40 protein-coding genes and 1 tRNA gene (1 of these 41 running past the window's edge) are annotated in these 57,671 nt (G+C 38.0%); 11 read left to right on the top strand and 30 right to left on the bottom strand.

The genetic code is table 11. The features are described from left to right. The 5 genes in view from I5M32_RS10265 to I5M32_RS10245 are tightly spaced (at most 37 nt apart) and all read right to left on the bottom strand, a layout consistent with a single transcriptional unit that may run on beyond the window. Nucleotides 1-491: the 5' portion of a c-type cytochrome gene (locus I5M32_RS10265; protein ID WP_200586149.1), read on the bottom strand. Its footprint begins 103 nt before the window's first position; 491 of the gene's 594 nt are visible here — the first part of the coding sequence; the start codon lies at nucleotides 489-491; its stop codon lies off the left edge, out of view. After that, the gene (locus tag I5M32_RS10260) at nucleotides 475-1,011 is read right to left on the bottom strand and encodes a DUF3341 domain-containing protein (RefSeq protein ID WP_200586148.1); all 537 of its coding nucleotides are present in this window, start codon (nucleotides 1,009-1,011) and stop codon (nucleotides 475-477) included. Before I5M32_RS10260 ends, I5M32_RS10265 begins: the two co-directional genes overlap by 17 nt. A gap of 2 nt (nucleotides 1,012-1,013) precedes the next feature. Then, complete coding sequence (nrfD, locus tag I5M32_RS10255; RefSeq protein ID WP_200586147.1) at nucleotides 1,014-2,486, bottom strand: NrfD/PsrC family molybdoenzyme membrane anchor subunit; 1,473 nt, start codon at nucleotides 2,484-2,486, stop codon at nucleotides 1,014-1,016. A gap of 23 nt (nucleotides 2,487-2,509) precedes the next feature. Then, complete coding sequence (locus I5M32_RS10250) at nucleotides 2,510-5,536, bottom strand: TAT-variant-translocated molybdopterin oxidoreductase (protein ID WP_200586146.1); 3,027 nt, start codon at nucleotides 5,534-5,536, stop codon at nucleotides 2,510-2,512. Between the two features lie 37 nt (nucleotides 5,537-5,573). Continuing rightward, nucleotides 5,574-6,944: a cytochrome c3 family protein gene (locus tag I5M32_RS10245; protein ID WP_200586145.1), complete on the bottom strand. Its 1,371-nt coding sequence runs from the start codon at nucleotides 6,942-6,944 to the stop codon at nucleotides 5,574-5,576. Nucleotides 6,945-7,419: 475 nt separating this feature from the next. Here I5M32_RS10245 and I5M32_RS10240 point away from each other — a divergent pair, with 475 nt between their 5' ends. After that, nucleotides 7,420-7,635: a hypothetical protein gene (locus tag I5M32_RS10240; RefSeq protein ID WP_200586144.1), complete on the top strand. Its 216-nt coding sequence runs from the start codon at nucleotides 7,420-7,422 to the stop codon at nucleotides 7,633-7,635. An 85-nt stretch (nucleotides 7,636-7,720) separates the two neighbouring features. On the opposite strand, the gene I5M32_RS10235 is transcribed toward I5M32_RS10240, so the two are convergent. Beyond that, a complete protein-coding gene (locus I5M32_RS10235; protein ID WP_200586143.1) occupies nucleotides 7,721-8,701 on the bottom strand; it encodes a deoxyhypusine synthase family protein in 981 nt (326 codons plus the stop codon). Nucleotides 8,702-8,805: 104 nt separating this feature from the next. On the opposite strand from I5M32_RS10235, the gene I5M32_RS10230 reads away from it, so the two are divergent. Then, nucleotides 8,806-9,933 (top strand): BamA/TamA family outer membrane protein, encoded by a 1,128-nt coding sequence (locus I5M32_RS10230; RefSeq protein WP_200586142.1) that lies wholly within the window; start codon nucleotides 8,806-8,808, stop codon nucleotides 9,931-9,933. Between the two features lie 211 nt (nucleotides 9,934-10,144). Here the strand turns inward: I5M32_RS10230 and I5M32_RS10225 are convergent, their stop codons facing one another. The 9 genes from I5M32_RS10225 to I5M32_RS10185 form a co-directional block, all read right to left on the bottom strand. Then, on the bottom strand, nucleotides 10,145-11,245 hold the full coding sequence (locus tag I5M32_RS10225; protein WP_234461935.1) for an AI-2E family transporter: 1,101 nt from the start codon (nucleotides 11,243-11,245) through the stop codon (nucleotides 10,145-10,147). Nucleotides 11,246-11,428: 183 nt separating this feature from the next. Next, on the bottom strand, nucleotides 11,429-12,313 hold the full coding sequence (gene dapA, locus I5M32_RS10220) for a 4-hydroxy-tetrahydrodipicolinate synthase (RefSeq protein WP_200586140.1): 885 nt from the start codon (nucleotides 12,311-12,313) through the stop codon (nucleotides 11,429-11,431). Then, nucleotides 12,310-12,843: a DUF6913 domain-containing protein gene (locus I5M32_RS10215; RefSeq protein ID WP_200586139.1), complete on the bottom strand. Its 534-nt coding sequence runs from the start codon at nucleotides 12,841-12,843 to the stop codon at nucleotides 12,310-12,312. Before I5M32_RS10215 ends, dapA begins: the two co-directional genes overlap by 4 nt. A 25-nt stretch (nucleotides 12,844-12,868) precedes the next feature. Then, nucleotides 12,869-14,884, bottom strand: a complete 2,016-nt coding sequence (ligA, locus tag I5M32_RS10210) for an NAD-dependent DNA ligase LigA (protein ID WP_200586138.1) — start codon at nucleotides 14,882-14,884, stop codon at nucleotides 12,869-12,871. 26 nt (nucleotides 14,885-14,910) lie between these two features. Continuing rightward, nucleotides 14,911-15,651, bottom strand: coding sequence for a LytR/AlgR family response regulator transcription factor (locus I5M32_RS10205; RefSeq protein ID WP_200586137.1), 741 nt, complete (start codon nucleotides 15,649-15,651; stop codon nucleotides 14,911-14,913). Beyond that, entirely contained in the window at nucleotides 15,648-16,685 is a 1,038-nt protein-coding gene (locus I5M32_RS10200) for a sensor histidine kinase (protein ID WP_234461930.1), read from the bottom strand. Before I5M32_RS10200 ends, I5M32_RS10205 begins: the two co-directional genes overlap by 4 nt. Before the next feature lies 1 nt (nucleotide 16,686). Next, nucleotides 16,687-17,025, bottom strand: a complete 339-nt coding sequence (locus I5M32_RS10195; protein ID WP_200586136.1) for a DUF4288 domain-containing protein — start codon at nucleotides 17,023-17,025, stop codon at nucleotides 16,687-16,689. Nucleotides 17,026-17,083: 58 nt separating this feature from the next. Then, complete coding sequence (locus I5M32_RS10190; protein ID WP_200586135.1) at nucleotides 17,084-17,893, bottom strand: LiaF transmembrane domain-containing protein; 810 nt, start codon at nucleotides 17,891-17,893, stop codon at nucleotides 17,084-17,086. Between the two features lie 113 nt (nucleotides 17,894-18,006). After that, nucleotides 18,007-18,774 carry a DUF3891 family protein gene (locus I5M32_RS10185; RefSeq protein ID WP_200586134.1) on the bottom strand — a complete coding sequence of 256 codons (768 nt, stop codon included), beginning with the start codon at nucleotides 18,772-18,774 and terminating at the stop codon, nucleotides 18,007-18,009. A 163-nt stretch (nucleotides 18,775-18,937) separates the two neighbouring features. Here I5M32_RS10185 and ald point away from each other — a divergent pair, with 163 nt between their 5' ends. Beyond that, nucleotides 18,938-20,071: an alanine dehydrogenase gene (gene ald, locus I5M32_RS10180; RefSeq protein WP_200586133.1), complete on the top strand. Its 1,134-nt coding sequence runs from the start codon at nucleotides 18,938-18,940 to the stop codon at nucleotides 20,069-20,071. Nucleotides 20,072-20,437: 366 nt separating this feature from the next. Then, the gene (locus I5M32_RS10175) at nucleotides 20,438-22,117 is read left to right on the top strand and encodes a glutamine--tRNA ligase/YqeY domain fusion protein (protein ID WP_200586132.1); all 1,680 of its coding nucleotides are present in this window, start codon (nucleotides 20,438-20,440) and stop codon (nucleotides 22,115-22,117) included. 36 nt (nucleotides 22,118-22,153) lie between these two features. On the opposite strand, the gene I5M32_RS10170 is transcribed toward I5M32_RS10175, so the two are convergent. Both I5M32_RS10170 and I5M32_RS10165 read right to left on the bottom strand, forming a co-directional pair. Further along, a complete protein-coding gene (locus I5M32_RS10170) occupies nucleotides 22,154-23,353 on the bottom strand; it encodes a GIY-YIG nuclease family protein (protein ID WP_200586131.1) in 1,200 nt (399 codons plus the stop codon). After that, nucleotides 23,346-25,790 (bottom strand): DEAD/DEAH box helicase, encoded by a 2,445-nt coding sequence (locus I5M32_RS10165; protein ID WP_200586130.1) that lies wholly within the window; start codon nucleotides 25,788-25,790, stop codon nucleotides 23,346-23,348. Before I5M32_RS10165 ends, I5M32_RS10170 begins: the two co-directional genes overlap by 8 nt. 421 nt (nucleotides 25,791-26,211) lie before the next feature. On the opposite strand from I5M32_RS10165, the gene I5M32_RS10160 reads away from it, so the two are divergent. Continuing rightward, the gene (locus I5M32_RS10160; protein ID WP_200586129.1) at nucleotides 26,212-26,697 is read left to right on the top strand and encodes a cupin domain-containing protein; all 486 of its coding nucleotides are present in this window, start codon (nucleotides 26,212-26,214) and stop codon (nucleotides 26,695-26,697) included. A 3-nt stretch (nucleotides 26,698-26,700) separates the two neighbouring features. Here the strand turns inward: I5M32_RS10160 and I5M32_RS10155 are convergent, their stop codons facing one another. After that, complete coding sequence (locus tag I5M32_RS10155; RefSeq protein WP_200586128.1) at nucleotides 26,701-27,552, bottom strand: pirin family protein; 852 nt, start codon at nucleotides 27,550-27,552, stop codon at nucleotides 26,701-26,703. 288 nt (nucleotides 27,553-27,840) lie between these two features. Between I5M32_RS10155 and I5M32_RS10150 the strand changes: the two genes are divergently transcribed. The 3 genes from I5M32_RS10150 (at nucleotide 27,841) to groL (ending at nucleotide 33,255) form a co-directional block, all read left to right on the top strand. Next, nucleotides 27,841-30,537, top strand: a complete 2,697-nt coding sequence (locus I5M32_RS10150) for a class I SAM-dependent DNA methyltransferase (protein WP_200586127.1) — start codon at nucleotides 27,841-27,843, stop codon at nucleotides 30,535-30,537. A gap of 593 nt (nucleotides 30,538-31,130) precedes the next feature. Further along, nucleotides 31,131-31,424: a co-chaperone GroES gene (groES, locus tag I5M32_RS10145; RefSeq protein ID WP_200586126.1), complete on the top strand. Its 294-nt coding sequence runs from the start codon at nucleotides 31,131-31,133 to the stop codon at nucleotides 31,422-31,424. Nucleotides 31,425-31,605: 181 nt separating this feature from the next. Then, nucleotides 31,606-33,255 (top strand): chaperonin GroEL, encoded by a 1,650-nt coding sequence (gene groL / locus I5M32_RS10140; RefSeq protein WP_200586125.1) that lies wholly within the window; start codon nucleotides 31,606-31,608, stop codon nucleotides 33,253-33,255. A 950-nt stretch (nucleotides 33,256-34,205) separates the two neighbouring features. Here groL and I5M32_RS10130 read toward each other — a convergent pair. Beyond that, nucleotides 34,206-34,279 (bottom strand) — tRNA-Asn (locus I5M32_RS10130). Nucleotides 34,280-34,412: 133 nt separating this feature from the next. Between I5M32_RS10130 and I5M32_RS10125 the strand changes: the two genes are divergently transcribed. From I5M32_RS10125 to I5M32_RS10115, 3 genes are all read left to right on the top strand, one after another. Beyond that, nucleotides 34,413-35,327, top strand: a complete 915-nt coding sequence (locus I5M32_RS10125; RefSeq protein WP_200586123.1) for a PfkB family carbohydrate kinase — start codon at nucleotides 34,413-34,415, stop codon at nucleotides 35,325-35,327. 97 nt (nucleotides 35,328-35,424) lie between these two features. Beyond that, complete coding sequence (locus I5M32_RS10120) at nucleotides 35,425-36,009, top strand: YceI family protein (RefSeq protein ID WP_200586122.1); 585 nt, start codon at nucleotides 35,425-35,427, stop codon at nucleotides 36,007-36,009. Between the two features lie 174 nt (nucleotides 36,010-36,183). Next, a complete protein-coding gene (locus I5M32_RS10115) occupies nucleotides 36,184-36,579 on the top strand; it encodes a response regulator (protein ID WP_200586121.1) in 396 nt (131 codons plus the stop codon). A gap of 37 nt (nucleotides 36,580-36,616) precedes the next feature. Here the strand turns inward: I5M32_RS10115 and bglX are convergent, their stop codons facing one another. The 11 genes from bglX to I5M32_RS10060 form a co-directional block, all read right to left on the bottom strand. Next, on the bottom strand, nucleotides 36,617-38,935 hold the full coding sequence (gene bglX, locus I5M32_RS10110; protein ID WP_200586120.1) for a beta-glucosidase BglX: 2,319 nt from the start codon (nucleotides 38,933-38,935) through the stop codon (nucleotides 36,617-36,619). A 7-nt stretch (nucleotides 38,936-38,942) separates the two neighbouring features. Further along, on the bottom strand, nucleotides 38,943-39,602 hold the full coding sequence (locus I5M32_RS10105) for a GDSL-type esterase/lipase family protein (RefSeq protein WP_200586119.1): 660 nt from the start codon (nucleotides 39,600-39,602) through the stop codon (nucleotides 38,943-38,945). Nucleotides 39,603-39,682: 80 nt separating this feature from the next. Continuing rightward, nucleotides 39,683-41,017, bottom strand: coding sequence for a glucoamylase family protein (locus tag I5M32_RS10100; RefSeq protein ID WP_200586118.1), 1,335 nt, complete (start codon nucleotides 41,015-41,017; stop codon nucleotides 39,683-39,685). 7 nt (nucleotides 41,018-41,024) lie between these two features. Continuing rightward, nucleotides 41,025-42,599, bottom strand: a complete 1,575-nt coding sequence (locus I5M32_RS10095; protein WP_234461929.1) for a glucoamylase family protein — start codon at nucleotides 42,597-42,599, stop codon at nucleotides 41,025-41,027. Between the two features lie 171 nt (nucleotides 42,600-42,770). Further along, a complete protein-coding gene (locus tag I5M32_RS10090; RefSeq protein WP_200586116.1) occupies nucleotides 42,771-43,667 on the bottom strand; it encodes a LamG-like jellyroll fold domain-containing protein in 897 nt (298 codons plus the stop codon). A 10-nt stretch (nucleotides 43,668-43,677) separates the two neighbouring features. After that, a complete protein-coding gene (locus I5M32_RS10085; RefSeq protein WP_200586115.1) occupies nucleotides 43,678-45,213 on the bottom strand; it encodes a RagB/SusD family nutrient uptake outer membrane protein in 1,536 nt (511 codons plus the stop codon). Between the two features lie 12 nt (nucleotides 45,214-45,225). After that, a complete protein-coding gene (locus tag I5M32_RS10080; RefSeq protein ID WP_200586114.1) occupies nucleotides 45,226-48,243 on the bottom strand; it encodes a SusC/RagA family TonB-linked outer membrane protein in 3,018 nt (1,005 codons plus the stop codon). A gap of 133 nt (nucleotides 48,244-48,376) precedes the next feature. Then, nucleotides 48,377-49,714 carry a hypothetical protein gene (locus I5M32_RS10075; protein ID WP_200586113.1) on the bottom strand — a complete coding sequence of 446 codons (1,338 nt, stop codon included), beginning with the start codon at nucleotides 49,712-49,714 and terminating at the stop codon, nucleotides 48,377-48,379. A gap of 108 nt (nucleotides 49,715-49,822) precedes the next feature. After that, nucleotides 49,823-51,412 (bottom strand): T9SS type A sorting domain-containing protein, encoded by a 1,590-nt coding sequence (locus tag I5M32_RS10070; protein WP_200586112.1) that lies wholly within the window; start codon nucleotides 51,410-51,412, stop codon nucleotides 49,823-49,825. 277 nt (nucleotides 51,413-51,689) lie between these two features. Continuing rightward, on the bottom strand, nucleotides 51,690-54,569 hold the full coding sequence (locus I5M32_RS10065; RefSeq protein ID WP_200586111.1) for a two-component regulator propeller domain-containing protein: 2,880 nt from the start codon (nucleotides 54,567-54,569) through the stop codon (nucleotides 51,690-51,692). An 84-nt stretch (nucleotides 54,570-54,653) separates the two neighbouring features. Then, nucleotides 54,654-57,428 carry a DNA gyrase/topoisomerase IV subunit A gene (locus I5M32_RS10060; protein WP_200586110.1) on the bottom strand — a complete coding sequence of 925 codons (2,775 nt, stop codon included), beginning with the start codon at nucleotides 57,426-57,428 and terminating at the stop codon, nucleotides 54,654-54,656. Nucleotides 57,429-57,671 lie beyond the last annotated feature (243 nt).

The raw sequence follows: 57,671 nt of genomic DNA, 5'->3' as shown, positions 1-57,671 counted from the left end.
ATGGTATGATAAATCTTTCCATCTGTTAGATCTTTCATTGCCCCGCCTCTTGATGAGTTACCAGTAGAATAGGAAGGGGGAGCTGGAAATTTACCCAACTCAACTATATGTCCATTCCCCATGCCTTTTTCTCCATGACAGGGGCTGCAAAAAGCTAAATATAATTGCTTACCTTCTAACAAATTCTTTTTAGTAACGGTTAAAGGACTAGTTATACCTGTGCTTGCCGCCGCATAACCTTCTGGTGTATTTGGAAATTCATCAAATCTGGTAAAACCAACTGGGGTTGTGCCCGGTGGCGGTACCTGAGCGGATATACCGTTAGCAAAAATCGGATTCTTTTGATCTGGATTGTATGCGATTGGATAATACATATTTGGCGCATATTCTAAACCCCTGCTACGCTTATCATGGCATGAGCTAAAAATAGTTGCCACTACAACCGCAACAAAAGCTAAACCTAATATATTTGTTCTATTCATAGCTAACATATTTTCTATCGTTGTGCTTGATTTCTATGGCACCTGCCTCTTTTAGTAAATTGTCTATTTTTTGATTGTCAAACCCTTTATTAGCGTCGATAGCAATAACAAAACGATCTGTTGTTGCCCTAAGCTCCATTACCCTTGGCGCCCTACCTGGAAATAGGTGAGTTCTATAAAAGAAAGCTGCTACCATCCCAAAAGCACAAAATAAAACCGTTAATTCAAAAGTTATCGGAATAAAGTCTGGAATGGCAAAGTTAGGTTTACCACCAACATTCATTGGCCAATCCATCACCAACATAAAATAAATCATACCGAAGCCCGTACAAGTACCTGTAATGCCGCATATAAATGCAACTATATCCAGCCTACTTCTTTTAACCCCTAATTTATCTTCAATACCATGTATGGGCATTGGCGTATAAACATCATAAACGCTGATGTCGTTATCTTGTAACTTATCGATCCCATTCATCATATCATCGGGATCTTCAAACAAGCCTAAAATATATTTGATATCACTCATTGTTAAATTTTTACGTAATCTGCTTGTTCTACACTATCATAGGCATTCAGAGACTCCACATAATATTCAGCCTCGGCCTCATTCACTTTGCCTTCTTTCATTAATTTCTTTTTAGCCTGTTCTGAAGAAGACTTTAATATCAACCTTACCTCTGCCATAGCAACGGATGGCAAAACCCTGATAAACAGCAGGAATAATGTAAAGAATACACCTATTGAGCCAACAAATACAGAAATATCAACCCATGTAGGGTAAAACATGGCCCAACTTGATGGCAAATAATCTCTGTTTAATGAGAGTACGATGATTACAAACCTCTCGAACCACATACCAATGTTTACCACAATTGATAAGCACCAAGAAATGGCAATATTTGTTCTTATCTTCTTAAACCAGAACAATTGAGGCATCACTACGTTACAACCGTACATAAAACAACCTGCCCACCAATATGGCCCAGTAAATCTATGCAAAAAGGTATATTGTTCGCCTTCAACACCAGAATACCATGCTATAAAGAACTCACTTAAATAGGCTACCCCTACTATTGAACCTGTTAAAACGATGATCTTATTCATCGATTCTATGTGGAACATGGTAATGTAATTCTCTAATCCTAATACTTTTCTGGTTACCAATAATAAAGTTTGTACCATTGCAAACCCAGAAAATATAGCTCCTGCAACAAAATAAGGAGGGAAAATTGTAGTGTGCCATCCCGGGATAAGAGATGTTGCAAAATCCATAGATACGATGGTATGTACAGAAAGTACCAATGGAGTTGCCACACCGGCTAATATTAATGAAACGGTTTCAAACCTCTGCCAAGTTTTAACAGAACCCGTCCAGCCGAAAGAAAGTATAGAATAAATTCTTCTTTTTAATCCTGTTGCCCTATCCCTAATTGTAGCAATATCTGGCAATAAACCTACATACCAGAACACCAATGAAACAGAGAAGTAAGTAGATATTGCAAACACGTCCCAAACTAGGGGTGAGTTAAAGTTGACCCATAAAGACCCAAACTGGTTTGGCAATGGTAACGGCCAATAAGCTAACCAAGGGCGGCCCATGTGCGATACAACGTATGTGGCTGCACAAATTACCGCAAAGATGGTCATCGCTTCTGCTGATCTGTTGATAGAATTTCTCCATTTTTGGCGGAACAGCAACAATACCGCAGAAATTAAAGTACCCGCATGACCGATACCTACCCACCATACGAAACCTGTAATATCCCAAGCCCAACCAACGGTCTTGTTTAATCCCCAAGCTCCAATTCCGTTCCAGAAAGTATAACTAACCGCAAACAACCAAAGGCATGCGCCCATTGCGGCAACTATAAATCCGATCCACCAAGCCCTGTTAGGCTTGTTTTCTACCGGCCACAAAACATCATCGGTGATCTTTGCGTAAGTAATATCCTTACCGGTTATTAATGGTTCTCTTAATATTGATTCGTTATGAGATGACATATCTTAAATTATATTTTTAAATATTAAGCTTCTTGTAATCCTTTGTTTGTGATTTTTGTCATGTAGCCTACACCCGGTTGAACGTTTAATTCTTCCAGTACATAGTAAGCTCTTTCATTAGTTAGTGCTTTAGAAACTTCTGAATTAGGATCGTTAGCATCTCCAAATACAATTGCATTAGCAGGACAAGTTTGTTGGCAAGCAACTTTAATATCCCCATCAACTAATACTCTCTTATCTATCTTAGCTTGCAATTTACCTGCTTGGATACGTTGTAAACACATAGAGCATTTCTCCATTACACCTCGGAAACGAGTGGTAACATCCGGATTCAAAACTAATTGTGTAAATTCATTGTTCAAATAATTATCAAATCTAGAGTCGTTCCAATAGTTAAACCAGTTAAAACGACGAACCTTGTAAGGACAGTTGTTTGCACAATATCTTGTTCCAACACAACGGTTATAAGCCATGTGGTTAATCCCTTCGTTAGAATGAACAGTAGCTAGAACAGGGCAAACGGTTTCACAAGGGGCATGATCACAATGCTGACACATCATGGGCTGATGCACCACAGAAACATTTTCCATATTACCGCCCATCTCTACGATAGAATCTTCATCTGTTAGCTTTTTATCGCCGTCTTCAAAAGTGTAATATCTATCAATACGTATCCAGTGCATTTCCCTTCTACGTCTTACTTCATCTTTACCAACAACTGGCACATTGTTTTCGGCACTACAGGCTACAATACAGGCACCGCAACCAGTACAGGCATTTAAGTCGATAGCCATTACCCAATTATGCCCAGGATGATCGTATTTTTTCCATAAATCGTAAGATTCATGTTTTTTCTCTCCATGGTTACCACTGCCATGTGCAGGGTCTTTTTTATACTCAGCAAAAGTAGCCTCTCTAATAATGCCCCTACCTTCATAAGTGTGGTGGGTTTGTGTTTGCGCTAATTCTTCATAACCACCGGTTTTTGTTACAGTAACGGTAGTATTATTTTGAAGTGTCCCGTTTACAAAACTCAAAAATGGATAAGCATTCTGACCAACGTTGTCTCCAACTTTACCGGCATTTTTTCTTCCATATCCCAAGGCAACAGAAACGGTACCTTGCGCTTGGCCAGGTTGATGAAGAACGGGTAAATCAATTGAATAATTAGCTCCTTTTACCGTAACGATATCAAATTGAGCTATACCTAGTTTTTGTGCATATTTAGGATTGATGGCAACATAGTTATCCCAAGTTACTTTTGAAACCGGATCTGGTGTTTCTTGTAACAAAGGATTATTTGCTTGCTCGCCAGAACCTATTGCCACAGATTGATAAACCTGTAGCTGAATATCTTTGTCTAATGCTTTACTTTGTTTTATAATTGTAGAAACTGCATTAGAAATATCTGTTGTGGTTACGTTGGTTGTTATTGGTTTAGCAGCCATCGATACAAAACCAGATTGCAAAATATCATCCCACTTTAAACCAGCAGCGGCTAAAACGGTCTTTTCCCAATTCCCCCTTACGTAAGTATAGTAATCTTGAACAGGAGTATTTGCCCAATTTAGCATACTTAATTCTGCTTGACGGGTATTGTAGATCGGATTAATAGTTGGTTGCACAATTGTATAGTAACCTTCAACTGCATTTTCATCGCCCCATGCTTCTAAGAAATTATGGTTTGGGGCTACAACTTGGCATAAAGCAGCGGTTTCATCAACCCTATCTGCAAAAGATATTGTTAAGTCAACTTTTTTGATGCTTTCTGCAAAATCTTTCGATGTTGCCGAAAAATATGCCGGATTGGAGTTTAAAAACATAACAGCCCCAACTCTCCCTGCCTTCATATCGGATAGCAACATTGCAAATGCGGCATCATCTCCCATATATTGGTATGATGGATTATCTAAATCTATAGTTGATCCATAACTACCTAATGCGCTGTTGATTACATTAACGATGCTTTGCGTTGCTGGATCATTAGAACCAGAGACCACCAATGCGGCACCTTTAGCGGCCAATAACTCTTTAGCAGCCAATTTAACGGCAGCATCTGCGGCATTGTTATCAGAAAGTGAGGCGCCTCCGTTAGAAAATCCTGTGATTGCTGAGTATAAGTTTAGCAAAGCTGGCCCTTCTTCTGATAATTTTACAGGTATTCTTGAGTCGGCCTTTGTACCCGTTAAACTCATCCCAGTCTCAAAATGAATATGACGGGACATTTTCTTATCTTCTAACGAAGCTAAGTTTCTGTTTTTAACATATTGCTTGGTAAATTGAACTGGGGAAATCCATGATCCCAAGAAATCAGCACCAAAACTTACAATTACGTTTGCTTTTTCAAAATGATATTGGGGCAAAACCGCCTTACCAAAACTAGTTTGGTTTGCTTTTAAAATACCTGAGTATGACACCGGATCTACCATGATATGCTTGGTTGCCGGGTAAGTAGCAGAAAAATCTGCGATAGCCGCTTTTGTAGATGGACTGTTAACGGTATTGCTTACCAATACGATGGACTTACCAGATGCTTGGACTTTTGACAGTGCTTGTTTAACATAAGTATCAAGATCTTCCCAAGATTTATCCACTCCGTTAACAACGGGTCCTTTTAGCTTTGAGATATCATACAAATCTAAAACTGCCGCTTGTGCTTGGGCGTTTAAACCGCCATTGTTAATTAAGCATTTCGGGTTACCCTCAATTTTAATAGGCCTTCCTTCCCTAGTTTTTACCAAAATACTTCCGCCTTTGTAGCTAGAAACATAATAGTTAGGTACACCCGGGGTAACTTCTTCTGGTTTAATCAAATAAGGAACAGATTTAACAACCGGGGCAACGTTACAAGCCGCTAAGCTTACTGCTCCCAATCCAAAACCCATTGCTTTTAAAAAATCTCTACGAGGTGTAGGTGAGTTTAAACCTGTACCTTCTAATAATTCTTCTACAGGAAGTGGTTCTGCAAATTCGTGTTTATTTCTTTCAACGAACTCAGGAGTCTTTTGAACTTCCTCTAAACCTTTCCAATATTTTTTTGTGCTCTCCATTTAAGCTATATAAGACTGTAATGTTTGTTGCTAATTATTAATAATGACATTTACCACACTCGATACCACCTAAAACAGCGGCAGTAACTTTTTCTCCTTTTTTGATCTTATCATGTGCAGCAATCACTTTATCATAATAAGGGTTTCCTTTAGAGTTAACCTGAGTTTCTTTATGACAATTGATACACCATTTCATGGTAAGTGGAGAATATTGATAAACTTCTTGCATTTCTTGAATTGGGCCATGACATTTTTGGCATTTAATACCTGCAACCTTTACGTGTTGTGAGTGATTGAAGTAAGCCAAATCTGGCAAGTTGTGGATCCTTACCCATTCAATAGGGCGAGGATTATCTCCATATTTTTGAGTTTCTGGATTGTAATCTAAAGCAGAATAAATTTTAGCTATTTCTGGTGAAATTTCTCCATTGTATTTCTCTGTTGCTTGAACATATTTATGGCAGTTCATACAAATATTTAAAGAAGGAATGGTTGCGTTCTTAGATTTCCATGCGCCAGAATGGCAATATTGACACTGTATTTGATTAGTACCGGCATGTAATTGATGCGAAAACTTGATAGGTTGTACCGGTTGATAGCCTTGTTGTACGCCAGTATTCCATAATCCCATCCATCCAAAAGAACCCAAAGTAATGGTAACCGCTAAAACCACAAAGAACACCAATTTCTTGTTCTTTGCAAGCTTTTTAACAGTTGCTAATCTATCTTTTGGCTCTGCGTCTTCATCGTCTTGTTCATCTGGCAGTATAACTTCGCCTTCTTTTTTGAGCAATAAACGCTCCAAGGTACCAATAACTCGGTTTAAAACCAGTATTACCAAGAACGCAATTACCACTACGGCAATTAAACCGAATATCATAAAATTACTGATCCCGCCATCTGAAGTGCCCGCTGCATCTGCAGTTGCTGCGCCCGAACCTGCTGCTGCCGCAGGTTTTTTATCACCCTCTACTTTTATGTAAGCTAATATATTATCAATATCGTTGTCGCTAAATTGCGGGAAAGGGGTCATCCCTGCTTTATTGAACTCTTCATAAATGGCAACGGCATCTTTATCTCCTGTTGCTATAAAAGCAGGAGAATTTTTGATCCATTTGTGAAGCCATTCTCTGCTTTGTTTTTCGGTAACACCGGCAAGAGCCGGGCCTAAAACCCTCTTGTTTAAAGCATGGCATGAAGTACAATTTGCTTTAAATAAAGCTTCACCGGCCTTTGAATCACCTATTGGGGCTGCACCTCCTGCAGCTTTTTCTGCAGGAGCGGCAGTTTTTGCTGAATCTGCTGGAGCCGTTTGAGCTAGCGATGAACTTAAAGCACCAAAAGCGATAACAGATGCTATTGCCAATGGTCTTAAAAATCTTCTTAAATCAGATGAGAAGTTTCTCATATTGAGTTTCTTATACAAAAATTAAAATATTAGGGTATTAAAAATGTGCGGTTAAGGTTTCTTAATTCACATTTCTGAAGCACAAAAGTATAATTATTTAATCATGGGCTGACAAATTCATGACTGATATTAATAATTTAGAATTATTCTAAACAATATGTTTAAAGATGGTTTAGCGTATGTTTTAGCCTTTTTTGATTTAAACAATCGACAAAAAATATAATATCGGGATTCTTTTTATTTTGAGTTTTCACAACTTATTTATATCCGTTTAACGATTTCTTTTGCTTAATCCATAAGAGCGATATCCTTTGATCGATTTTTTATGGTAAGAAATATGGCGTATGATGTGCCCCCTTCACGATAATGTTGGGCAACGCCCTATTATTAATCTGGTAAATTTAAGTTGCTCATTAAATATTTCTCCCAAAAAATTTAAACAGTTTATTATATTTGCCTCATAAATTTAAAAAAAATGAAAAAGTCGCTTGGTATTTCTATCATTGTTATTGGTGTTTTAATCTTAATAGGATCTATTGTTTTAACACCTGCAGTTTCTTTTAACCCAGCAGATTCTACCAATGGAATTAAAGCTGCAGCACTCTACTTTTTTGGGGGCTTATTTATTGCCGGAGTTGGAGTTGTGATATTTGCAAACTCATTACCAGATTATAAAACTAGAAATCAGTAATTAGCAACAGTCAATTTAGTTGTTTCTATAATAAAAAAAGCAGGACTTGTTAAGATCCTGCTTTTTTTATGGGGTTTTTAATGATTTATTGTTTTAATATCCATGCGAAAATTAAGGGGGCAACAATGGTTGCGTCTGACTCTACAATAAATTTAGGCGTATGTATATCCAGTTTACCCCAAGTGATCTTCTCATTTGGTACTGCCCCAGAATATGAACCATAAGAGGTGGTAGAATCTGAGATTTGACAGAAATAACTCCAAAAAGGAATATTTTCCATTTCCATATCTTGATACAACATTGGGACTACGCAAATTGGGAAATCGCCTGCTATGCCGCCACCAATTTGAAAGAAACCGATACCTTTCCCATCAGAATTTTTAACATACCAATCAGCAAGCCAAGCCATATATTCTATGCCACCTTTAACGGTTGTTGCCTTTAACTGTGCTTTTATCACATACGAGGCAAAAATATTTCCCATGGTAGAATCTTCCCACCCTGGCACCACTATGGGCAGGTTTTTTTCTGCAGCAGCGAGCATCCAAGAATTTTTAGGGTCAATCTCATAGTATTGTTCTAAATCGCCGCTCAAAAGCATTTTATACATAAATTCATGAGGGAAATATCTTTCTCCCGCAGCCTCTGCATCCATCCAAATTTTTTGGATATGCTTTTGCAAACGACGGAAAGCCTCCTCTTCTGGGATACAGGTATCCGTTACCCTATTATAATGGTTCTCTAACAAATCCCACTCGTCTTGAGGGCTTAAATCGCGATAGTTAGGTACCCTTTTGTAATGCGAATGGGCAACCAAATTCATGATGTCTTCTTCTAAATTTGCCCCTGTACAGGAGATAATCGCCACTTTATCTTGCCTGATCATTTCTGCCAAGGAAATACCTAATTCTGCGGTACTCATTGCACCTGCTAAGGTAATCATCATTTTACCACCTTCTGCTAAATGGGTTTCATAACCTTTTGCGGCATCCATTAAAGCTGCTGAATTAAAATGCAGGTAATTCTTTTCTATAAACTGTGAAATTGGGCCTCTTTCTTGATTCATGATATACTATTTTTTTTCAAAAATAGGATTTTAGGACCGATCAAAAGAAAAGGATTGATAATTGTACGTGGAAATTGCATTACTTTGCAGCTTTGATTAAACTAATGAAAAAATTCTTTTACTCCATCATTATATCTATTTCGCCGTTTTGCGCTTCCGCACAAAATAAAATTATAGAAAAGCTTTTTTCTAACGATACCACTAGGCATAACAGTTTTTTACCTGTCCCCCTCATTGGGTTTTCGCAAGAAGCTGGATTTCAGTTTGGTGCGGCCGGGATATATTCTTTCTATACCGACTATAAAGACAAAGAGACCAAAGCATCCCAAATTTATGGGGTAGCGGCTTTTAGTACTAAAAAGCAATTACAACTTAGCTTTAAAACAGATGCTTGGGCACCAAAAAACAATTATCATTATTTAATTGAGACCAAATACTATGATCAAACATTTAATTTTTACGGAACAGGGAATAATACCCGTTTAGCCGATGAAGACCTTCTGAACCTTAAAAGATTGAGGCTAAATGCAGAAATAGAGAAAAAAGTTATCCCTAAACTTTATTTAGGCGGCGGTGTGGAGTATGAAAATTTGGTTTATGCCGATAAAGAGATTGGGGGGATTTATACCACCAACCCCAATTACGTGGATAAAAATGGAGGGCAGTTTTTATTTTTTAAGGGGACATTCTTTTATGATACCAGAGATAATGTTTCTTATTCTTCTAGCGGGATTTATTTTAAAACACAGTTTGGTTTTTCACCAGATTTTTTTGGCGCCCCAAATTTTGAAGGCTCTATAATTACCGCAGATGTGAGAAATTTCCACAAAATATCCGATAAAATAAACCTAGGGCTAAACGCCACTTTTGAATCTTTAAGTAGTAGCCATCCCATCCCCTTTTATGTTTTGAGGCAATTAGGAAACGATCAGTTTATGCGTGGCTATTATACGGGGCGTTATCGTGATGAAAATTTGATTACTTCACAAGCCGAGATAAGATATAGGCCAGTACCAAGATTTGGTTTGGTTGCTTTTGGCGGGGCCGGAAAAGTATATTCTAAGGGGAATTTTAGTGATAACAGTTTTAAACCAACCTATGGAATTGGTGGCCGGATTTTCTTTGATCTTGAGAAAGGTTTGGCCTTAAGGTTCGATTATGCTTTGGGAGAAAAACCCATAGGAGAGAAAAGGATTTCTGGTTTTTATATTTCTTTGGGAGAAGCTTTTTAGGATAAATTTAAAAACTAATTTGTAACCTTAATTTCAATAGTATGGAAAAATTTATTGGGACGAAAGGTAGATTTATTGGAATCACAAACTCTTAAAAATCCTTAATTATTAGAAATTATTAATGAGAGCAAAATCTCATTGATTTGAAAATATTAGAGAATAAATTACTCTTAGATATTCTATAGAAAGTATTAATTCTATTATTAACAGTTCAAATCGTTTTGTTTTTAAGAGAGCGCTTTTTTTCTAAAATTTCAAGTTCCTCGGCTTCTTCCCCCATCAACATCCCCCAAGGTTTAAAACTTTCAATCCTATCAAAAATAATTTTTAAAACCGCAAAAACAGGGATAGATAAAAACATACCAGAAATACCCCAAAGCATTTCGCCAATTATAACTCCCAAAACCGTAACCAATGCGTTTATTCTAACCTTTGAGCCTACAATTACCGGCAACAATATATTGCTATCGATTAAATGAACAATTACGATGGTGATAAATACAAGCAATGTTTTTGATAATATACTAGCTGTAGCAAAAGTAATGAGTACGCTTAAGATCATGGCTACAAAAATCCCCAAGTAAGGTATGATATTTAGGATGCCGGTAATTAAACCAAGAAGTATGGCATATTTTACTCCCAAAGCCCAAAACGCCAAACATACAACCGCTGTAACTATGGCCATCTCAGAAAATAAACCGATGATATATTTCCTGATCATGTACTGAACGTTTTCTATCACATCTGTTACAATGGTTTTGTTCTCTTCTAAAAAAACAATCAATAAAAAACGTTTGATTAACCGCCTATAAAAAAGAAAGAAGAAGGTATAGATAAAAGTAAAAACCAAGAACAACAATGTAGAGGATAAAGAAAGCAATGTTGCAGTAGCAAAAACGGTACTTGAAGATAACAGCTTATTTGTGGCCTCATGCACATAAGTTAATTGCTTTTTGGCATTGATGTTCATGGTGCTCTCTATCCAATCTTGCATTTTATCAATGGTTATATTGAGTTGATGTTGGAATTGGGGCCAATCGTTAGCTAGTTTACCAACCTGTGTGCCGATAAAATATAACAGCAATACAATTGCACTCAAAAGCAGCAAAACAGAAATTATGGCGGCAACGCTTCTAGGGAATTTAAGCTTATTCTCAAAAAATGTAGCCAATGGCAACAAAACCATAGAAAACAAGCAAGAAAATATAAGTGGCGATAAAATTTCTTTGGTAAAGATAGCGATATAACATATTGCTATAATACTTAGAAGCACACAAGTTAACTTAACATAAAAAGGATAACTTTTAACCATAGCTTGCATTTTATTAACTGTTTTAGGTAATGAGGTTAAAAATCGGTAAAAAACTAATGAATTTAAACCCTAAAAATAATTGAACATACAATTATACCTTGGCCTGTTAAACAAGAATTATTATCAAAGAAGCAGGGTTATGGAATAGCGAATTTTAAAAAAACAGGCCTTGGGTTACAAGAATTAAGCCTGTTTAAACAATTTCTTTATTTCATTTACAATTTGAGCCCTAGTTTGATCGGTAACCTTTACCAGCGGTAAACGCAAGTGATCCTTGCAAATGCCCAATTGTTTCATCGCTGCTTTTACGCCTGCCGGGTTACCTTCTACAAAGCATAATTTAGTAAACTCTAATAAACCAAAATGGGCGGCATGCGCACTTTTAAAATCTCCTTTTAAGCATTTGCGCACCATTTCTGAAAGTTGAAACGGAACTGCGTTACCTATCACAGAGATTATCCCTGCTGCCCCTAAGGCAATCATGGGTAAGGTTACTGGGTCATCTCCAGAAATCAAAAGAAAATCTTCTGGTTTGTTGGCCGCTATCTCGTTAAAAATATCAAAATTGCCCGATGCCTCTTTTGTGGCGATGATGTTTTTTTCTTTTGCCAAGCGCAAGGTTGTTGCAGCAGACATGGTTATACCGGTTCTTCCCGGTACGTTGTACAATATGATCGGTAGTTTTGAAGCCTCGGCCACAGCCTTATAGTGCTGATAAATGCCTTCTTGGTTTGGTTTATTGTAATAAGGGACAACAGAAAGTACGGCTTCATATCCTTCAACATCGAAATTGCTAACGGCTTTTACCACTTCTGCGGTATTGTTGCCCCCCAAACCTGCAACCAGCGGAATGCGCTTATTTACTTTTTGAGCGGTAAATCCAAAAATTTCTTGCTTTTCTTCTTTGCTTAATGTGGCAGACTCTGCCGTGGTACCCATTACAACAATGTACTCCACTTTTCCATTGATCAAGTGTTCAATGGTTTTTTCTAGTGCGCTAAAATCAACGCTTCCATCCTCAAGAAAGGGGGTAACCATGGCTACACCGGTCCCAAAAAAACTGCTCATTTTATTTTATCTAAATAGTATCTTAATTCTGTTGTGAAGCCGGTAATACTGTGTTGCTGCGTTGCAAGCATAAAATCGAAAAATGCCGAGTTCTTTTTATCGTAAGCACCCACTTTAAACAGGGATTTTGATAAGGCGGTAATATAAACCAAAGGGAAACAGATTTCTGTACAAAGGTTTAAGAGAATATCAAACTCGTTATTAACAAATGTTTTGATTTTATCTTTCTTGGGCACTAAATTCCATTCCACATCATCTAATGAGATTAGGTCTATGATATTGGATTTCAATTTTAGGCTTTTATCAGAAATGAAACCCAATAATCTTACTTTTTTATCAAATCCTGATAAACTTGTAACAATTTTTTCGGCTTCTGTTAACTGGTTCTGATTTTGGATATTGACCAGTATGCCTATATTTTTTGCATTATCTAAAGATACAGATTCGTTTTTACGCATCTGTTTGTTTGTTTCTTTCCTTAACTGCCTAAACCCAAACTTTAACCGTACTTGATCTATCAAATCTTTCATTTTGTTTTTTTACTGTTATAGTGATCTAGTTGCTTATCAATGCCAGCAAGTCTTGATCAGAAATGATAGGGATTTGCATTTTATTGGCTTTTTCTAATTTAGATGGCCCCATATTATCTCCAGCTACCAGGTAATTTAGTTTTGCAGAAATGCCGCTTAAAATCTTACCTCCGTTTGCCTCGATCATATCCTTTAACTCATCTCTGCTAAAATTTTCAAAAACACCAGATATGATAAACGTTTGCCCGCTTAATTTTTCCGAAGCCAAAACTACTTCCTTTTCTTCAATTTCAAAAGTTAATCCTGCCGCTTTCAGTTTATTAATTTCTTGGATGTGCTTATCATCCGCAAAATAATCTAAAATGCTTTGGGCAATACGTTCTCCAATTTCATCGGCAGCTATCAATTCTTCAAAATTAGCTTTCAATAAACGATCTATGTTTTTGAAATGTTGTGCCAATTTTTTAGCAACGGTAGCACCAACGTACCTAATGCCCAACCCAAATAAAACCCGCTCAAAAGGCATATTTTTAGATTTCTCTACCCCTTCAAGAAGGTTTACGATTGATTTTTCTCCAAAACGGTCTAAAGCTTTTAATTGGTTTTGATGGTTTTTTAAATCGTAAATATCGCTGATGTGCCTTAATAGCCCTTTTTGAAAGAAAGCCTCTACAGTTTCTGCCCCTATCCCTTCAATATTCATCGCCTTACGGCTGATAAAATGTTGCATCCTCCCAACAATTTGTGGTGGGCATTCTTCATCATTTGGGCAATAATGTACCGCTTCGCCCTCTTCCCTTATCAATTCTGTACCACACTCTGGGCAACGGTTGATATATGCTATTTTTTGAGCAAAAGGCAGGCGTTTCGCTAGGTTAACTTTAATGATCTTTGGTATAATTTCGCCGCCTTTTTCTACCAGAACGGTATCGTTTTCATGAAGGTCTAATCTTTCTATTTCATTTGCGTTGTGTAGCGTGGCTCTTTTTACGGTTGTGCCGGCCAGTAAAACAGGTTTTAGATTTGCTACCGGTGTTACTGCACCGGTACGCCCAACTTGGTAGCTTACTTTTTCTAAAATTGTTTCTACCTCTTGGGCTTTAAATTTATAGCTGATTGCCCAACGAGGCGATTTTGCCGTAAAGCCCAGTTCTTGTTGTTGGGCGTAACTGTTTACTTTTATAACGATCCCATCAATATCGTAACTCAGTTTAAAGCGCTTTTGGTCCCATTCTGCAATAAAATCTAAAACGTTTTGAATGTTGTTGCAAAGCCTGCTTTCATCAGAGATTTTAAATCCCCAACTTTTTACCGCCTGCAAACTTTCCCAATGGGTTTTAAATGGGTTTTTATCGCTATAAAAAAAATAAAGGAAACAATCTAAGGGGCGTTTTGCCACTTCTGCCGAGTCTTGCATTTTTACGGTGCCAGAAGCGAAGTTTCTTGGGTTTGCATAGGTTGCTTCTCCGTTCTCTAAACGCTCTTCGTTTAACCTTTCAAAGGCGGCCTTGTGCATAAACACTTCCCCCCGTATATCAAACTCGGTGGGCATTTGGTTGCCGCTAACTTGGGTTGGGATGCTGCGTATGGTTTTTACGTTTGCCGTAACTTCATCTCCTTTTGTGCCATCACCGCGGGTTACCGCCCTTAACAATTTGCCGTTCTGGTAGGTTAAACTCATGGATAAACCATCAAATTTTAATTCGCAAACGTATTCAAAATCATCGCCTATGGCCTTTCTTATCCGTTGATCAAAATCTATTAGATCTTGCTCGTTATAAGTATTCCCCAAAGACATCATTGGCCATTTATGCACAATGGTCCTAAAGTTTTTGGTTATCTCCCCCCCTACTTTTTGTGTGGGCGAATTGGGATCCAAAAATTGGGGATTGGCTTTTTCCAGGGCTTCTAACTGTTTTAGTTTTTGATCAAAATCATAATCAGAGATGGAGGGCATGGCCAAAACATAGTAATTGTAATTGTGCTGTTTAAGTTCACGCACAAGGGCTTCCATTTGGTTTTTAACATCAAAAAGCGACATGGCTACGAAGATACATCTTTGGGAGATTAAATCCCTAAAACTGCTTTTAATTTTGGATAACCTGTTTTGCTGACCGGTATTTTTTCTCCTGTTTTTAAGATGATGAGGTAGCCTTCTTTCTCATAAGGCTCTAACTTTGTGATCTGATCTATCTTAACCATGTATGAGCGATGTACCCTAACAAAAAGTTTCTTGTTCAAATTCTGTTCAAAAAAAGTTAGGGTTTGGTTCTTCATAAAAACGCCATCGCTGGTGTAAATATTTACATAATCATCGTCAGAAGCTAAATGGGTAATATCATAAATAGAAATGATCTTTATCTTATTCCCGCTCTTAACCACAATGCGTTCATTCTGCGTATTTGTTTGCTGTGCAACACGCTCAATTTTTATCTTTTGATGATCTGTTTGGGATTGGTTATTTGCCAAAAATTTATCTACTGCTTTGTTAAATCTTTCTTGATCAAATGGTTTTAGCAGGTAATCTATCGCATTGGCCTCAAAGGCTTTCAACGCAAATTCGTCATAAGCGGTGGTAAAGATGATGGCGGGCATCTCATCCAACAATTCTAACATTTCAAAACCGGTGATCTTCGGCATCTGAATATCCAAGAATATCAATTGCGGTTGGTGTTCATTAATGGCTTTTAAACCTTCAAATCCGTTGCCGCATTCTGCCACGATCTCCATATCGGCGTAAGCCAAAAGATATTGTACTATTATGTTTCTTGCCAAAGGCTCGTCATCAATAATTAAGATTTTGATCATGAGGTTTGTGGGATTAAAATAGTGGTTATAAATTGGTTTTCTGTTATTGATGTTTTTAATAGATCGTTTCTGCTAAACAGTAGCGCCAGCCTCCTTTTGATGCTGTTTAGCCCAAAGCCCGTACCTTTGTTTGGATGTGCGGTTTGGGCATCAAAGGGGTTTGAAATACTGATTTCTAGATTTGGTTGCTTAAATTTTGTTTGGATGTTGATGTTTACCGCTTCCAAGGTATCATAAAGCCCAAATTTGATGGCGTTTTCTACAACGGGCTGCAAAAGCATGGGTGGGATAAATTTCCGTAAAGATTCTTCATCGGTTTTTATGATCGTGTTTAACCTATTACCAAACCTTACTTTTTCTATCTCTAGGTAAAGCTCTAAATGCGCTAGTTCTGATTTTAAGCTGGTTAGGGCATCATCTTGCCTTAAAGTTCCTCGTAAAAAATCAGAGAGTTGTTGCGTCATTTTCCTAGCTTCTGTTGGCTTAGAAAGCGTTAATGCACTGATAGAGTTTAAACTGTTGAACAAAAAATGGGGTTGCAGCTTTTCTCTCAAAGATGATAATTCTGCTTCTTTTGTTAATTTTTCTGCCTCGTTTTTGCGCTGTTCTAGTTCTTGCTTTTCTTGTTGGTTGTAAAACAAGATGCTTATGGCCGTCATGCAGCCGATCAATAAAAAACAGAAAGCATATCTAATTGGCAAAGAAAAATTTAAGATTTTTTCATCTAAAAAACCAACCTTAAAGGATGATATTATCACATACCTAATAATGGCAACATAAAGTGCGGAAAGTATGAGGCACCAAATAACTACATAAATATATTTGTTGCCCTTGGGGCGATAATAAGAAAGATTATTAGAAATGAGCCAACATAAAAGGCCTAAAATAAGGTTAGAAAGCACACTGTCTTTTAAAGCCAAGGCAAAACTGGTATTTAAACTATAAAGCGTATAAAAATGAAGGCCGGCAAAAACCAGCATGATGCACAAAAATGTCCATTTGAATTTGCTGCTCGAAAATGGGGAGGCTGCCAAATTATGCTATTTTTCTTTTTTTAATACTTTGGGTTTTATGGTAAACCAAATCTAAATAAATGTCGGCATTATCTGGTTCTACAATTCTATAATGGATTTCTTTCCCCTGCTCCAAATTTCCAAGATATTGTATTTCGGTTACAGCTATAAATTTCCATTTTACGGTTTCTTGGTTGTTAGATTTAACCTCATCTTGGTACAGATAACCTAGCTGATGTGCCATTTCCAAAGCCAAATCTTCGTTTACGGCATCTATCAACCTTAATTGTTCGTCAAACTGAGGGTAAGAATTTTCACAACCCTCGATTTGGAATACCATTTTTGCTACAAACCAATTCATTGTTTTTTATTTTAAGAGCTTGTTTAAAATTTACTATTAGTTTAAACCGTTTCTGATATTAAAAATTCCTGATCTCTATGCCGGCAAAAACAGAAGAACCTTTGATCAATAAAACTTTGCTTCTATCGGGTAAAACTTGCACCAATGATCTTTTGTCTTCTACACCGCCAAAAACTGCCGACATTTCTACCGATACGTCCCAAGTGGGAGGGATTACAATCTTGGTCCCCCCAAAAACCTGGGTTACGTCTAAAATTACCATCCCGTTGATGTCTGCGTTGATCAAACTGATCTCACAGCCACCGCAAATGGTAAGTATATCGCCCCCTTTAAAGTTTTTAGATAGGATATTTTTCTTTGTAGCACCAAAAATAGATACGCTGTCTATATATTCGTCACCCGTAGTTTGGTGCTTTTGATCAACTACAGGCCCGTCATTTTTTGTGGCTTCGTTTTCAAAGCCGTTGTTTGAGGTTTGATAAGCGGGATCAAAATTATCCCACCTTCTTCTGCCCCTCCTGCTGCAATTGCCCGCTTTAAATCCTTTCCCAAAAATGAACCAAATACCCAAACCCATTAAAACTAAAGGCCATGTAAATTTAGAAACAGATAATTCTGGGCTTATCTTTTCTAGCAAGAAAACCCCTCCGATCAAAACCATGATCAACCAGCCAGAATTTCTAAAATTATGTTTAACCCCGTTTGCCAAACCAATAACAATCAATAACATTGGCCAGCTCAAAATCCAATCTGGCATAAATATGCCCATCTGGTTCGCAAATAAAACCACACCAACAACCAATATAGCTGCCCCAACTATCCTTTTTCCATTGGGATTATGCTTTCTCTTTATTTCTTGATCTTTCATTTTGCTTTTAAATTATGGTGTAAAACTACAAGCCCTTAGAAAATCTTCAAATGCAAAACCGATAAATGGCAGTATAAACTCGGTAAACGGCAGGTTTTAATCGGTAAAAATATTTAGGTAATACGCAAGGCGTAGTAGTTTGATCTTGCATCATGATAGGCAGTAGCTAGGCCCACCTCTTTTATTAGATCTTTTGGGACCGATCTAAAAGCGATTTTAACGTCAAAATGATTTTCAAAAGGAGAATAACTAAACTTAACCTTAAGCTTACCTTGTATAAAAGTGGGCACAATGCCCCTGTAACCGTACTGGTTAAAAAAATTAGAATTATCAAGCCCGTTCACAAACATAGGGTGTTCTTGATCTTTACGGGTCTCTGGGCTTGTCATGCAAACATATAAGGCAATATTATCACAAAGGTTCAGTATTTTCAACTGATAATCCAATATCTCTACTTCGTTTTGCGAAAGTTTAAGCCCGTTGCACAAAAATTTCTGACGCGATTTTTCCCTATCCAAAAAAACCTTGGCCTCTTCTGTAACGCTATGTTTTAGCAAACTGCAATAGTGCATACTGCATAATATGGCAGCATAAGAATTGGCCAAATTAACTTGCTCTATACCAAATTTATAGAATTGCAATTTTAGCTTTTCGGGGTAATTTAAAAAAGAAAATGGCTTACCCGTAAGATCATCCATTAAAGGGTGAGAATCTGGCACCAGCCAAGCCCTATCGTGTTGATGGATGGCAAATTTTAAAGATTCATAATGCTTATCTGGCACAAACTCTTTCCTTAGGTTAGAAAACATTTCTCCCGCTATATAAGCATGATCATGTTGCGTAATAAAAAGGTAATGGTCTTTCTCTTCTCGGATTATCATTTTCAAAAAATAAATTTACAATTTAAAATCTCTTTTCAAAACCCAAGTTATTCATCCTTTATTTTATGACTTTTTTATCGTTTTAACAAAAAGATTATTAATTTCAATAAAATATGCTACTTTTATTAATAAATAATTATTTTTATTAAAAAATATTGATTATATGATTATTGGTGTACCTAGAGAAATGAAAAACAATGAGAACAGGGTAGGCTTAACCCCTGCCGGCACTCATGAACTGGTAAAGAGAGGTCATCAAGTGTTAATAGAAACACATTCTGGGGCTGCTAGCGGTTTTAGAAACGATGATTATGAAGAAGCAGGCGCAGAAATCATATCTACCGAGGATGAAGTTTGGGGCAGGGCAGATATGATCATCAAAGTTAAGGAACCAGAAGAGCATGAGTATAAGATGACCCGCAAAAACCAATTGATCTTCAGCTTTTTCCACTTCGCATCAAACAAAAAACTAACACATGCCATGTTAGATAGCGGTGCGATATGTTTAGCCTATGAAACCGTAGAAACAACCGATAAAACCTTGCCCATTTTAGTGCCCATGAGCGAAGTTGCAGGTAGGATGGCCATACAACAAGGTGCAAGGTACCTAGAAAAACCTGTAATGGGCCGCGGCATATTGTTGGGTGGGGTACCTGGCGTAACCCCGGGCAAAGTTTTGATCATTGGGGCGGGCGTTGTTGGCGTACAGGCCGCAAAAATGGCATCGGGCTTGGGCGCTCACGTAACCATTATTGATACCAATATCCAAAGGTTAAGATATGTGAACGATATTTTGCCGCCCCACGTGGTTACCATGTACAGTAGCGAATATAACATCAGAAAATTGGTGGCCAACCACGATTTGATCGTTGGGGCAGTATTGATCCCCGGAGGCAAATCGCCTATGGTAATCACCAGGGATATGCTGAAACTGATGAGGCCTGGGACGGTAATGGTTGATGTTTCTGTAGATCAAGGTGGCTGCATAGAAACCTGCAAACCTACCACGCATGAAAACCCTACCTATATTGTAGATGGTATTCTGCACTATTGCGTAACCAATATGCCGGGCGCAGTACCTTATACATCTACCATTGCTTTAACCAACAGCACCTTCCCTTATGTGTTACAATTGGCGGATAAAGGCTGGAAAAAAGCTTGCTTAGATAATTATGAACTGTTAAAAGGTCTCAATATTATCAATGGTGAGGTGGTTTACAGGGGTGTAGCCGAAGCTTTTGATTTGCATTATAAAGCAGTCCACCATTTTTTAGATACCAATATAGAAGAAGATTAAATAGGCGTGGGTCTTCATAATAGATGATAATTTTTTGGGCGTTTTAACAGGCTATCCACTCATACGCCACAAGGCCTTATTCACAGGCCGGTATCCGTTTCTATCCTTAACGCTTAAACCACATCATTTAAAAAATTTCAATTTACATCAAATTACTTTTAAATAGAAAGCCACCTCAAAATTAAAAGATTTGTCATGCTGCCCGCCAACTGGCGTATTCAATATCTCATTTTCAAGTTGGCAAACTATGTGAGAACTCATTTTGATAAGTTTCCGAAATAAATTCGGAATGACACCAATTTTTGGGATAGCCTCATTTAAAAATTCTTACTTTTGTGCCTTGAAATATCCTTGTAATTATTAAGCATGTCTGAAGAAAAATCATTAAACTTTATTGAAGAGATTGTAGAGAACGATCTTAGTTCTGGCAAATACGATAAGATCATAACCCGTTTCCCACCAGAGCCAAATGGTTTTTTGCACATTGGGCATGCAAGTTCTATCTGCTTAAATTTTGGGCTAACAAAAAAATTCAAAGGTTATACCAATCTTCGTTTTGATGATACCAATCCCGTTACGGAAGAGACCATATATGTTGATGCGATCAAAAAAGACATTGCTTGGCTAGGCTTCAAGTGGGAAAACGAACTTTACGCCTCCGATTATTTTGATACCCTGTATGGTTTTGCCATAAAACTGATAGAAAAGGGTTTAGCCTATGTAGATGATCTTAGTGCAGAGGAAATGGCAACCTTAAAAGGTACACCAACCGAAGTGGGAAAAGATTCTCCTTTCAGAAACCGTACGGTAGAAGAAAACCTCTCACTTTTTGCCCAGATGAAAAACGGGGATTTCCCTGATGGCAGCAAAACCCTAAGGGCAAAAATTGATATGGCACACGTAAATATGCTAATGCGTGATCCCATTTTATATCGTATAAAACATGCCAAACACCACCGTACGGGAGATAAATGGAGCATTTACCCTATGTATGATTTTGCCCACGGCCAAAGTGATGCCATTGAACAGGTTACCCATTCGGTTTGTACCTTAGAATTTATCCCACACCGTGATCTTTATAATTGGTTGATAGAAAAATTGGAGATCTATCCATCGCACCAGTATGAATTTGCCCGTAGAAACCTAAACTATACCGTAACAAGTAAAAGAAAATTGTTGCAATTGGTTAACGAGAATTTTGTGAACGGCTGGGATGATCCACGTATGCCAACCATCAGCGGTTTAAGAAGAAGGGGTTTTACACCATCTTCTATCCGTAATTTTTGCGAGCGCATCGGCATTGCCAAAAGAGAAAACTTAATAGAATACAGCTTGCTAGAATTTTTTATCCGTGAGGATCTAAACAAAACTTCTTGGCGAAGGATGGCAGTTTTAGACCCCATAAAAATGGTGATCACCAACTATCCAGAAGGACAAGAAGAAATGCTGCATGGCGAAAACAACCCAGAGGTTGAAGGGCATGATGGCGAAAGACAAATCCCTTTTGGCCGAGAGCTTTGGATAGAACGTGATGATTTTATGGAAGAGCCACCAAAAAAATTCTTCCGCCTGGGCCCGGGCTTAATGAGCCGTTTAAAGAATGCCTACATTGTAAGGTGTAACGATTTTGTAAAAGACGAGGAAGGTAATGTAACCGAAATACATTGTACTTATTTCCCAGAATCAAAATCTGGCGAGGATACTTCGGGTTTAAAAGTTAAGGGTACCATGCACTGGGTAAGCGTTAGGCATGCAAAAACTGCCGAAGTGAGGTTATACGATAGATTGTTCATCTCTGAAGAGCCAGACCGTGAAGAAGGCGACTTTAAAGAATACATCAACCCAGAGAGTTTGGTGGTTTTAAAGAAAGCCTATATAGAAGCTGATCTGGCAAACGCACAACAACAACTGGCAGATAACCCAGATAGGCGTTACCAATTTATACGTAAAGGTTATTTTTGTTTAGATGCAGATTCTACATCAGAAAATTTGGTTTTTAACAGAACGGTTACCTTAAAAGATACTTGGGCAAAGGTAAGTGGATAGGTTTTTAGAAGGAATGTTGTAATGATAGAATAATCTTTATTTTAGAAGGATAGATTCTGAACCAACATCATACCTATAATTGATGATGCTCCCGTTTATCAACAAATTGATTGCTTCATCTATTATCGGTAGCGGCACCATAAACCATTCTCTTGGTGTTTGCCTTTTTCCGTTTTTGTCATAAATATCAATATTTAAGCAGTTGTTGGCAAAAAATCTGTGGATAAGGTTTTCAAAAGCATGGATATTTATATCATAACATAGGTAGGAGGCTATAATTTCTACTTCGCTGTATAAATAAGTGGCCTCATTGGCTGCATTATTTATCCTATCGCTAACCTTTGTGGTAGAAAAGCCTATTTTATAGAGGTTTTGCAAATTGGCAATTTCTGGCTTTGATGATTTTGATCTTAAGACATAGATCCACCCGGTTTGTAGATTATCCTCCTTAACAATTATGCTATTATTTTTTAGATCTTCATTTGCTAAAGTACTAGGGCGAGTGATAATTTTACCGCCTTTATAGAGCATTTTCCCTAAAGAACGGTACAACATATTAGATTTTGTGGCATTTTCAAAAATAATCTTTGTTCTACCATCAAGCCTTAGCCTATTCCCAGATTTTAACTCTTGAGGCTTGTTCTCTAAATCCCCATCTTCTAGGTAAAGCAATATGCCATCTAACAGATAAAAATTACCTATTTGCAGGTTTTTCTCCATGTTTTCAAAAGGTAACAGCTTACGTAAACCTGTTTTTAATTCTTGATGTACTTTAAAAAACATCGCTTCGTATTCTGTAAAATCCCTTTCGGTTATCGCTTTTCTTTGTGCAACAAAATCGGCCTCTGCCCTTTTATCTGGTTTGGGCGTATGTTTAAAAGCATAAATGGAAAGGTCGGCATCGTTATCCAGTAAACCTAAATCGTCTTCCTCAATAATTTGGCTTAAAGATGGCATTTCCAATTCTACCTCTCCCAATAAATTGAACTTATCAAAAGGTTTTAAAGCTTTTTTCTTTTTCTCATCGGTTTTAAAGCTTTTTAATTTGGCCAAAAGGTTATACTCAGACATGCTTCCTTTTTCTGGTTCCCTGCCATTTTGCTCATAAAAGTTATTGATCTCTTCAAAAGCATCTATCATCCTATCCTCATCAGATCTTAGGTTGGTTGGTTTATCTTTCTGGCTCAATAACCCAAACTCGTCATCGTTAAAAATATCGTCTAAAGAATCAATCATTTTGTACCATTTTTTTTCTTCTAGCTTCTCTTAAAAATATCAAAGCTGCTGCCAAGCGTTGCTCTTTTGGGTCGTGTGATTGTAGATTGGGTTCTCCGTGTGCGGCCGCCCATTCTTTAATCTTTGGCCACAAAAGTATGGCTTCCGCTTCGGTCATTTCTAATTTAGCCACATTTATGGTATCCTGTATGGCCCTTAATACCGATGCTGTTACAGATTTTGATAAAATCTCGAAAGCTTTTTGAAAAGGATTGATCCTATCTATCAGATCAATCTCTATCTGATCAATATCAACAAAACTACCTGCCATCCTTAAAAACTGCTTGTTGCCCTGTTGTTCTATGGTACTGTTTTTCATTACAGAATCTACCACAATATGTTGCCTAACCGCCTCCAAATCATCTTTATTCAAATCTGGATAAACCTCCCTAATGATCCTTGGAATAATTACCGTATTGATCACTTCTGCATCAATATTGCCAGGCATTGCCCGTAACATCACGTCATCTTGCAGAATTTTGGCCTTTAAATCGTTAAGGTCGCTTTCTATGATGTCTTTTGCCCTTTGCGATGTTGGCATTTTAAACCCTCTGATCTTTATGATCCTTCCATCTTCTTTATTTTCAACCTCTGCATCATCCCTATCATCATCAAATTTCGGTTTGAATTTAAAATTGGGGGCCAATACTTGTTCCATCAATAACGAGGCGGTAATGGCCTTTAGCATATTGTTAACGGCTAATTTCACATCATCGTCAACGGCATCTGGCTGGGCAATTAAATTGGTGAACTGGGCGTGTGATTTATTATTGCTATCTCGGGTTGCCCTGCCTATGATCTGTATGATTTCTGTAAGCGAGCCCCGGTAACCAATGGTAAGCGCATGTTGGCAAAATGGCCAATCGAAGCCTTCTTTGGCCATCCCCAAAGCAATGATCATATCAAGATCATCTGCAGTGCTAACGCCGCGTAAATAAGCTACCACCTTGTCTCTTTCTTTAAGGTTATCATTAACCAGATCGGCAATTTTTAATATGCGCCCGCTGCGTTTACTCTTCACATACATGATCCCCGTTTCAGGGTCTTGGTATTCCATCACTCCAATACAATCTATCACATGCCCAACTTCTTCTAGCTTTTCTTTAGATGATTCTGCCGAGTTTACGCTGGGGATATGGATGATGGTTTTTAAATCTTCGTCCAAGATCTCTTCTAGGGCCGATATTTCTCTATCTGGTTGCTTTTTGTAATAGCGCCCTTGGTAAAAATGGTAACCAATACCTAAAGATTTCAAATGATCATAGCCATTTAATTGCTGGTAATAATTATAGGTAACGTTGGTAAACTTGGCTTCGTCTTCTGGCAATAAAACAGGTATGCTATCTCCTCTAAAATAAGAGCCCGTCATGGCTACCAAATGGGCAGTAGATTTTTCCATTACCTTGCGTATCACTTCTCCTAATCGGTTTTCGCCATCTGCAGATACATGGTGGAATTCATCTATCGCCAACAGGCAATTGTTTAAATCTGTTGGTGTTAAACTTTCAAAGGCAAAACGCAAAGTGGCGTGGGTACAGATCAAAATGCGCTCTTCGCTTTCCAAGAATTTAACAAAGGCCTCTACTTTGTTTTTTTCGCCACCGGGCGTACAAAGGTTATACCTTGGGCTAAGTTCCCAATCTGCAAAGAAACCGTATTTGCTTAATTCTGTTGGGCTAAATGAGCTACCGATAGAACGTTCTGGCACAGAAACAATCACTTTTTTAATTCCTTGGTTGATCAATTTATCTAAAGCAATAAACATTAATGCCCGTGATTTGCCCGATGCAGGCGGCGCTTTCAACAAAAGGTATTTTGCCGATCTTGCTGCATAAGCTTTTTGCTGCATCTCCCGCATCCCCAATTCATCGGTTTTTTTGCTTTGGCCCGTTTGGGCGTAGGTAACGTTTACCAAGTTGATGGGCTTTACATATTCTGGGTGGTTTATGATTACTTTTTCACGCTTTTGACGAGGCTTAGGATTGGTAATAACTACGGTATCGCCGTTTTCTGTAACAGAATCATATTCGATATTTGCCAATAACAAATTGATGCGATCCTCATCACAAGGGAAACCATCGGTATCCATATCGGCAGGATGCTTAAAAGAACCAACGATCACTATACCTTTCAATTGCACCAACATACGTGGGCTGTTGGACAGGTAGCCGCCCTGTAACAATAAATGTGTAATGTTTTTTGGTATGGTATAATTGCCCTTACCGTCTTTTTTAAAAAACCTTTGTAGGTAAAAATCGGTTAGATCACGGTATTCTACATTTTTTTCGCCTAGGCGGATATCATGCAAAAAACTATTGTTTATGGTAAGGTATAAGATGTTTTCTTTGGCTAAACCTAATTGTTTGATAATTTCTTGCAAGCGTGGGCCGTAATTCATTTTTTGGTTTAATGTGATTGATGTTGGGATAATTATCCGTCTAATTTATTTTAAAAATATCCGAGGGGAGCTTTGTAAATCAATAAGTTATGATTTTTTACGTCTAAAATATCCGTCTAAACCCGGATAATTTATTCGGTTTTAGACATCTGCCAAGCCTTCCCATCTGAGACGATGATTCCATTTTTACGCAAAGTTTGTAGGTTATTTTTAATCTTGTTTTTCTTTTGGATGATGTTGAGCATCAAACATAAAGCAAAAAAAAACCAATATACAACCTTGTACGATATTTATTGGCCATGAAATAAACAGAACCTCTTCTTTTTATGGTTGAAAGTAATAAAAATATTTTGTTTACCACACTTGGATATTTAAGATTAAGCTTTATTAAATCTCTAGCATAAATTCTTAATTTTAAAGAATGAAAACCGCAAAATACTTCATCAATAAACTAGGCTTAAAGCCTCATCCCGAAGGTGGGTTTTACAAAGAAACTTACAGGGCAAAAGAAGAAATAGTAAACATCTATGGAAATAAAAGAAATGTTTCTACCGCTATATTTTTTTTGTTAGCAGATCAAAATAAATCACATTTTCACAAAATAAGATCAGACGAACAATGGTTCCATCATTTTGGGGAAACTTTAGAGATACTCTATATAGAAGAAAATACACTGAAAACAATGCTGTTGGGCAATAACTTAGAGAACGGCGAAGTTTTACAGGCAACTATCCCTGCAAATACATGGTTTGCCTCTAGAATGAAAAATTATAAAGGATACGGACTGGTAAGCTGTACGGTTTCCCCAGGGTTTGATTTTGAAGATTTTGAGATGGCCAAAAAGAAAGAGTTGATGAGCCTTTATCCCGGTTTGAAGAACATATTAGAAGAAATGTGCTTAAATTAAACCCTATCGCCATTTACCCATTTTTCCGGATCTAAAATCGGCATAGGCTGCCATAATTTCTTCTTGGCTGTTCATTACAAAAGGCCCTTGGGCAACCATTGGTTCGTTAAAAGGTTTCCCGTAACCAAAGATCAGGTAGCTATCGCTATTGGCTTTTATGCTAATCTCGCTACCCTTGTTTTCAAACTGTACCAATTGGTGTTTTTGTATCTCTGTTGCGTTAACAACTAATTCGCCATAGGCCAGGTAAAACAAGATCTCGTTTTTTTCGTCAACTTCTAAGCTCAATCTTGCATCGGCTTTAAGCCTGATACTTGCCATGGTTAAATTGCTCAAAGAATCAATAGGGCCTTTATGTTTGTCCCAATTACCAGAGATCAGATCTACGTTAACTTTCCCACCATCAAGATCAAAGTGGCAAATATCCTCAAAAGTTAAACCCCTGTAATTTGGTTCTACCATTTTGTTTTTTGCGGCCAAATTTAGCCATAGCTGTATAACTTCTACTTTGCCGCCATTTTGCATAAATTCTTGTGAAGAAACTTCAGAATGTATCAAACCGCTGCCCGCTGTCATCCATTGTATGCCGCCCTCTTTGATCACGCTTTCGCCCCCGGTAGAATCTTGATGGGCGATATCGCCTTTAAGCACATAGGTTAAGGTTTCAAAACCACGGTGCGGATGCGGCCCAAAGGGCAAACCATTGTTGTTTTTCACATAAAATTGTGGGCCATGGTGGTTCAAAAAAAGAAAAGGATCTAAATAATTGATGCTTTGCGTGGGGATTGCCCTAAAAGTTTCCAAATCATCAACCGGCGAATAAACTGTTTTGTGGATAGCTTTGATATTTCTCATTCTAACTTCTCTTAGCTTAATAAAGCAATTAACATAAAATTTGTTTTAAAAGGGCAAAAAAAATAGTCTAAAAGATTAAAATATTCTTTTGGCCCAAAAATGTGGAACTTGTAAATTTTGGGCAAGCAACAGGTTTAAAGAGGGTTGCATTGGGTTTTATGCTTCCGCTCCGCTCGGCATAAAAAAGTGGCTATGATAATCCCTTCAAAATCCATCCCCCTCCCTCATCCAAAATTCATTTAATTACCCCCCAACCAACTAAACAAACAATTTCCTACTTTTGGATTCATGACCTCTAAAGAAATAATCAGCAATTTAAACGTACTGGTTGCCAATTTTAACAAAGAAGAGTTTATCTATGATCTGCTTTTGGCTTATGGAAGCTCTAAAACCTCTGTTTTGCGCTTAAAAAAAGGCGATTTCAATATGTCTGATACAGAAGGGGAAACACTTTACAAAAACAAGCTCTTTTATGCCCATGCCGCAACAGATCTGCACCTGCGGGTTGATGCTTTTGCCAAGGAAGAACGGATATTGAAGCAAAAGCCAAGGTTCATCATCGTTACGGACCATCAGCTTATTGTTGCCAAAGACCTTAAAACCAATGTTAATATAGATATACCCCTTTTAGAGCTGCCCAGCTATTACGATTTCTTTTTGCCACTTAGCGGTGCAGAGGTTTATAGATCTAAGAACGATAACAAGGCCGATCGTGAGGCAAGTTACCAGCTGGCCCGTTTATACGATATTTTGGTGCAAGATAACCCCGATTACGCCAAAGAAAGCCATCTTTTAAACCTGTTTTTATCGCGTTTGCTGTTTTGTTTTTTTGCCGAGGATACCGATATTTTTGATAAGGTGGGCATATTTACCGATACCCTTGCCCAGCATACACAAGCCAACGGTGCCGATGTACACGAGTTTTTGAACGAGCTTTTTACCAAGTTGGATACCGAAAACGGCGACTTCCCCAAGCATTTGCAAAACTTCCCTTACGTAAACGGAGGCTTGTTTAGAGACAGTATCAAAGCCCCTATCTTTACCACCAAATCGCGACGTATTTTATTAGAATGCGGCAATTTGGATTGGAGCGAGATCAACCCGGATATTTTTGGCTCTATGATACAGGCCGTTGCCGATCCCGAAGAACGCAGCGACCTAGGGATGCACTACACCTCTGTGCCAAACATCAAAAAACTGATAGAACCGCTTTTTTTAAACGCCCTAAACAAAGAATTTGAAAAACAGCACAACAGCATCAGCGGGCTAAACAAGCTGATCGCCCGTTTAGGAAGTATCAAATTTTTTGATCCCGCCTGTGGTAGCGGAAACTTTTTGATCATCACTTACAAAGAGATCCGTCTGCTAGAAATTGAGGTGATCAAGCGTATAGCAGAACTAAGCATACAACAAGGCCTAACCCTGCCTATGCAATTTACCAGCATACAGCTATCGCAATTTTACGGCATAGAGATCAAAGATTTTGCCCACGAAATGGCCATACTTTCCCTTTGGCTGGCAGAGCACCAGATGAACAAGGTTTTTGACGATCGTCTTGAAGGCCTTGGACAAAGCAAACCCATTTTGCCCTTAAAACAAGCGGGCAACATAGCATGTGGAAATGCCACCAGGATGAGCTGGGAAAAAGTTTGCCCCCGTGGCGCAAACGATGAGATCTATATTTTGGGAAACCCGCCATATTTGGGGAGCCGAAACCAAGACAGCAACCAAAAAGACGATATGCAATTGGTTTTTGGTAGGGATTTTAAAAGTTTGGATTATGTTACTGCCTGGTTTTATAAAGGAGCAAAATATATTGAAGGATACGATGCCCAATTAGCTTTTGTAGCTACAAATTCTATTTGCCAAGGTTTGGCGGTTGCTCTTACTTGGCCAAGGATTTTAAATAAAAATATTGAAATTTCTTTTGCACATCAATCTTTTAAATGGACAAACAATGCAAGGGGCAATGCTGGCGTAACGGTTATAAATGTTGGATTGCGCAATAAAAGCAACCAGCCTAAATATCTTTTTACAAATATTACCAAAGAGGTAAAAAACATAAATGGATATTTATTGGATGCTGCTGATTCATATATCGATGAACTTCCATTACCTCTTTCTAAATTTCGACCAATGATGAAAGGCAACGCTGCAATTGATGATGGAAATTTTCTATTCTCAACTGAAGAACAAGCAAAAGCCTTTAAAATCAAATATCCAGAACAGGCTTACTTAGTGAGAGAATTTATTGGCTCTCAAGAACTAATTAATAGCTATAAAAGATATTGTTTATGGCTTAAAGATGCAAAACCGACTGATATATTAAACAACCCAGAAATACAATTAAGGGTTGAGAATGTCAAAAGATTTAGGAATAGAAGCCCGAAAACTCAAACTAGAAAATATGCGGATAAACCTCTTTTGTTTATGGAAGATAGACAACCAGATTCTGATTATTTAATGATACCCGTTGTTTCATCAGAAAATAGAGAATACATTCCCATAGGCTTTTTAACTAAAGATGTTATCGCCAATTATTCATCATTTATTTTACCAAATGCAACCGCTCTTGAATTCGGTATCATCCATTCTAAAATGCACATGGTGTGGGTAAGTGCGGTGGGCGGCAAACTGAAAACAGATTACCGTTATTCGGCTAAACTCTGTTACAACACCTTCCCCTTCCCAGAAACCACCGCCAAGCAAAAAACCCTCATTAACGAGTATGTTTATGATATAATGGATGAGCGGGCAAAATTCCCAGAGAAAACCATGGCGTGGCTTTACAACCCAGATACCATGCCCAGCGGGTTGCGGCAAGCGCACAAAGCCCTAGATCTTGCCATAGAGCAAATTTACCGTTTGGCCCCTTTTGAAAACGATGCCGAGCGTTTGGCCTACCTCTTTAAGCTTTATGAAGAAATGACCAAGAAAGATACCCTGTTTGCAAAGGTTAAAAAAACAAGGGGAAAAAAGGTTTAATTTGTGGGTTTTTAGGGATAAGAGCAGCGGCTTTTTTGTCCTCAGGCTCCGCTACCATTAACGTTTTTTACAGTTAATTATTAAAAGCACAGCCGTTTTGTAGTTAAGTGGCCTTTGATGGCCTTTGGGAAGTATAAAGCCCTCCGCTCCCCCCTTCGACTTCGCTCAGGGTGACATTCCCTTCGACTTCGCTCCCCTTCGACTTCGCTCAGGGGGTGGCAGCCCTCTTATATTGTAAATAAACCATAATTTTTAACATCGTTTCATATTGATTTGTATAGAATATAGCAACCCACAGGATGAAAAAAAATAAATCCGCCCGCAGGCCCATTGTTTAAAACCCAAATAATTCTTTATCATCATACCTCTTAAAATAGCTAAGTAAACAAAATAGATCCTAAAAAAAACAAATGGTTTAGATCATAAAACCAAATCCCATCATTACTGACAACCTGACATTAACAATTTATCTTATAAATTACATAGCTGACTTATACTGTAAAAAATTCAGCTGTTTTTCCTTTGGCATATTCTATGTACGGTTGGTATCAGAAAATAAAAACTTTAAAAAATAACAGATTAACAGATTAATTATGGCAATGAACATTAAACCTATCGCAGATAGAGTAGTGGTAGAAGCTGCTGCTGCAGAGGAGAAAACCGCTTCGGGAATTTACATCCCCGATACCGCAAAGGAAAAACCATCTCAAGGAGTTATTGTAGCTGTAGGGAACGGAAAATTTGCAGATTCCACGGGCGCTCAAATCCCGATGGATGTTAAAGTAGGAGATAAAATTTTATACAGCAAATATGCGGGCACAGAAATTACCTACGAGGGGAAAGAGTATTTGATCATGAGGGAAAGCGATATTTACGCAATTTTGTAAGTATTGAGTAAAGAGATGTGAGTAATGAGACGCTTTGCATCAGTGATAAGAGTAAAAAGATGTGAGTAATGAGACGCTTTGCATCAGTGATAATTAAAAAAATAAAAAAATAAAATTTGATAGTTTAAATGCGTGTAATCTCAATACACAATACTAACTACTCAATTCTAAAAATAAAAAAATGGCAAAACAAGTTAAATATAATGTAGAAGCTCGCGATGCTTTAAAACGCGGTGTAGATACTTTGGCCAATGCGGTTAAGGTAACTTTGGGTCCAAAAGGTAGAAACGTGATCATCGATAAGAAATTCGGTTCGCCTATCATCACAAAAGATGGTGTAACGGTTGCTAAAGAAATTGAATTATCAGATTCTTTAGAGAACATGGGTGCGCAAATGGTAAAAGAGGTAGCATCAAAAACCGCTGATATTGCGGGCGATGGTACAACTACCGCTACGGTTTTGGCGCAGGCCATAGTTACCGCAGGTATTAAGAACGTTGCATCGGGTGCAAACCCAATGGATCTTAAACGTGGTATCGATAAAGCGGTTGCCGCCGTTGTTGCTAATTTAAAATCACAATCTAAAACCGTTGGCGATGATAACAACATGATCAAACAAGTTGCTTCTATCTCTGCAAATAATGATGATGTTATCGGTTCTTTGATAGCTGAGGCGATGGCCAAAGTGGGTAAGGATGGTGTAATTACCGTAGAAGAAGCAAAAGGTACAGAAACAGAAGTAAAAACGGTAGAAGGTATGCAGTTTGATAGGGGCTACCTATCCCCGTACTTTGTTACCAATGCAGATAAAATGGAGGTTGAACTAGAAAACCCTTACATTTTGATCTACGATAAAAAAATAAGCAACATGAAAGAATTGTTGCCTGTATTAGAAAAACAAGTTCAAACCGGCAAACCACTTTTGATCATTGCAGAAGATTTAGACGGTGAAGCCTTGGCCACTTTGGTAGTTAACAAAATCCGTGGATCTTTGAAAGTTGCCGCCGTTAAAGCCCCAGGTTTTGGCGATAGAAGAAAAGCAATGTTAGAAGACATAGCCATTTTAACAGGCGGAACCGTAATTTCTGAAGAAAGAGGTTACAAACTAGAGAACGCAGAACTTTCTTATTTAGGCCAGGCAGAAAAGATCACTGTTGATAAAGACAACACAACCATCATCAACGGGATCGGTAAATCAGAAGATATCAAAGCTAGGGTAAACCAGATCAAAGCCCAGATAGATACCACCACATCTGATTACGATAAAGAAAAATTACAAGAGCGCTTGGCCAAATTATCTGGCGGTGTTGCGGTTCTTTACGTTGGTGCGGCTACAGAAGTAGAAATGAAAGAGAAAAAAGACCGTGTTGATGATGCTTTACACGCTACAAGAGCAGCTGTTGAAGAAGGAATTGTTGCCGGTGGTGGTGTTGCCTTTATTAGAGCGGTAGAATCTTTAAAAGATTTGAAAGGCGTAAATGAGGATGAAAATACCGGTATCAAAATTATCAAAAGAGCTATCGAAGAGCCATTACGTCAGATCTGTGCCAACGCAGGGATTGAAGGTTCTATAGTTGTACATAATGTAAAAGAAGGAAAAGCAGATTACGGCTACAATGCCCGTACAGATGTTTACGAAAACTTGATTGGAGCAGGTGTTATTGATCCAACTAAAGTTTCTAGGGTAGCATTAGAAAATGCGGCTTCTATTGCGGCCATGTTGCTAACCACAGAATGTGTATTAGCAGACGAGCCTGAAGAGGCAGGTGCAGCCGGTGCAGGACATGGAATGCCACCAATGGGCGGCGGCGGCATGGGCGGCATGATGTAATCTTAAAAAGCAGAGGGCATAAAGCTTAAAGCTGATTTGCTTGATATATAAAAATCCTTGTTCATTAATTTGGGCAAGGATTTTTTGCGTTTTGTAGAGAAATTATATTTAGAGCCTGTTTAAAATTTATCTGATAACCCAATAGTGCGATAATTATTTTTATCAGGACAAGATTTTTGAGCGTTTTAACACGCCTGTCCTAACAAGCGGGCTTTTGGTTTTATCCCTTTTTTAGCTTATTCTTTTACCCTACTACCACTGATGTTATCGATGATCATTTATTAAAATTGAATTACACAAGCAGAGCCCATTATCATGCTGAGCGGAGTCGATTGTCATGCTGAGCGGAGTCGATTGTCATGCTGAGCGGAGTCGAAGCATGAAGCCCAACGCCCCCCTTCGACTTCGCTCAGGGTGACATTCCCTTCGACTTCGCTCTGGGTGACATTCCCTTCGACTTCGCTCTGGGTGACATTCCCTTCGCCTCCGCTCTGGGCGACATTCCCTTCGACTTCGCTCTGGGTGACATTCCCTTCGCCTCCGCTCAGGGCGACATTCCCTTCGCCTCCGCTCTGGGTGACATTCCCTTCGCCTCCGCTCTGGGTGACATTCCCTTCGCCTCCGCTCAGGGCAACGCCCCATTTTTGGAGGACATATTTAAGTCTCAACGTTATTTATATTGATATGAAATAAATATATTACCCCTCTCTTGGAATAACAAGAAAACGATGCCTCTTCAATCGTTAAACCCATAACTCACGTTATGAACACTTTTACAATACAAATTTAAACAGGCTCTTAAAAGAATTTAAAATGGAAGAACAATTTTTAAAAGATAGCTTTTGGGTAGTTTTTGTTTTTATACCTTGTTAAGTTGCTCACTAAAGCCGCCTTTGTATGTATGCAAACAAAAAGAGCTACACTTATCGTATAGCTCTCTCATTTTAAAGCTCCCAAGCCTGGGCTCGAACCAGGGACCCTCTGATTAACAGTCAGATGCTCTAACCAGCTGAGCTACTTAGGAATTTTGGGCGTTTTAACAACGCTTTCTGGTTATTGATCGCTTTTTGCAAAGCTTTTCTCCCTTACGGGAGTGCAATATTCGGGAATTAAAATTAATTATGCAATATTTGTACAGAAAAAAATTAAAAAAATTTATGAGCTTAGTAGTTATAGGCACCGTGGCCTTTGATGCAATTGAAACCCCTTTTGGAAAAACAGAAAAAATTGTTGGTGGTGCGGCCACCTACGCAAGTTTGGCGGCATCTTACTTTTATGATCAAACAAAAATTGTAGCAGTTGTTGGCGATGATTTTAAAAAAGAGGATATAGACGATTTTGGAAAACACGGGATAGATGTAGAAGGGCTGCAGATAAAAAAAGGTGAGAAATCTTTTTTTTGGTCTGGCAAATACCATAATGATATGAATAGCAGGGATACTTTAATTACCGAATTAAATGTATTAGAAAATTTTGATCCTATCATTCCAGAATCTTACCAAGATTGTGAATACCTAATGTTGGGCAACCTTACCCCGCAAGTTCAGCAAACGGTTATAAAAAGGATGAAAAAACGCCCAAAATTGATAGTAATGGATACCATGAATTTTTGGATGGATATTGCCATGGATGATTTGCTAGAGACCATTAAGATGATTGATGTTTTGACTATCAATGATGCCGAGGCGAGACAACTCTCTGGAGAATATTCTTTAGTGAAAGCTGCCCATAAGATATTGAAAATGGGGCCAAAATACCTCATCATAAAAAAAGGAGAACATGGGGCCCTGTTATTTAATGAAGATAGCATATTTTCTGCGCCAGCATTGCCATTGGCAGATGTATTTGACCCAACCGGTGCCGGAGATACATTTGCAGGTGGTTTTATTGGATATTTAGCTAAAGTAGGCAGCATCAATTTTTCTAATATGAAAAATGCGATCATATACGGTTCTGCATTGGCATCTTTTTGTGTAGAGAAATTTGGCACAGAAAAACTGAAAAACCTTAGCGATAAAGAGGTAAGCGATAGGGTTCAAGAATTTGTTGACCTTAGCAGTTTTACCATCTAAAATAAATCTGTTTTTTATGGGTTAATGGTTACAAGCCTAAATTAGCAGTTGAAACATTTAATATAGTTGATACATTTGGTTTTTAAAACATTTGAAAATGAAAAAAGGAATATTATTATTAGCGATAACGGTTTTGTTTTTTGCTTTTAAACCCGCCTCAGAGGTTTATAAAGTAGATGTAACAAAATCAAAAATAGAGTGGATTGGGAAAAAGATTACGGGGCAGCACAATGGTGAGATTAAATTAGCAAACGGTATCTTAAATGCCAATGGCAGCAGATTAGTGGGGGGCATATTTAACATTGATATGAACACGATAACCTGTACCGATCTAGACCAAAAAAACGGGGCAAAATTATTAGGGCATCTTAAGTCAGAAGATTTTTTTTCCGTAGAAAAACATCCAACGGCAAATTTCGAGATCATTACTATTAACCAGGTAGATGCCAACAAATACAACATTACAGGCAACTTAACCATTAAAGGAATAAGCGATAAAATAACTTTCCCGGCAACCATACAACAAAAAGGCAATGTTATAGTGGCAGTTGCATCAAACATTAAAGTGGATAGGACTAGATACGATGTTAAATATGGTTCTAAAAATTTTATTGCCGGTTTAGGCGATAAAGCCATTGACGATGAATTTGAGCTTAATATAAATTTAGTGGCCAAAAAATAAGCGGGCATAAATATTCTAATAAAAAGTATTTGGCTACCCAAATACTTTTTTTATTTTAAGCAAGGCTGCGCACTTCCAATATTTACATAATTGTGTTATTGTAAAATAAGAGCCTATCTTTGTTTAAATTTATAATTTTAATTGATCTGATCAACCTTTTAGGATAGTGGGTATATGAGCAAAAAAGTACAAATTGCGTTTATAATTGATGATGATGAAGTGTACATTTATGCCATAAGAAGATTGATAAAAATCCAGAATCTCTGTGATGAAATTCTGGTTTTTACAGATGGCCAACAAGCGGTAGATTATTTAAGCGAACATAAGGATGATATTTCTAGATTGCCTGATGTAATCATGATCGATGTTAACATGCCTATTTTAGATGGTTGGGGCTTTATTGATGAATTCCAAAAAATGAACATCACAGAAACTAAACCGATGAAGTTGTTTATGATAAGCTCTTCCATAGATTCTCGGGATGTAAAAAAAGCAAAAGAGATAGCGATAATCGAAAAATACATCTTTAAACCTATAACTTTTGAAGAGCTTAAAGAAGTCTTTTCATAAGCAAATCGATAAAGCAAGAACTCTTTTAGTTGTTTCATTACTTTATCAATTTAAAATCAGCCTCTTTTACATTAGCAGAACTATTGCCAACAAAAACTTTGAAATCCCCGGGTTCGGCAACAAAATCTAAATTGTTGTTATAGAACTTCAGATCGTTCTCTGTTAAAGTGAAATTTACCTCTTTAGATTGCCCCGCTTTTAAAAAGACTTTTTGGAAACCCTTCAATTCTTTAACGGGACGAGTAATAGAACCCACTAAATCCCTAATATATAGTTGTACTACTTCTTCGCCATCTCGTAAACCCGTGTTTTTTACCGTGGTTGATATGGTAATGCTTCCGCCTGTTTTAATTACTGTTTTATCTAGTTTTGGAGCCGATATATCAAAAGTGCTATAACTTAAACCATATCCAAAAGGATATAAAGGATCATTGCTCACGTCTAAATAATTAGACTTAAACTTGGTAAACCATTTCCCTTCCTCTAGCGGCCGGCCTGTATTTTTGTGGCTATAATATATAGGGATCTGCCCTACATTTTGGGGGAAAGTAGCGCTCAATTTACCTGATGGGTTAACATCTCCAAACAATACATCGGCAATGGCGTTCCCGGTTTCTGTACCACCAAACCATACATTTAATATCGCAGGGACATTTTCATTTTCCCAAGAAAGATCTAAAGGCCTGCCATCAAAAACCAATAGTACAACAGGTTTGCCCGTTGCTAAAAGTGCCTTTAACAACCTTTGTTGTATAGCCGGGATCTGGATATTTGTTCGGCTAGAACTTTCTCCGCTCATTTCAGAACTTTCTCCTAAAGCAGCCACCACAACATCTGCCTTTTTAGCGGCATCTACCGCCTCTTTGATGATGACATCTTCTGGCCTGTTATCTCTTTTGATCTCGCGGCCAAACACAGTAGCCCTTTTTTGGTATTCTTCATCTTCTATCAAATTAGAACCTAAACTATAAATGATCTTGGCTTTATCTCCAACGGCATCTTCTAATCCTTGCCTTACAGAAACTGCTTTGGCCAGATCTGCCGAAACCGCCCAAGTGCCTATCATGTTTACTTTGCTATCTGCCAAAGGCCCAACCAACGCAATGGTATTAGTTTTTTTTAATGGCAATAAATTATTTTGGTTTTTTAACAGCACAAAACTTTTGGTTGCCGCATCTCTAGCTGCTTTAAGGTTCTCTTTGGTAAAGATCTTTGTTTTTGCCCTTTCCTCGTTACAGTATTTGTAAGGATCATCAAACAAGCCCAATTTGTACTTTGCCTCTAAAACAAACCGACAGGCCCTATCAATTTCTGTAAGAGAAACTTTTTTTTCTTTTAAAGATTTTTTTAGCGTGGTTATAAAGCCTTCGCCAACCATATCCATATCTACCCCTGCTTTTAAGGCTAAGGCCGATACTTCTTGCAGATTGCCCAAGCCATGTGCCGTAAGCTCGTTAATACCTGTATAATCTGTTACAACCATGCCTTTAAAACCCCATTGGTTTCTTAGTAAATCTGTAACCAACCATTTATTGGCCGTTGCCGGGATTCCGTTAATATCGTTAAAAGATGTCATGATGCTCCCCGCTCCTGCATCAACAGCGGCTTTGTAAGGCGGCAAATATTCGTTATACATCTTCACTTTGCTCATATCTGTAGAGTTGTAATCTCTGCCCGCCTCTGCGGCACCATAAAGAGCAAAATGCTTTACACAGGCCATCATGGTATTTACTTTTGTTAGATCATCTCCTTGGTAACCTTTAACCATTGCCTTCGCAATTGCCGAACCTAAGAATGGGTCTTCTCCGGCACCTTCTGCAAAACGCCCCCAACGAGGGTCCCTAGAAATATCAACCATTGGCGAAAATGTCCAGTTAATACCGTCTGCGGTAGCTTCTTCTGCTGCAATTTGGGCAGAATGCTTGATCAAACCTAAATCCCAAGTAGATGCTAAAGCTAGGGGAATTGGGAAAATGGTTTTATAACCGTGAATTACATCTAAACCAAAGATCAAAGGAATTTTTAACCGAGTGTTATTAACGGCTAGTTCTTGCACCATACGTATTTTTTGAGGAGTGCTTAAACTAAAGAACCCTCCAACCTGCCCAGCCTTTACTTTCTTTTCTATGTCTGAATTACCTGTAGAACCCGTGATGGCCTCGCCACCGGTAAGCAAGTTCAACTGGCCAATTTTTTCATCCACCGTCATTTTCTTCATTAGATCAGAAATGAAAACATTCATTTTGGTGGAGGAGATGGAGGTATTTGTAGTGTTTTTTAGCGTTGTTTTTTGTTGTGCACATGCAGTTATTGCTGCAAAAGAGCATACGGCTACTAAATATTTCAATGGTTTCATAATCTAATTATTTCGCTTTTAATAAATATGGAGAAATGACTTTTATCCAAATATCATATCCCTTTTGGTTCATGTGTAAGTTATCTTCCAAGAAAATATCATCTATGGGTTTTCCGTCATCTTTCAGCATTAGTGGGTAAACATTGATAAAGTTGGCGTTGGCTTGCGTTGCCAAATATGTTTTGATCAATTCATTGGCATAAACCATTTGGGGCATCATTTTTTGCCTGCTGATGCTTGGTTTTATGGAGATGAAACTGATCAAAACATTAGGCATTTTTTTGCGGATCAATCCAAAAAGTATCTTAAATCTATCAAATGTAATTTCTGGACTTGCCCCTTCTGCAATATCATTTTCTCCGCTATAAATAACAATTTGGCGGGGCTGATAGGGAAAAATAATATCATCGGCATAGTAAATGGCATTGGCCAATGTTGAGCCTCCAAACCCTCTGTTTATTGCCCCGTAGGTTTTATATACCTTTTCCAAATCGGTCCATTTTCTTAAAGAAGAACTCCCAATAAAAAGGATTCCGCTTTTAGCCGGCATATTTAAACTATCCGCCTTCCTAAAAGCTTGTACCTCGTCATAAAATGGAGGTTTCTGCTGGGCAAATGCCCCGAAAGAAACTAGAAATCCAATCAGTAATAAAATGTTTTTTTTCATTCTTCTGTTTTTAAAGGTTTTGTAGGGTCAGGGGTTCCGTTCTAATTGAAGGCTTTTAAGCCGAAGACCATTATTTTTTCTCATTTTAAATAAGGACTTTGAAAACCGAGCTTTTTTAATCCTGCTTGTACATTTTCATCGCTCATAAATAATTTCCATAATAATCCCGAACGGTAATTTTCTATCATTACCACCTGTGGCCCTTGATCAATCCCTAAATATCTTGGGGTGTACCAATTGGCATTATCGCTAAAGGCATCATAAAAACCATACTTGCCCCACAATTGCGCTTTTTTATCTTCATACCAATGGCGCATTGCTGCCATAGATCCTTTTGGTGTATAAACGATAGAAGAAATTGCGGCCGTTGGAGCAATTACGCCTAAATCTCTGTCCTGTTGTGGCGCATGGCCGGCATAACCTGTTATTGAGTAGCTTGATGTTAGGCCCCAGGAGTTTTTTCCATATCCCTTATAATTCAGTGGATTATCGACACACCATTTATAATTGATCACAGCCATGTTTTTGGTCTCCATTCCATAATCGCCATAGGCATCTTTTAAGCCTTTTGGATCGAGGCCCAAAAAAGAATAATGCGACCAGAACAAAGGGCCACCATGTGGCGCATCGCCCTGATGAAGAAATTGTAGCGGTATATCATCATAGCTTCGTGGAGATTTAATTGCGCCGTTCAAGGCCCAACCTTCATCATAAACTTTTTTATTTATGCCATGGTTTGGAGAAGATGCCCCGATCACATACATGATCAAACATTCATTAAAACCATGAACAGGGAAATTCATTTTCCATTGGTTATTTGGGCTCCAATGCCAATAAAGAACATTTTTGCCGTTACGATACCAATCATAGTCAATGCCTTTCCACAGCTCATCTGCCAAAGCCGAAAGCTCTTTCTCTTTGGCATTTCCATTCTTAAAATATTGCTTTACGCAGATGAGGCCTTGAGCTAAAAAAGAAGTTTCTACCAAATCGCCGCCATTGTCAAAAGTAGAGAACGGCTTCACTTTCCCGCTCTCTCCGTACATCCAATGAGGCCATGCACCATGAAAACGATCGGCTTTTTTTAAGAAAACAAGGATTTTCATGAGCCTTTCTACGCCTTCCTTTCTGGTAACAAACTTTCTATCTATCCCAGAAATAATACCCATGATCCCAAAACCTGTTGAGCCAGTAGCCACAATATCGGTTTCGTAATCAGGTTGGTCTAAATGGATACGTTCACGGCCAGCACCAGAGTTTTTTTCGGCACCGTCCCAAAAGTATTGAAAGGTATGGTACTGAACGGTATCTAAAAGTTGCTTATCTGTAAGCCCAATGGCTGTATCAATGTTCTTTTTGTTTGTTCCGCAAGAAGAAAGCAAAAGAACAGCTAATATGTAGGATGAAATTTTCAATGTGGATCTAAATTTTAGGGCTTTGAAAACCAAGTTTAGTCAGTCCAGCTTTTACCTCTGGGCAACTCATAAACAAATCCCATATTAAGCCTGTCCTATAATTTTCTATCATTACAATTTGGGGCCCTTGATCAATTGCGATATAAGATTGGGCAAACCAAGGATCAGTTAATGAATAGGCATCTTTGAAGCCGTAATCTCCCCACATTTTATCGCCCAGTTTATAGTAGAAAAAGCGGATGGCTTTTAAAGATTCTTCTGGGGTATATGGGATAGAAGAAACTGCGGCCGTTGGGGCTATATAACCATTGTCATTTGTAGGCGAACTGGCTGTATAGCCACCTTTTACATCACTTGCGGTTAAGCCCCAACTATCTGCAGAATAGCCTACAAAATTTTTAGGATTGGCCACACAGTAGTTATAATTGATCATAGAATGTGCTTTTGCCTGAGTTTCATAATTGGCATAGGCATCGGTTAACCCGTTCGGGTTTAATGCCATCATAGAATAATGTTCATAAAATAATGGGCCACCGCCAGCAGGGCCAAGCGGTAAGTTTACATTATAATAAGTGTTGCCGTTTTTAATGCCGCCATTAGTAGCCCAACCAATATCATAAACAGATTTTGGGATAGTATGGGTGGTTGATGATGCCCCTAAAACATACACCATCAAGGCTTCGTTCCATCCGTTTAATTGTAAATTTATATCAAAGTTGTATTTAGGGCTCCAATGCCAGTACAAGGTATTCTCCCCGTTTTTACGGAACCAATCCCATTCTACATTATTGTAAAGCTGATTGATATCTGCCCTCAATTGGGTCTCGGCGGGATCGGCAGTGCTAAAATATTGACGAGCCGTTAAAAGGCCTTCCATTAAAAAGGAAGTTTCTACTAAATCCGCTCCATCATCTTGGGTACTAAAAGGTAATACCTTACCTGTATTTCCATCAAGCCAATGAGGGAACGCCCCATGAAACTTATCGGCAGTTTTAAGAAAGGCGACTATCTTTTGCAAACGGGCCAAGCCCTCTGCTTTGGTAATAAAGTTTCTGTTTATCGCAACGATGATCCCCATGATCCCAAAACCAGAGCCACCGGTGGTTACTAAATCACCTGATGTATTTCTTTCGCGGGCCAAACCAGAGTTTGGATGTGCAAAATCCCAAAAATATTTAAAGGTTTGTTTTTGGATTAGGGTAAGCAATTCATCGTCTGAAATCCTTGGGAATTTATCTATTCCATCTAAACCTGTTTGTAGATCAATAGTGAGCGGATTGATGATTTTTCCTCCGCTTTGCGTTTCTAAATTTGCAGGAATAATAAGCTGGTAATTTGTAAATGATGAAAGACTGCTTTTTGGGGTAAGCTCGGCTGATTTCGAATCGGTTGATAAAGTTATATTGATAGCTACAACCGTTGCACCATCACTTGTTTTCAAACTAATCTGGTTAAGGGAAGAAGAGTTTAATGGCTCGCTAGAGCTGATTTTTATTACAGGTGTATTACTTAGGTTTTTATAAATTAATGTCCCGTTATAAGAACCATTTACGGTAAACGATAAACTTGCATCTTTTGCCATCTCTTTTACACTACTTTTCTTGCATCCTAATAAAATAAGAAAACATATTAAAGGAGATAAAAAGAGCTTACTTTGGATTGATTGAGGTAGCATAATATAATTAATGTTAATTTGTTGAAAACAAGGATAAAGGTATTGAGCCAAAATAAGGCTCAATACTTAAAACTGCATTTATTTACCGGCCAAGCCTAAATTATAAAGTGTTTTGATGATCGCATCTGGAATAACCCTGTTGTAAACTCTTATCTCATCAACAGAGCCTGTCATTGCAGCAAAATTAGTGTCGGCGTTAACCACTTTCCCCGGAATTAGATTATAATTGGCACCAATAATAAATTCATTTGGCTCAAAAGATTTGAATAAATTATCTCCTGTGCCCCGGTTTGGGTAGTTACCAACTTTTACCCCATCGGCCCAAATGTTAAAAACTCCGGTAGATGAATCATAGGTTAAAACCAGGTTTGTCCATTTAGAGGCACCAATTTTTGGGGATAGGTTAACATTCCCGTAATTATTGATATTATCCTGCCTTCCTCCGCCTGCCGCGGCAAAGTTGGGATGTATTTGGATATAATCTAGATTTGATGCGGGCTGCGTCTTTGTCTCAAGAGTAAAATCTAGGTTGCCATTAAACATGCCCGGTCTTGCGATTTGAAGTAGCATGGTGTTAGCAGTACCGTTATTTAATATTTGCACCCAAGTGCTTATGGTAAAACTTTTTAAAGAGTCTGTTTTGAAAGCCCCAAACTGTTTTGCATAATACAGAAAGCCTGCATTTAATTTTACCGCTTTGCCCCTTATACCCCCATCTACAATGGTAGTATTAGAATTGGTTGTGGGTGCGGTTCCCGTTTTTTGTTCTTTAGCATCGGTATCAAAACTCCAATAAGCCACCAAGTTTTTTGGATAAACTTCTTCAGAGCTTTTAAAGCCATCTATAGTGCCTGCATAATCTGCAGGATTTACAGGTGGCAAATTATTAGGATTTCCATCCTTCTTACATGATGATATGGTAAAAGCTAAAGCTCCAAACATCAAAATATTGATGTTAAAAATATATCTTTTCATAATTTTAAAATTAATAGCCAGCATTTTGTGTGAGTACCCCCTTACTTAAATCTATCTGAGCTTGCGGGATCGGTAATAAATTGTCTCTGCTAGCATTAAAGTTATTTTTGCCCGCAGCAGACAATGCACTTTGAGATTCTCCCCAACGCACAAGATCAAAAAAGCGGTCATATTCCATAGCTAGTTCAATTCTTCTTTCGTGGTGTATAATAGTTCTAAGCTGATCTTGATTGGTAATGGTAATATCTGGTAAAACAGCTGTATTTCCGTTTCTTGCCCTGGCCCTTACACTATTTAACGCAGTTAATGCGATAGTTGTATTTGCGGTACCGCCAAGCTCGTTTGCTGCTTCTGCATACATCAATACCACGTCTGCATAACGAAGGATACGTAGGTTCATCCAGTAGCCAGAGTTGTACCCGTATTTAGCCCTAAAAGCCGGACTTACATAGGCTTTGTGGTTGTAAATGGGGTTTGCCCATGTAGTAGCCGTGTTTTCGCCATAAACGGTTTTATAGGTGGTAGTTGCGGTACTTCGCCTTAAAAAAGTGCGGGCTAACCTCGGGTCTCCCACTTCGTAAGCAGATTCCAAATTGCTATTTGGCACATTAAATCCATATCCAAGGTTCCAAACACCACCGTCTCTAACACCTTGAAATTGGGTGGTTTGCACCCCATACGCTGTTTCTTCTTTTGGGGTTGCGGTAGCCTGTACTTCAAAAACAGATTCTTTACTGTTTTCGCCTGTCTCACCAAAAATTTTATCGTAAGGTGTAGAAAGATCATACTGGCCACTGGTCATTACGGTGTTAGCCGCTGCCATTGCCTCGCCCCACTTTTTTTGGGTTAAATAAACTTTAGCCAACAAGCCGGTTGCGGCACCGCTGGTGGCCCGCCCAATAAACTTGGGGTCCCAACTTATTGGTAAATTGGCTGCCGCAAATTTTAGATCGCTTTCTATTAAAGCATAAATTTGCGCTGGCGTACTTTGGGGAACGTTTAATTCTGTTGGCCCCAATACCTTATCAAATAATGGGATCCTACCAAAAAACCTTACCATATTAAAATAAGCATAGCCTCTCAAAAATCTGGCTTCAGCTTCTGATTGCATTTTCTGCGCATCGGTGGCCACTATGTCTTTGTTATTGGCAATTTGATCTAACGCAACATTGCATTTGGTAATCAATCCGTAATAACCTGTCCACATTCCGTTTACGATGCCATTACTAGGTTGCACCGGAAAGTTGTCCATGCTGTTTGCATCAGCACCGCCATCAGCGGCAGTACTCCCTTTATCTGCATCATCGCTTCTTATACTGGTAGCTAAGATAAACCCAAATACGTGTACCCCATAGGCTCTCAAATCTTTGTAAGCTCCAAATATGTAAGTATCATAAGGCCCGGCACCGCCAGGGTAAGGATAATTATCTGTGTTGTACTCTCCTTGCCTTTGGGTATCCAAGAGCTTTTTACAACCAGGAGAAATGGTAAGGAGCATTGCCAATATCAGCCCTGAACCTATTATTTTATGATTAAATATTTTCATCTTTCTGTTTATTTAAAAAGTTAAGTTTAAACCAAAAGTGTAAATGGCCGGTACCGGGTAAGCCCCATTATCTGCCCCGCCACCCAAAATACTACCAATCTGAGCTTCTGCCGTATAGCCAGTAGTTTGAGACCAGGTTTTAATGTTTTGGCCGCTAACGTAAACCCTCAATTTCTTTACCCCAATTTTGCCCAGCATATCCTGCCCAAATGTGTAACCCAATTGCAGGTTTCTGATGCGGAAATAATCTCCAGGCTCTAGAAAGTAAGTGCTGAACAAATAGTTGTTTGCCCTTGCATTATTTAGGATGGGTTCTACATTAGAGGTCCCAGGAGCTGTCCATGCGTTCAATCTATTACTTTCATAGTTTAAGATGGCAAAGTTTGCATTTCTGCGTTGGGTATAGATCATATTGCCCGCAACCCCTTGCCCCTGAGCTATAAAATCCAGGCCTTTGTAACTAAGCGATAAGTTTAAGCCATAACTATATGGAGGAAAAGGCGTACCTAGGTAAGTTCTATCCAGAGGAGAAATAATCCCGTCACCGTTTACGTCTTGGAACTTGATATCGCCGGGAGCAGAATCTGAAAAAGCCGCACTGTTTGCAACTTCGGCAGCAGTTTGGTAAATACCAATCTGGCGATAGCCGTAAAAATAACCTACAGATTGGCCAGACTCTGTTAAATTCACGCCTCCGTTTCCGATAATTTGGAAGTTAGACGTATTACCTATGGAGTTTACCACATTTTTATTGTAGCCAAAATTTGCACTTACAGAATAATTAAAGTCTTTTGCAAAGCTATCGTTCCAACCAGCACTAAGTTCAACTCCTTTATTAGTAAGGTTACCCAAGTTTGTGAAGTAATCATTTTCTGATTGTGTGGCTAGTAAAGTAAAGCTTGTTAAAATACCATCTGTTGTTTTGTTATAGAACGTAGCCTCGAAGTTTAACTTATAATTCAAAGCTTTTAATTCTAAGCCCAGATCTTCTCCTTGTACCACTTCAAAGCGTAGGTTAGGATCAGGAAAATAAGCATTACCTACCGCTGTGTAAACATTGTCTCCAAAAACGGCATTATCCCCACCGGCCAATGTTTGTTGGTACCTGTTCTGATCCACTCCTTTAGAGTTTCCTAATCTACCCCAAGCAGCTCTCAATTTTAAGAAATCAATATCCTTCACATGATCTTTAAAGAAATTCTCTTCACTGGCCACCCAACCCAAACCTATACTTCCAAATGTTCCCCACCTGTTTTTTGGTGCAAATTTAGAGCTTGCATCTCTTCTGATGGTTGCATTCAAAAGGTATTTATTAGCATAGGCATAACTGGTTCTTGCAAAAACACCTACGTTAGATTCTTCAAAACCGCCCCCAGAATTAGAAGAGGGATTATTTTGATTGATGACGTTCAAATACCATAGGTTAGGATCATTAGGCACATTTAAAGTGGTATCTCTTCTAGAACCAAAAAGACTGGTATTAGACAAAAATACAGAAGTAAATCCTATCATGGCATTTAAGCGATGCTTTTGATTAAACTCTTTATCAAAACTTAGGGTATGATCTTGTTGGTATTTACGAGACTCGAAAGAATTTTGATTGATGCTGGTCTTTATCGTATTATCAAAAAAAGTAGTGGTTGGAACGGTGCCCTCACCCAAATTAACCACAGTATATGGCAGCGGGAAGTAGTCTCTGGTATTGTTAAAGCCTAAATCGGTATAAACGGTAGATCTTAAAGTAAAATCTTTTAAGAACTTGATCTCTGCAAAAAGATTCCCGTTAAACCTAAAACCCCTGTTAACATCGGTATTGCTATTTCTATCCAAGTTGTACGCTAAATTACCCACCTGCGCTCTTTGAAAAGAAGGCATGGTATAGTACAAGCCGTTTGGGTCTTTTATGGGTACAATTGGTGCAGCCCATAAAGCATTGTTGATGCTTGCAACCGTAGGTTCTGTCCTAAAGTGGAACCCCATCAATTGCCCACCAACTTTGATGTTTTTATTGATTTTTATCTCCTCGTTTATCCTTGCGATAAACTTTTTGTAATTGTCGTTTCTTACAACACCATCCTGATCATTATAGCCGATGTTTAAAACCGTTGAACTTTTATCGTTATTGTTAGAGATAGTTAAGGAGTTGGTGTTAATGGCGGCGTCTCTTAAGAGTACATCTTGCCAGTTGGTGTTAGCGGTATAATTGGTATAATCAAAAGGTGCAGCATTTAGGTTGGCCAATTGGGCGGTATATAATTTTTTAAACCCTGCGGCATCTACCAAATCAATCCTATCGGTAACATGTTGCACACCAACGGTACTTTGAAAATTTATGGTGGTTTTCCCCAAAGCCGCTTTTTTGGTGGTAACGGCAATTACACCATTGGCACCTCTTAAACCATAAATTGCGGTTGAGGAAGCATCACGTAATAGATCAATACTTTCGATATCACCAGGGTTCAAATAATCGATGTTATCTTGAAGGATACCGTCAACCACGTAAAGGGGATCGGCATTGTTGGTGCTAGAAACGCCCCTTATCCTAACTGTTGGGGATGCTCCAGGGATTCCAGAATTTATGACTGTTAAACCCGGTACTTTACCCTGCAAAGCGTCTATTGGATTGGTGGTAACCAATTTTTCTATCTCATCTCCTTTAACACTTGATATAGACCCGGTAACATCAATTTTCTTTTGTGTGCCATAACCTATTACCACCACCTCTGATAATGATTTATTTGAAGTGGTTAAACTAGCGTTAATAATTGCTTTCCCGTTTACGGGGATTTCTAAATTGGTATAACCTATATAAGAAAATACCAAAGTTGCATTACTTGGTGCCTTAATAGCATAATTCCCATCAACATTTGTTTGAGTACCACCTGGGGCATTTTTGACACTAACGCTTACTCCAATTAGGGTTTCTCCGGTTGCAGAATCTGTAACCTTGCCCGTTACATTAATTTCTTGGGAGAAAGCATAGCTAATGGAGAAAAGACATAGTAAAACTAATAGTGCTTTTCGTTTCATTTTTAATTTGTTTATAATTTGAATTGTGGTTTATAATTGTTTTAAAATATAACACTGAAAAATCTAAATTTGATTTTTTTAGCTATTCATTAATGCTTTTAACAGTCAAATTTTTGTTATACGCATCTCAATTTTAGAGATGGGTATAACTATAAACCGGAAAATTATAACTGTTATTGTTAGAGAAAAAATTAGCTCCGCAATGCTGAGGTAAACTTGCCAAACCAAACAGTTCGGTTGCAAAATCAACTCCAGAGATTACATCGGCCCTGTAAGTTGGGTTGGTAATGCTATATCTCCATAAAACCGGTCGGTTATTTTCGCCAGGCAGATAATAAACTCCTTTTTCGGCATTGTACATATTCATAAAATCTGTTGCCGCATTGGCATTTTGGGGAATAAACCCAGCTATAATTTGAGGAGAAACCATTTTATAAGGATTGTTTTCTACGGCGTTAGCAGCATAACCCCCAGGCGAAACACCTGCCCCTATTCCCCATTCATAAGCTTGCACTCCTTGAAAAGTCCACCATTTTTTATCTGCGTTCATCATGTTTGTGCTGAAGTTTCTATAAGTAGCATTGGATGCGTACGGACCACATAAATAATAGCTATACTGTGATATGAAACTGGATAAAAAGTTATTTGGATTATCCGTAAGCGTATTATAGCCCCAGTAATTCTTTTTTGGGAGCGGATTGTTGGCATCTGCCGGGTTTGAGTAAAACTTGTTCCACAAGCGGGTTGCAGGGCCTGTTCCGTAAGGGTTGTTTTCTGACTTAAAAGCTAAGTAAGATACGTTTATGTATTCATTATACGCACCTGTCTCCGATCCAGGTACACCATTCCCGTTAGCATCTAATTCTCTCCAAATTTTGCCATTATCAGCATCGGCAATTGCTTTTTGCCAATTGATTGATTGATAAAGTTTATCTGCTAAATTCCTAATGGTTACATCGTTAATAAAATACTTTTTACAAAACAATGCCCCTTCTACCATAATAGCGGCATCAATGGTGCTATATTCAGAATTCCAGGCCCTTGCACCAGTTTCCATATCAACAAAATGCCTTGGGAAACCAGCTGCATTTACATCTAATTTAAACCCGGTTGTATAACCAACCAAAGTATTTAGGGTTTTTATAGCTTGGTTCTTGGCATCTAAATTCCAGCCCATTTTATCGCCAATGCACAAAGAGATTAAGCCCATGCCCACGTTTGCCACTGAACATGGATGGTAATCTGCACCTACAAGGTTTTTAGAATCGCGGTACATCCCTTTTGCATTTCTAGAAATCTCAAAAAATCTTAGCGAGTTACCAAACAAATTGGTAATGGTTTGTGCAGGTACCGCATCGGTTTTAATAACTAAAGTTTCTGCAACAGCAGGCTTAGTAACTTCTACGCTCTTACAGGATAGCAACCCAATTGCGAAGAAAAATAGAAACAATAAATTACATTTTACTCTCATTTAAGTATCAATTAGTTGGTTAGTAAATAGCTTCAATTTAGGTTTGAAGCGTTAATTGGTAAGGGTTAAGATTAAAAAACCTTAGAGGTTTCTTAATCTTAATTTATATTATTTTGCAATGATAAACTTTGCGCTTTGCGAATTACCGTTTGATGTTGTGCTAACCAAGAAATAATTTCCTGCTTTTAAGCTGCTGGTGTTTATTTCTAGTGCATTTAAGCCTTTAACATAGTTTGTACGGAATTGTGTTTGTATCCTTCCTGCCGTATCATAAATCGTAATGTTACTTCCGGTTGCCTGTTGTGATTGAATATTTAAAGTTATTTTATTTGTTGCCGGGATCGGATAGGCAGAAATACTAATGGTTTTAGAAGGTTTATTGCTGATAGCTACTACGTTGGATAAACTGAAACTTCCATCATTATCAATCATTTTAAGCTGATAATAACTGGTTACTCCTAATTTTACATCATTATCAATAAAGGTGTAATCAGATTTACCACCCTTTATCTCGCCAATTTTCGCAAAACTTGATCCATCTAAACTCTTTTCTATTTCAAATTTATTGAAGTTGATTTCAGAAGCCGTGTGCCAAGTCAATCTATTTTGGAAATTAGCGTAAGAACCCGTAAACGAAACCAATTTTATTGGGAGGGTCGAAATATCGTTGAAAGTTATATTATCAACAGAAACGGTAACATCTGAAGGTCTATCTGCAGCACCTGGGGTATAATCTGCCAATATTGATAAACTGGCGTATGTTTTTCCTATTTCTGAACTAAAATCAAACGTTAGTTCTTGCCAAACACCCGAAGTTGTATAACTTGCCGCTACTTCTGGGCTTTGCGTACCTCCGGCACCACCCTCAAATTTTAGCCTAACATCATTGGTATTTGCTTTGTAAACCATCATCTTTACGATACAGTTAGCTGATGTAAAAGTTACTGGAGTTAAATTCTGGGAATTGATCAAGGCATAAAATTCGCCTCCGTTCGCTTTTGATTTGGCAAGTATTGAGGCAACTGTATTTGAGGTGTTGATCCCAGTTTTTGAAGGATTGGTAACGTAACCGCTAAAAACACCTCCGCCTACATCAGACCAGTTTAAGTTTTGCCCGGTTGAGGCTGTTTCAAAATCTAAAGGCAAAGTTGTAACATCATTAAAACTGATGTTATCTACTGATACGCTAACATCGGCAGGCCTATCTGCAGCACCTGGGGTATAATCTGCCAATATTGATAAGCTGGCGTATGTTTTTCCTATTTCTGAACTAAAATTAAACGTGAGTTCTTGCCAAACGTTTGCTGTTGTATAACTTGCCGCTACTTCTGGGCTTTGCGTACCTCCGGCACCACCCTCAAATTTTAGCCTAACATCATTGGTATTTGCTTTGTAAACCATCATCTTTACGATACAGTTAGCTGATGTAAAAGTTATTGGAGTTAAATTCTGGGAATTGATCAAGGCATAAAATTCGCCTCCGTTCGCTTTTGATTTGGCAAGTATTGAGGCAACTGTATTTGAAGTGTTGATCCCAGTTTTTGAAGGATTGGTAACGTAACCGCTAAAAACGCCTCCGCCAACATCAGACCAGTTTAAGTTTTGCCCCGTAGTGGATGTTTCAAAATCTAAGGTAGTTTGCGCATAGCCTATCAAAGTTGTGACAAGCAATAGCAATAAAGTAAAAGTTCTTTTCATAAAATTAATAAGTTATAATTTGGAAATTGGTTATGGTTTCTTTTGTGAAACGCTAGGCTAATGTAGGCGTAAATAGCTTGTTTTACCAAAAATTTTACCTATACATCACTACATCATTTTAAAATTTTTGAAAATCAAAATTTTTAAAAATCTGTATTTAAAGCAAAATAGAGGGGTTTATTTAAACTCAAATTCATTTTAATACTACATCAAGTAATATTTAAAAATGAGATTTTAAATGGTAAAAAAAATTGAGATGTGTAGTAATGATGTAATGTTATAATTCAATTAAAAACTCATTTAGGTTTTTATCATGAGCTATGTTGAGCTTTTTTCTGAGCCTGTATCTACGAATTTCGACACCCCGAACGCTGATGTTTAATAAAGAAGCCATTTCTTTGCTGCTCATGTTCATTCTTAGGTATGCGCATAGTTTTAAATCATTGGGTACAAGATCTGGGTGCTCTACTTTTAGTTTTTTAAAGAAGCTTTCATGTGTTTCATTAAAGCTGGTTTCAAATAAATTCCAATCTCTTTCGTCGTTCAAACTTTCGTCGATGATTTTTTGGATACGTTTTAATTGGTCTTCCGCAATTTTTTTCCCCTCTTTGTCTTTAAGGTTTAGGATTTCATCTTTGATCTTTTGCAAGAGTTCATTTTTGTAAACTATATTCATTGCAGAGTTTGTTGCCTCTCTGGCTTTATTGTTAAGCTCTGTTTGCAATTGTTGGTTTTTGAGCGTAGCCAGTTTTTGTTGATTAGCAATGGCTTCTTCCCTCAAGCGTTCATTCTGTTCGTTTTTTAACCTTGTTTCTAATGCTTTCTGATGTTTGGTAAGTTTTTTAAAATACCATATCCTGATAAAGTAAATTGCTAAAACAAATAAGACGAAGTAAACAATATAAGCCCAAACAGTAGCATAAAAAGGCGCAAGAACAGTAAAATTAAATTCGGAAACGTTAGAAACCTTACCTTCATTTACCAAAGCCCTAACTTTAAAGGTGTAATCACCGTAAGGTAGGTTTGTAAAATCTTTTTGGCACAAAACAGACCATGTTGACCATTTTTTTGTAAACCCATCTAAAAAATACTGATATTTTATTTTCCCTTGACCATAATATGGGAGGCTATAGTTTATCCTTAAACTATTTTTAGAAAATCTTATGGCAATGTTTTTAGCTAAAGATCCACTTTCTGTGATAAGGTAACCATCTGTAGAGATATTTTCTATACGGCCAATAAATACCGAAGGCAAATTGAGTTTATTTTTTACAAAATTTTGTTTATTGTAGATCACGAAACCATCATCAACACTGATCAAAAACAGGTTTTCATCAATTTTAGAGATGTTTTCATAATCTTGCACCATCCTACCATTTAAAATCTTAAACATATTAGAATCAATATTTAATATGCCTGGCTTGGGGAAATTGGCCAATGCAACTTTCCCATGATCTATAAACCAAAACTTTTGATCCGTTGCTTTTATGATCTTATTAGATGATTTGAAAGATCCTAGTTTGGAGTTTAATTGGTTGTACGGATAAAATTTATCGCTAATATCATCATAGACGTAAAAACCAGCATCAGAAGAAAAAACGATCTTCCCGTTAAGCTTAAAAACACTTATGCCGTAATCAGAAGATAGCCCCGATGACTTATCATATTGTTTAACGCTTTTTGCGGTTTTATAATCATCAGATAGCTTTACCTTAAAAAGCCCTTTATAGGGATGGCAAATCCAAAAATTGCCTTTATCGTCTTCTTCTATATATCTACTAGGTTGGTTAAAACCAATTACTTTATTTGAAAACGCATAACTCCCATTTGTTTTTTGGTAAATAACCAGGCCTGTATAAGTACCCTGTATCAACTTATCCGCATCCTTGCCCAAACCTTTAATCGTCCACCCACCACTAACCGATGAAATTTTTTCTATTTTATCGTCATTTACCAAATAAGTCCCGTTATTATGCCCGCAAATAAGGTTGCCTTGATGCACAGATAAATCCCACACCTGCCCTTGTGAGTTGGGGATAATCTTAAAATCCAGATGAGGGCTTTTATTGTCTTTATTATCCCAATCGCTTTGATATAGGCCTTGGTTGGTACCCAAATATATTCTATCGCCAAAAATAATACTAGAATAAACGGTACCAAAAATCCCATTTTTATCAAAAAAGAAATAAAGCGGCGAGCTTGTATCTACCCTATCAATTCCATTATCCAGGCCTACCCAAAGATTCTGGTTTTCATCTGTAAATAAACTTAAAACCGTATTGTTCTGTAAACCGTTCCCTTTATTGATGTGCTGTACAATTTGCCCATTTTCATCCAAAATTATAACCCCGTTTAAGATGGTCCCGTAGGCAAAATACTTATCAAAAATTTTTACGCCGTTGTTTAATTGATAGGTAGAAAGGAAACCGTCTCCTTGGTTTACCCATTTAGTTACGGTTTTGCCATTGTACAGAAACAAACCGTTTTTTGCCGTACCAATTAAATAAGAATCTTTCCCAAAAGGAAGTATAGACAATATATTTGAGACCTCTTTTTTATTGAGAACCGGTAAAAAAGAAAGTTTATTTCCTATTAGCTCATAAACTCCAGAACCGGGTGTTTCTACAAAAAACCTTTTGCCCGCTTTAAGTAAAAAAAGAAATGAGCCATTACCCTTTATTATTTCTATTTTATTGTTTTGATAAATGAAAATATTGGCAAAAGTTTGAAAGATAACTCGATTGCCATCCACATAAATTTTCCATACCTCATTGTTTAAGGTTGATTTATCTTTTACCAAATTGGTTAGTGAATGATAATTAAGGATTGCTCTTTCATCATACTCCCAATAACCCAATTCGCCAAAACCACCGGTATAAATTCGCCCTGTTTTATCTGTAGCAACAGATCTTACCACTAATCTGTGGGGCAGTTTGTGCGTTTGCCAATAATTGCCGTCATAAGAAAGTAGCCCCTCGCTGTTGCCAAAATATATGATGCCGTTCTTGTCTTTTGCGATTGCCCAATTTTGATTTCCGGCAGCGTAATCAGATTTGTAAAAATTTTGGATATAGGGAACCCCGATTTTTTGAATGGTTTGGGCGTTTAGTTTTAACCCGATACATAAAAGAAAAGTTAAGATAAAACGTAACTTCATAATTTTGCTTTTGCTTAAATATAGCTTTTAAGAAAATAATCTTTTAAAGGCATAGTAGGTTTAAAATTATCAAAAACCGCAATTTTAAAACAATTTAGTTTGCCCCTTATCATCCAATTTTATATCATCGGGGTTGGTAATTTCTAGATCTATCTTTTTTACCGCTGCCAGATTTGAAGTAAATTGGGGTTTGCTCTCTTCTTCATCAACGTCTTGTTTTTCTTGCTTTATAATCTTTTTTGGTTTCTCGTTTTTATCGGTTATGGTATTTCCGGTTTTTAAATTTTCTTCCGGGCTATCTTCTTCCCCTAAATCTTCGTCCACCTCGTTTTCCTCGGTTATGCCTTCTTGTATTTCATCTTTATCGTTCAATTCTGATAAAAGCTCTACTGCTTGGACATCGTTTTGGCTCAACTTATTTCCTTGTGCTTTGATACCTTTAACATCAATAGCTTCTGAAAGATCTAGTTCTTGCTCATCAAAAATCTGCGATTTACCTTTTAAAGCTTCAATTTTAATTATCGGATGATCTGCACTGCTCAATAAAACCATTTTAGATCCGGGCTCTTCGTTAATAAAGCCCATTCTTTTACCAATTGCCAAATCTTCGAAGACAAATCTTTTGACGTAATAATTCTTGGATTTCCCGTCTATGTGGATACAAGAGAATACTTTTTCTACATCAAGCTTCTCTATCCTCAACATCTTATCATCAAAATGGTTGCTTAGATCAAAGCTGGAAAGCTCATAACTGCCATCGTTAAAAACACAAAGGATTTTATCTTCTGCCTGGAATTCTCCCAAATATCTTCCATGTCCGTTTTCATTAAGGCGCTGTATAGTTGGATCGTACCAAATTTTACGTCCTGCCAATGTAGAAACACCTTTAGATTTTAACGTGATCTTTTTTATGGCATATTTTGTAAGTATATTTCCTTGGGAGCCCCTTCCTTTTATAACTGTTTCAGAAAAATCATGGTCAAAAGTGAGTTTTCTAAGCTTAGACATCGGCTTTAAAGCTACATTTATCACCTCTGCCTCACCGTTAGGGTTTGCCGTAAAATATAAAACTTTACTTCCTTTGGTTCCTTTGGTAAGATCGTATTCTTTATCGCGGGTTACGCCGCCAATGGCAAAACGTTTTATATAAGCCACCCCTGTTTTACCATCTTTATAAACCATGTTATATATGGTGCGTTCGTCGTTTTTCTTAAAAACGCCCACATACAAAATGTTTTTGCCCACAAAGGTTTTATCTTGCACTTTGGTAATCAAGCAAACGCCGTCTTCCCTAAAAACAACAATGTCGTCTAAATCAGAACAATCAAAAACGTATTCGTCTTTCTTTAACCCGGTACCCACAAAACCATCTTCGCGGCTAACATAAAACTTAGTGTTTGCCAATGCAACTTGTGCCGCCTCTACTTTATCAAACGCCCTGATTTCTGTTTTGCGCTCTCTGCCTTTCCCAAATTTTTCTTTTAACCGATTAAAATAAGCAATGGCATAATCTGTTAAATGGCGTAGATCATGTTTTACGCCTTTAATCTCCTTTTCTAGGTTGGCCATTTGCTCGTCTGCCTTTTTAACGTCGAAACGAGTGATGCTGCTCATTGGTTTATCGATCAGTTTTTTGAAATCCTCTGGCAATATCTCCCGATATAAACTTGGCTTAAAAGGTTCAAACAATTGATGTAAAACGATTACAACCTCATCAAAATTTGCAGAGTTTTCATAATCAGGGTGTTTATACATCCCCTCTTGGATAAATATTTTGAGCAATGAGCTAAAGAAAATACGCTCTTGCAAATCATGCAGCTTAATCTCTAACTCTCTCTTCAAGAGGTTTTTGGTATAATGTGTGCTTTCGATTAATATATCGTTAACACTCATAAAATGGGGCTTATCGCCTTTGATGATGCAGGTGTTTGGCGATATGGAAACCTCGCAATTGGTAAAAGCATAAAGCGCATCAATGGTAACATCAGGAGAAATGCCTGGGGCTAGGTGCACAACGATCTCTACATCTTTCGCTGTATTATCTTCAATTTTCTTTATCTTGATTTTGCCCTTATCATTGGCAGAAATGATACTATCTATCAAGTTGGTTGTTGTGGTAGAGAAAGGGATTTCTGTGATTACCAAAGTCTTTTTATCAAGCTCGGATATTTTTGCCCTAACCCTGATCTTACCGCCCCTTTGCCCTTCATTGTAGTTAGAAAAATCGGCCATGCCACCCATCATAAAATCTGGGAGAATATCCGGACGATTGCCTTTTAAAACCTCTATAGAAGCATCGATAAGTTCTATAAAGTTGTGGGGCATTACTTTGGTGGCCAAACCTACGGCAATACCTTCTGCACCTTGTGCCAATAAAAGCGGGAATTTTACCGGTAAGGTAACCGGTTCTTTGTTTCTTCCGTCATAAGAAGATTGCCATTCTGTTGTATCCGGGTTAAAAACAACTTCTAAAGCAAATTTAGATAAACGAGCTTCTATATAACGAGGTGCGGCTGCAGAATCTCCTGTTACGGGGTCGCCCCAGTTTCCTTGGGTATCAATCAACAGGTTTTTTTGCCCAATTTGCACCATGGCATCACCAATGGAAGCATCGCCATGTGGATGGTACTTCATGGTGTTGCCAATTACGTTGGCCGCTTTGTTAAAACGCCCATCGTCCATTTCTTTTAGCGAATGTAAAATACGGCGTTGCACAGGTTTTAGCCCATCAAAAATATGGGGGACCGCCCTATCCAAAATTACGTAAGAAGCGTAATCTAAAAACCAGTTTTCGTATAAACCGCTAAGCGGGGTTACGTTGTGTAAGGTTTCTTCGTTTTTGTAATCGTTTTCGTCCATATTGTTTTGACCACGGAGTTTTTTGGCTGAGTGGCTAGTTTTTTAACCGCAGAGGACTCGGAGGTCACAGAGCTGGTTTGGTTTTTGTTTTTGACCTCTAAGCTTTTTGATCAGGTCGTTTGTTTAAACCGCAGTGGACTCGGAGGTCACAGAGCTGGTTTGGTTGTTGTTTTTGACCTCTAAGCTTTTTGATCAGGTCGTTTGTTTAAACCGCAGTGGACTCGGAGGTCACAGAGCTGGTTT

It is taken from the genome of Pedobacter segetis, from assembly GCF_016623585.1.
GTDB lineage: Bacteria > Bacteroidota > Bacteroidia > Sphingobacteriales > Sphingobacteriaceae > Pseudopedobacter > Pseudopedobacter segetis.
The sequence above is the reverse complement of the archived record's forward strand: the minus strand, read 5'-3'. Positions and strand labels throughout refer to the sequence as shown.

Coding starts and splice junctions, on each gene's coding strand:
- I5M32_RS10260 (WP_200586148.1), bottom strand. CDS start 1,011: ATGAGTGATATCAAATATATTTTAGGCTTGTTTGAAGATCCCGATGAT.
- nrfD (WP_200586147.1), bottom strand. CDS start 2,486: ATGTCATCTCATAACGAATCAATATTAAGAGAACCATTAATAACCGGT.
- I5M32_RS10250 (WP_200586146.1), bottom strand. CDS start 5,536: ATGGAGAGCACAAAAAAATATTGGAAAGGTTTAGAGGAAGTTCAAAAG.
- I5M32_RS10245 (WP_200586145.1), bottom strand. CDS start 6,944: ATGAGAAACTTCTCATCTGATTTAAGAAGATTTTTAAGACCATTGGCA.
- I5M32_RS10240 (WP_200586144.1), top strand. CDS start 7,420: ATGAAAAAGTCGCTTGGTATTTCTATCATTGTTATTGGTGTTTTAATC.
- I5M32_RS10235 (WP_200586143.1), bottom strand. CDS start 8,701: ATGAATCAAGAAAGAGGCCCAATTTCACAGTTTATAGAAAAGAATTAC.
- I5M32_RS10230 (WP_200586142.1), top strand. CDS start 8,806: ATGAAAAAATTCTTTTACTCCATCATTATATCTATTTCGCCGTTTTGC.
- I5M32_RS10225 (WP_234461935.1), bottom strand. CDS start 11,245: ATGGTTAAAAGTTATCCTTTTTATGTTAAGTTAACTTGTGTGCTTCTA.
- dapA (WP_200586140.1), bottom strand. CDS start 12,313: ATGAGCAGTTTTTTTGGGACCGGTGTAGCCATGGTTACCCCCTTTCTT.
- I5M32_RS10215 (WP_200586139.1), bottom strand. CDS start 12,843: ATGAAAGATTTGATAGATCAAGTACGGTTAAAGTTTGGGTTTAGGCAG.
- ligA (WP_200586138.1), bottom strand. CDS start 14,884: ATGTCGCTTTTTGATGTTAAAAACCAAATGGAAGCCCTTGTGCGTGAA.
- I5M32_RS10205 (WP_200586137.1), bottom strand. CDS start 15,651: ATGATCAAAATCTTAATTATTGATGACGAGCCTTTGGCAAGAAACATA.
- I5M32_RS10195 (WP_200586136.1), bottom strand. CDS start 17,025: ATGAATTGGTTTGTAGCAAAAATGGTATTCCAAATCGAGGGTTGTGAA.
- I5M32_RS10190 (WP_200586135.1), bottom strand. CDS start 17,893: ATGAAAGATCAAGAAATAAAGAGAAAGCATAATCCCAATGGAAAAAGG.
- I5M32_RS10185 (WP_200586134.1), bottom strand. CDS start 18,774: ATGATAATCCGAGAAGAGAAAGACCATTACCTTTTTATTACGCAACAT.
- ald (WP_200586133.1), top strand. CDS start 18,938: ATGATTATTGGTGTACCTAGAGAAATGAAAAACAATGAGAACAGGGTA.
- I5M32_RS10175 (WP_200586132.1), top strand. CDS start 20,438: ATGTCTGAAGAAAAATCATTAAACTTTATTGAAGAGATTGTAGAGAAC.
- I5M32_RS10170 (WP_200586131.1), bottom strand. CDS start 23,353: ATGATTGATTCTTTAGACGATATTTTTAACGATGACGAGTTTGGGTTA.
- I5M32_RS10165 (WP_200586130.1), bottom strand. CDS start 25,790: ATGAATTACGGCCCACGCTTGCAAGAAATTATCAAACAATTAGGTTTA.
- I5M32_RS10160 (WP_200586129.1), top strand. CDS start 26,212: ATGAAAACCGCAAAATACTTCATCAATAAACTAGGCTTAAAGCCTCAT.
- I5M32_RS10155 (WP_200586128.1), bottom strand. CDS start 27,552: ATGAGAAATATCAAAGCTATCCACAAAACAGTTTATTCGCCGGTTGAT.
- I5M32_RS10150 (WP_200586127.1), top strand. CDS start 27,841: ATGACCTCTAAAGAAATAATCAGCAATTTAAACGTACTGGTTGCCAAT.
- groES (WP_200586126.1), top strand. CDS start 31,131: ATGGCAATGAACATTAAACCTATCGCAGATAGAGTAGTGGTAGAAGCT.
- groL (WP_200586125.1), top strand. CDS start 31,606: ATGGCAAAACAAGTTAAATATAATGTAGAAGCTCGCGATGCTTTAAAA.
- I5M32_RS10125 (WP_200586123.1), top strand. CDS start 34,413: ATGAGCTTAGTAGTTATAGGCACCGTGGCCTTTGATGCAATTGAAACC.
- I5M32_RS10120 (WP_200586122.1), top strand. CDS start 35,425: ATGAAAAAAGGAATATTATTATTAGCGATAACGGTTTTGTTTTTTGCT.
- I5M32_RS10115 (WP_200586121.1), top strand. CDS start 36,184: ATGAGCAAAAAAGTACAAATTGCGTTTATAATTGATGATGATGAAGTG.
- bglX (WP_200586120.1), bottom strand. CDS start 38,935: ATGAAACCATTGAAATATTTAGTAGCCGTATGCTCTTTTGCAGCAATA.
- I5M32_RS10105 (WP_200586119.1), bottom strand. CDS start 39,602: ATGAAAAAAAACATTTTATTACTGATTGGATTTCTAGTTTCTTTCGGG.
- I5M32_RS10095 (WP_234461929.1), bottom strand. CDS start 42,599: ATGGCAAAAGATGCAAGTTTATCGTTTACCGTAAATGGTTCTTATAAC.
- I5M32_RS10090 (WP_200586116.1), bottom strand. CDS start 43,667: ATGAAAAGATATATTTTTAACATCAATATTTTGATGTTTGGAGCTTTA.
- I5M32_RS10085 (WP_200586115.1), bottom strand. CDS start 45,213: ATGAAAATATTTAATCATAAAATAATAGGTTCAGGGCTGATATTGGCA.
- I5M32_RS10080 (WP_200586114.1), bottom strand. CDS start 48,243: ATGAAACGAAAAGCACTATTAGTTTTACTATGTCTTTTCTCCATTAGC.
- I5M32_RS10075 (WP_200586113.1), bottom strand. CDS start 49,714: ATGAGAGTAAAATGTAATTTATTGTTTCTATTTTTCTTCGCAATTGGG.
- I5M32_RS10070 (WP_200586112.1), bottom strand. CDS start 51,412: ATGAAAAGAACTTTTACTTTATTGCTATTGCTTGTCACAACTTTGATA.
- I5M32_RS10065 (WP_200586111.1), bottom strand. CDS start 54,569: ATGAAGTTACGTTTTATCTTAACTTTTCTTTTATGTATCGGGTTAAAA.
- I5M32_RS10060 (WP_200586110.1), bottom strand. CDS start 57,428: ATGGACGAAAACGATTACAAAAACGAAGAAACCTTACACAACGTAACC.